General features: G+C 38.8%; 49 protein-coding genes, 1 tRNA gene and 1 pseudogene (1 of these 51 running past the window's edge). 29 read left to right on the top strand and 22 right to left on the bottom strand.

Translation table 11 applies throughout. The annotated features are described in order from the left end of the window. From rplI to alr, 6 genes are all read left to right on the top strand, one after another. Nucleotides 1–409, top strand: partial view of a 50S ribosomal protein L9 gene (gene rplI / locus I6F66_RS15000; RefSeq protein ID WP_002962755.1) — the 3' portion only. It extends 44 nt beyond the left edge of the window; 409 of the gene's 453 nt are visible here — the last part of the coding sequence; its start codon lies beyond the left edge, outside the window; the stop codon is at nt 407–409. 430 nt (nt 410–839) lie between these two features. Then, the gene (locus I6F66_RS14995) at nt 840–1,388 is read left to right on the top strand and encodes an RNA polymerase sigma factor (protein ID WP_165727257.1); all 549 of its coding nucleotides are present in this window, start codon (nt 840–842) and stop codon (nt 1,386–1,388) included. Beyond that, nucleotides 1,375–1,857, top strand: a complete 483-nt coding sequence (locus I6F66_RS14990) for a hypothetical protein (protein WP_010554893.1) — start codon at nt 1,375–1,377, stop codon at nt 1,855–1,857. Before I6F66_RS14995 ends, I6F66_RS14990 begins: the two co-directional genes overlap by 14 nt. 9 nt (nt 1,858–1,866) lie before the next feature. Beyond that, nucleotides 1,867–2,805, top strand: coding sequence for a DUF4097 family beta strand repeat-containing protein (locus I6F66_RS14985; RefSeq protein ID WP_197209438.1), 939 nt, complete (start codon nt 1,867–1,869; stop codon nt 2,803–2,805). 113 nt (nt 2,806–2,918) lie between these two features. Next, a complete protein-coding gene (dnaB, locus tag I6F66_RS14980) occupies nt 2,919–4,298 on the top strand; it encodes a replicative DNA helicase (protein WP_007587308.1) in 1,380 nt (459 codons plus the stop codon). Continuing rightward, the gene (alr, locus tag I6F66_RS14975; protein WP_007587306.1) at nt 4,298–5,377 is read left to right on the top strand and encodes an alanine racemase; all 1,080 of its coding nucleotides are present in this window, start codon (nt 4,298–4,300) and stop codon (nt 5,375–5,377) included. Before dnaB ends, alr begins: the two co-directional genes overlap by 1 nt. Before the next feature lie 19 nt (nt 5,378–5,396). On the opposite strand, the gene I6F66_RS14970 is transcribed toward alr, so the two are convergent. Then, nucleotides 5,397–5,636: a DUF2960 domain-containing protein gene (locus I6F66_RS14970; RefSeq protein WP_007587305.1), complete on the bottom strand. Its 240-nt coding sequence runs from the start codon at nt 5,634–5,636 to the stop codon at nt 5,397–5,399. A 107-nt stretch (nt 5,637–5,743) separates the two neighbouring features. Here I6F66_RS14970 and I6F66_RS14965 point away from each other — a divergent pair, with 107 nt between their 5' ends. The 3 genes from I6F66_RS14965 to I6F66_RS14955 all read left to right on the top strand — a co-directional run bounded on the left by I6F66_RS14965 (nt 5,744) and on the right by I6F66_RS14955 (nt 7,630). Next, nucleotides 5,744–5,995, top strand: coding sequence for a hypothetical protein (locus I6F66_RS14965; protein WP_007587304.1), 252 nt, complete (start codon nt 5,744–5,746; stop codon nt 5,993–5,995). 201 nt (nt 5,996–6,196) lie between these two features. Then, nucleotides 6,197–6,814 carry a nicotinamide riboside transporter PnuC gene (gene pnuC / locus I6F66_RS14960; RefSeq protein WP_007587303.1) on the top strand — a complete coding sequence of 206 codons (618 nt, stop codon included), beginning with the start codon at nt 6,197–6,199 and terminating at the stop codon, nt 6,812–6,814. A gap of 3 nt (nt 6,815–6,817) precedes the next feature. After that, nucleotides 6,818–7,630, top strand: a complete 813-nt coding sequence (locus I6F66_RS14955; RefSeq protein ID WP_165727260.1) for a phosphotransferase — start codon at nt 6,818–6,820, stop codon at nt 7,628–7,630. On the opposite strand, the gene I6F66_RS14950 is transcribed toward I6F66_RS14955, so the two are convergent. Then, nucleotides 7,627–7,809 (bottom strand): hypothetical protein, encoded by a 183-nt coding sequence (locus I6F66_RS14950; RefSeq protein WP_007587299.1) that lies wholly within the window; start codon nt 7,807–7,809, stop codon nt 7,627–7,629. The two genes, I6F66_RS14955 and I6F66_RS14950, sit on opposite strands and share 4 nt — an antisense overlap. Nucleotides 7,810–8,055: 246 nt before the next feature. On the opposite strand from I6F66_RS14950, the gene I6F66_RS14945 reads away from it, so the two are divergent. From I6F66_RS14945 to I6F66_RS14935, 3 genes are all read left to right on the top strand, one after another. After that, a tRNA-Arg gene (locus I6F66_RS14945) sits at nt 8,056–8,130 on the top strand. 214 nt (nt 8,131–8,344) lie between these two features. After that, a complete protein-coding gene (locus tag I6F66_RS14940; RefSeq protein ID WP_165727261.1) occupies nt 8,345–8,878 on the top strand; it encodes a DinB family protein in 534 nt (177 codons plus the stop codon). Between the two features lies 1 nt (nt 8,879). Next, a complete protein-coding gene (locus I6F66_RS14935) occupies nt 8,880–9,584 on the top strand; it encodes an NRDE family protein (protein ID WP_197119240.1) in 705 nt (234 codons plus the stop codon). Nucleotides 9,585–9,692: 108 nt separating this feature from the next. On the opposite strand, the gene I6F66_RS14930 is transcribed toward I6F66_RS14935, so the two are convergent. After that, nucleotides 9,693–11,456 (bottom strand): lysophospholipid acyltransferase family protein, encoded by a 1,764-nt coding sequence (locus tag I6F66_RS14930; RefSeq protein WP_165727263.1) that lies wholly within the window; start codon nt 11,454–11,456, stop codon nt 9,693–9,695. 352 nt (nt 11,457–11,808) lie between these two features. On the opposite strand from I6F66_RS14930, the gene I6F66_RS14925 reads away from it, so the two are divergent. Then, nucleotides 11,809–13,023, top strand: coding sequence for an HD domain-containing phosphohydrolase (locus tag I6F66_RS14925; RefSeq protein ID WP_197119239.1), 1,215 nt, complete (start codon nt 11,809–11,811; stop codon nt 13,021–13,023). Here the strand turns inward: I6F66_RS14925 and I6F66_RS22580 are convergent. Beyond that, nucleotides 12,983–13,306, bottom strand: a complete 324-nt coding sequence (locus I6F66_RS22580; protein ID WP_024592106.1) for a hypothetical protein — start codon at nt 13,304–13,306, stop codon at nt 12,983–12,985. The two genes, I6F66_RS14925 and I6F66_RS22580, sit on opposite strands and share 41 nt — an antisense overlap. 283 nt (nt 13,307–13,589) lie before the next feature. Between I6F66_RS22580 and I6F66_RS14920 the strand changes: the two genes are divergently transcribed. Then, entirely contained in the window at nt 13,590–14,840 is a 1,251-nt protein-coding gene (locus tag I6F66_RS14920) for an outer membrane protein transport protein (RefSeq protein ID WP_024592249.1), read from the top strand. A 113-nt stretch (nt 14,841–14,953) separates the two neighbouring features. On the opposite strand, the gene I6F66_RS14915 is transcribed toward I6F66_RS14920, so the two are convergent. The 3 genes from I6F66_RS14915 to pepA form a co-directional block, all read right to left on the bottom strand. Then, complete coding sequence (locus I6F66_RS14915) at nt 14,954–17,833, bottom strand: valine--tRNA ligase (RefSeq protein ID WP_165739949.1); 2,880 nt, start codon at nt 17,831–17,833, stop codon at nt 14,954–14,956. Nucleotides 17,834–17,886: 53 nt separating this feature from the next. Next, the gene (locus I6F66_RS14910; protein ID WP_007587285.1) at nt 17,887–18,333 is read right to left on the bottom strand and encodes a DNA polymerase III subunit chi; all 447 of its coding nucleotides are present in this window, start codon (nt 18,331–18,333) and stop codon (nt 17,887–17,889) included. Nucleotides 18,334–18,483: 150 nt separating this feature from the next. Next, on the bottom strand, nt 18,484–19,995 hold the full coding sequence (gene pepA, locus I6F66_RS14905; RefSeq protein ID WP_007587283.1) for a leucyl aminopeptidase: 1,512 nt from the start codon (nt 19,993–19,995) through the stop codon (nt 18,484–18,486). A gap of 309 nt (nt 19,996–20,304) precedes the next feature. Between pepA and lptF the strand changes: the two genes are divergently transcribed. Next, on the top strand, nt 20,305–21,417 hold the full coding sequence (lptF, locus tag I6F66_RS14900; protein ID WP_002962016.1) for an LPS export ABC transporter permease LptF: 1,113 nt from the start codon (nt 20,305–20,307) through the stop codon (nt 21,415–21,417). After that, nucleotides 21,414–22,481 (top strand): LPS export ABC transporter permease LptG, encoded by a 1,068-nt coding sequence (gene lptG / locus I6F66_RS14895; RefSeq protein WP_165727265.1) that lies wholly within the window; start codon nt 21,414–21,416, stop codon nt 22,479–22,481. The genes lptF and lptG overlap by 4 nt, the downstream gene beginning before the upstream one ends. A gap of 102 nt (nt 22,482–22,583) precedes the next feature. On the opposite strand, the gene I6F66_RS14890 is transcribed toward lptG, so the two are convergent. From I6F66_RS14890 to I6F66_RS14875, 4 genes are all read right to left on the bottom strand, one after another. Further along, the gene (locus I6F66_RS14890; protein ID WP_007587274.1) at nt 22,584–23,084 is read right to left on the bottom strand and encodes an RDD family protein; all 501 of its coding nucleotides are present in this window, start codon (nt 23,082–23,084) and stop codon (nt 22,584–22,586) included. Between the two features lie 171 nt (nt 23,085–23,255). Beyond that, nucleotides 23,256–24,020, bottom strand: a complete 765-nt coding sequence (locus tag I6F66_RS14885) for a DUF6515 family protein (RefSeq protein ID WP_165727266.1) — start codon at nt 24,018–24,020, stop codon at nt 23,256–23,258. Between the two features lie 358 nt (nt 24,021–24,378). Beyond that, a complete protein-coding gene (locus I6F66_RS14880; RefSeq protein WP_165727267.1) occupies nt 24,379–24,636 on the bottom strand; it encodes a hypothetical protein in 258 nt (85 codons plus the stop codon). Between the two features lie 387 nt (nt 24,637–25,023). Continuing rightward, on the bottom strand, nt 25,024–26,163 hold the full coding sequence (locus I6F66_RS14875; protein ID WP_165727268.1) for an alkene reductase: 1,140 nt from the start codon (nt 26,161–26,163) through the stop codon (nt 25,024–25,026). 80 nt (nt 26,164–26,243) lie between these two features. On the opposite strand from I6F66_RS14875, the gene I6F66_RS14870 reads away from it, so the two are divergent. Both I6F66_RS14870 and I6F66_RS14865 read left to right on the top strand, forming a co-directional pair. Next, nucleotides 26,244–27,161, top strand: a complete 918-nt coding sequence (locus I6F66_RS14870; protein ID WP_197176283.1) for a LysR family transcriptional regulator — start codon at nt 26,244–26,246, stop codon at nt 27,159–27,161. Between the two features lie 144 nt (nt 27,162–27,305). Then, on the top strand, nt 27,306–29,138 hold the full coding sequence (locus tag I6F66_RS14865) for a diguanylate cyclase (RefSeq protein WP_165739951.1): 1,833 nt from the start codon (nt 27,306–27,308) through the stop codon (nt 29,136–29,138). A gap of 218 nt (nt 29,139–29,356) precedes the next feature. On the opposite strand, the gene I6F66_RS14860 is transcribed toward I6F66_RS14865, so the two are convergent. Genes I6F66_RS14860 through I6F66_RS14850 form a run of 3 tightly spaced genes read right to left on the bottom strand, consistent with a single transcriptional unit; the run spans nt 29,357 to nt 35,856 of the window. Beyond that, the gene (locus I6F66_RS14860; RefSeq protein ID WP_165739953.1) at nt 29,357–30,427 is read right to left on the bottom strand and encodes a cytochrome-c peroxidase; all 1,071 of its coding nucleotides are present in this window, start codon (nt 30,425–30,427) and stop codon (nt 29,357–29,359) included. Beyond that, nucleotides 30,420–33,098: a TonB-dependent receptor plug domain-containing protein gene (locus tag I6F66_RS14855; protein ID WP_165739955.1), complete on the bottom strand. Its 2,679-nt coding sequence runs from the start codon at nt 33,096–33,098 to the stop codon at nt 30,420–30,422. The genes I6F66_RS14860 and I6F66_RS14855 overlap by 8 nt, the downstream gene beginning before the upstream one ends. Before the next feature lie 13 nt (nt 33,099–33,111). Then, entirely contained in the window at nt 33,112–35,856 is a 2,745-nt protein-coding gene (locus I6F66_RS14850) for an Ig-like domain-containing protein (RefSeq protein ID WP_197209437.1), read from the bottom strand. Nucleotides 35,857–36,262: 406 nt separating this feature from the next. Here I6F66_RS14850 and I6F66_RS14845 point away from each other — a divergent pair, with 406 nt between their 5' ends. The 7 genes from I6F66_RS14845 (at nt 36,263) to I6F66_RS14810 (ending at nt 45,990) form a co-directional block, all read left to right on the top strand. After that, on the top strand, nt 36,263–37,624 hold the full coding sequence (locus tag I6F66_RS14845; RefSeq protein WP_197119234.1) for a TolC family protein: 1,362 nt from the start codon (nt 36,263–36,265) through the stop codon (nt 37,622–37,624). Beyond that, entirely contained in the window at nt 37,621–38,766 is a 1,146-nt protein-coding gene (locus tag I6F66_RS14840; protein WP_166111603.1) for an efflux RND transporter periplasmic adaptor subunit, read from the top strand. The genes I6F66_RS14845 and I6F66_RS14840 overlap by 4 nt, the downstream gene beginning before the upstream one ends. Continuing rightward, the gene (locus I6F66_RS14835) at nt 38,766–41,954 is read left to right on the top strand and encodes an efflux RND transporter permease subunit (RefSeq protein WP_197112601.1); all 3,189 of its coding nucleotides are present in this window, start codon (nt 38,766–38,768) and stop codon (nt 41,952–41,954) included. Before I6F66_RS14840 ends, I6F66_RS14835 begins: the two co-directional genes overlap by 1 nt. Further along, on the top strand, nt 41,954–42,637 hold the full coding sequence (locus I6F66_RS14830; RefSeq protein ID WP_197119231.1) for a response regulator transcription factor: 684 nt from the start codon (nt 41,954–41,956) through the stop codon (nt 42,635–42,637). Before I6F66_RS14835 ends, I6F66_RS14830 begins: the two co-directional genes overlap by 1 nt. Next, nucleotides 42,634–43,926, top strand: a complete 1,293-nt coding sequence (locus I6F66_RS14825; RefSeq protein WP_197119230.1) for a HAMP domain-containing sensor histidine kinase — start codon at nt 42,634–42,636, stop codon at nt 43,924–43,926. Before I6F66_RS14830 ends, I6F66_RS14825 begins: the two co-directional genes overlap by 4 nt. A gap of 591 nt (nt 43,927–44,517) precedes the next feature. Next, the gene (locus tag I6F66_RS14815) at nt 44,518–44,871 is read left to right on the top strand and encodes a threonyl-tRNA synthetase (RefSeq protein WP_197119228.1); all 354 of its coding nucleotides are present in this window, start codon (nt 44,518–44,520) and stop codon (nt 44,869–44,871) included. Nucleotides 44,872–45,150: 279 nt separating this feature from the next. Further along, nucleotides 45,151–45,990 carry a hypothetical protein gene (locus tag I6F66_RS14810; protein ID WP_197119227.1) on the top strand — a complete coding sequence of 280 codons (840 nt, stop codon included), beginning with the start codon at nt 45,151–45,153 and terminating at the stop codon, nt 45,988–45,990. Between the two features lie 348 nt (nt 45,991–46,338). Here I6F66_RS14810 and I6F66_RS14805 read toward each other — a convergent pair whose 3' ends face one another. Continuing rightward, the gene (locus I6F66_RS14805; protein ID WP_197209436.1) at nt 46,339–48,222 is read right to left on the bottom strand and encodes a propionyl-CoA synthetase; all 1,884 of its coding nucleotides are present in this window, start codon (nt 48,220–48,222) and stop codon (nt 46,339–46,341) included. 186 nt (nt 48,223–48,408) lie between these two features. Here I6F66_RS14805 and I6F66_RS14800 point away from each other — a divergent pair, with 186 nt between their 5' ends. Then, nucleotides 48,409–48,804 carry an NUDIX hydrolase gene (locus I6F66_RS14800; protein ID WP_024594109.1) on the top strand — a complete coding sequence of 132 codons (396 nt, stop codon included), beginning with the start codon at nt 48,409–48,411 and terminating at the stop codon, nt 48,802–48,804. A 9-nt stretch (nt 48,805–48,813) separates the two neighbouring features. Here the strand turns inward: I6F66_RS14800 and I6F66_RS14795 are convergent, their stop codons facing one another. The 3 genes from I6F66_RS14795 to I6F66_RS14785 all read right to left on the bottom strand — a co-directional run bounded on the left by I6F66_RS14795 (nt 48,814) and on the right by I6F66_RS14785 (nt 52,151). After that, complete coding sequence (locus tag I6F66_RS14795) at nt 48,814–49,911, bottom strand: polysaccharide lyase family 7 protein (protein WP_197119225.1); 1,098 nt, start codon at nt 49,909–49,911, stop codon at nt 48,814–48,816. 360 nt (nt 49,912–50,271) lie between these two features. Then, a complete protein-coding gene (locus tag I6F66_RS14790) occupies nt 50,272–51,045 on the bottom strand; it encodes an ABC transporter substrate-binding protein (protein ID WP_165741394.1) in 774 nt (257 codons plus the stop codon). Between the two features lie 92 nt (nt 51,046–51,137). After that, nucleotides 51,138–52,151, bottom strand: a complete 1,014-nt coding sequence (locus I6F66_RS14785; protein ID WP_197209435.1) for an AraC family transcriptional regulator — start codon at nt 52,149–52,151, stop codon at nt 51,138–51,140. Nucleotides 52,152–52,248: 97 nt separating this feature from the next. Here I6F66_RS14785 and I6F66_RS14780 point away from each other — a divergent pair. After that, nucleotides 52,249–52,693: pseudogene (locus I6F66_RS14780) on the top strand (SRPBCC family protein). Continuing rightward, nucleotides 52,690–53,511 carry a sterol desaturase family protein gene (locus tag I6F66_RS14775; RefSeq protein ID WP_197209434.1) on the top strand — a complete coding sequence of 274 codons (822 nt, stop codon included), beginning with the start codon at nt 52,690–52,692 and terminating at the stop codon, nt 53,509–53,511. Before I6F66_RS14780 ends, I6F66_RS14775 begins: the two are co-directional and overlap by 4 nt. Before the next feature lie 11 nt (nt 53,512–53,522). Here I6F66_RS14775 and I6F66_RS14770 read toward each other — a convergent pair whose 3' ends face one another. From I6F66_RS14770 to I6F66_RS14755, 4 genes are all read right to left on the bottom strand, one after another. Then, nucleotides 53,523–55,361 carry a DUF4105 domain-containing protein gene (locus I6F66_RS14770; RefSeq protein WP_197209433.1) on the bottom strand — a complete coding sequence of 613 codons (1,839 nt, stop codon included), beginning with the start codon at nt 55,359–55,361 and terminating at the stop codon, nt 53,523–53,525. A gap of 79 nt (nt 55,362–55,440) precedes the next feature. Further along, the gene (locus I6F66_RS14765; protein WP_024589733.1) at nt 55,441–55,923 is read right to left on the bottom strand and encodes a DUF3015 domain-containing protein; all 483 of its coding nucleotides are present in this window, start codon (nt 55,921–55,923) and stop codon (nt 55,441–55,443) included. Nucleotides 55,924–56,092: 169 nt separating this feature from the next. Beyond that, nucleotides 56,093–56,482: a hypothetical protein gene (locus tag I6F66_RS14760; RefSeq protein WP_165727286.1), complete on the bottom strand. Its 390-nt coding sequence runs from the start codon at nt 56,480–56,482 to the stop codon at nt 56,093–56,095. Continuing rightward, nucleotides 56,479–56,784: a hypothetical protein gene (locus I6F66_RS14755; RefSeq protein ID WP_024594103.1), complete on the bottom strand. Its 306-nt coding sequence runs from the start codon at nt 56,782–56,784 to the stop codon at nt 56,479–56,481. The genes I6F66_RS14760 and I6F66_RS14755 overlap by 4 nt, the downstream gene beginning before the upstream one ends. A 273-nt stretch (nt 56,785–57,057) precedes the next feature. Here I6F66_RS14755 and I6F66_RS14750 point away from each other — a divergent pair, with 273 nt between their 5' ends. After that, nucleotides 57,058–57,477 (top strand): VOC family protein, encoded by a 420-nt coding sequence (locus I6F66_RS14750; protein ID WP_010554617.1) that lies wholly within the window; start codon nt 57,058–57,060, stop codon nt 57,475–57,477. Nucleotides 57,478–57,671 lie beyond the last annotated feature (194 nt).

Here is a 57,671-nt window from a genome sequence, read left to right as displayed (position 1 = left end):
AGGTGAACAGGTTGTAGTTAAATCTGGTTTCGCACGTAACTTCCTTTTCCCTCAAGGTAAGGCAGTTCCTGCGACTAAAGCTAACATTGAAACGTTTGACGCTCGTCGTGCAGAACTTGAAGCGAAAATCGCTGAACAGTTAGTTGCTGCACAAGCACGCGCTGAAAAACTAGAAGCATTAGCAGAAGTTACATTAGTATCTAAAGCTGGTGACGAAGGTAAGTTATTCGGTTCAATCGGTACTCGTGACATCGCTGACGCTATCTCAGCTGTTGGTGTTGAAGTTGCTAAGTCAGAAGTTCGTTTGCCTCTAGGTACTATCCGTGAGACAGGTGAATTTGACGTATCAATTTCAGTTCACTCAGACGTAACGGCTACTATTAAAGTAATCGTAATCGCTGAAGCTTAATTTTTAATTAAGCGACAAAAGCCGTGCTATTAGCACGGCTTTTTTGTGTCTGTAATTTGGCTGACTTTAATTAGTTAAGGGCACAGTTAAATAATACCAATCCGCAATAATACTTAATCATTTTGCGGGGCTAAACGTGTCGCTACCTGTGTTAAAAAATTCTCATTTACGACTGCGTGGATGCAGAAGGTAGAGCAATGCAGGAGCAATTGCCGAGAACAACTAAATAGCGAATTTTTTGTCTAGCTATCAACACGTTTTTCCATCCTCAAAATAGATCACTTAATTAAGCGAATTGGTATAAAGCCTCGTACAAGCCCCTTTTTTATTCAATTATTTTTTTATTCCCTTTAAACCTTTTCGAACTGTTATTACGTCTAACTTATCAATACACTAACTCAATAATAATAATTAAAAGGCGGCATCACGGATGTTACACGTTAAACCCGAACAAACGCCTTTATGCGAAGCTAAACTCATTGAGCGAGTTAAATCAGGTGATCAAGGCGCATACACAACGCTTTATGAGTTACATATAAAACGAGTCTACGGTTTATGTTTACGCTTATTAGCGGACCAAGCGCATGCTGAAGATGCAGCCCAAGAAGTGTTTGTACAGGTATGGCGTAAAATAGCGCAATTTGACGGTCGCTCGCAGTTTTCTACTTGGCTCTACAGCGTTGCCAGTAATGTTGCGATTAACTACTTACGCAAGCAAAAAAATTGGCTGCAAAAAGTAGTGAGCATTGAACACTGCGGTATGGATGAGCAATCAGCTAATGACTGCAAAGGCTTAAATGGTCTCGATAAATTAATAGTAAGGCTTCCTGAGCGCGCACGTATGGTGTTTGTGTTGTTTGCAATCGAAGGTTACAGGCACGAGGAAATAGCCGATCAGTTAGGTATGGCTGTTGGTTCAAGTAAGTCGCAATATCATCGTGCTAGGCAGCTACTACAAGAGTGGTATGAAAATGAATAAACCAAATTTTGACGACTATTTAAATGAGTCATTAAACACACTTGATAAAGACATTACGCCACAAAAAGACCTGTGGGCGGGAATTGAGCGAGCAATGGTTAGTAATAAGCAGGACCTAAAAGGCACTGCTATTTGGCCAAAACTAACAGCAATAGCTGCCTGCACATTAGCGGCTTTAATTGCTGTAAATTTATTTGTTATAGCGCCAGAACCACAACCCGTAGTGGCTATAAGTGATTACTTTTCGGCGCAAAAAAACAGTTTGTTGGTTGAATATGAAAATAAAGAAGCATTGACCACTAACTGGCAAACGCAGCTACAAGAGCTTGAAAACGCAGAGCAAGCAATAAAGCAAGTTCTTGAAAATGAGCCACAAAACCAAGCGCTACTAACAATGTTAGCGCAAATATATCAACAACAACTTGATTTAATTAACAAGGTGCATGCGCCACGTTGGCAGCACATTTAGGAGTACTACATGAAAGCGATTTTATTAGGACTGAGCTTATTTCCGTTGGCGGTATTAGCGGGTGAAAAAATAGATAAGCAAATAGACGTACCAAGTGGCGGCACTATTTTTATTGAAAACCAACGCGGTGATATACATATTACAGGCTGGGATAAAAACGAATTTAAAGTATCTGGCGAGCTTGATGACAAAGCCGAGGGTTATGAGCTTAAAACAAATGGCGATAAAACTCAGTTTATTGTAAAAATGCCACGTAAATCAAATTGGAGTAATAATGGCGATGGCTCAAGCCTAACCATATTTATGCCTAAAAGCAGTAGTTTAGAGTTTGCTGGTGTTAATGTATCGGTGACTGCGAAAGAGCTAAAAAACGGCGCTGAAGTTGACGTGGTTAATGGCGAAATTACGGTAGATGATATTACTGGCAACATTAAGCTCACCACCGTAAATGGTGATGTAAATGCAGAAAACCTAAGTGGTAATATTCAATTTGAAACCGTTAATGGCGAAATTAACGATAGAGAATCGAGTGGTGAACTACGTTTTAGCGCTGTTAATGGCGATATTAAATCAACCTCAAGCGCCAATGATGTGCGCCTTGAAAATGTAAATGGCGATATAAATTTTACGCTATCGTCAATTAAAAACTTACGTATTAACACGGTGAATGGCGAAGCCGAAGTACATATTAAAGAGCTTTTAAAAGGCGGTGATGTACGTTTTGAATCGGTAAGTGGCGATGGTGATTTTTACTTTCCTGACAGCGTATCTGCAAATTTTGAAATTAAAGCGCACGCTAATGGAAAAATCATTAATAAAGTTACTAGCGATAAAGTCAGTAAAGCTAAATACGGCCCAGCCAGTGATTTAGAATTTAGCATTAATGGCGGTAATGCTAATGTTGAAATGGATACAATTAGTGGGCGCATAGAGCTTCGTATTAAATAACGCTCATTCACCTTCACGATTACAAAAAGCAGGAAAAGATTTCCTGCTTTTCTATTTGCACAGCCCCTTCAAGTCGATAGAATAGAGCCATTCAATTTTACTACTGTGAAGTTATGGCCAAACCAGATAAGCAAGTCGATACACTTAAAGTTCCTCCCCATTCAATAGAAGCTGAACAATCTGTTTTAGGTGGCTTAATGCTTGATAACCAAGCTTTTGACCGCGTAGCGGAGCTTGTTGTATCACAGGATTTTTATACCCGCACGCACAAGTTAATTTTTGAGGCGATGACGGCACTTGCTGAGATTGGCGATCCGATAGATTTAATCACTATTTCTGAAAGTTTAGAAAAAAATAATAAACTGGCAGGAATTGGTGGCTTTGCTTATTTAGCAGAAATAGCTAAAAACACGCCAAGTGCTGCTAACATTGACGCTTACGCAAGTATTGTACGCGAACGTGCTGTTGTACGTGAAATGATTGGCGTAGCGAACGAAATTGCAGAAGCCGGCTTTAACACCGAAGGGCGTACTAGTCACGACTTACTCGATTTTGCCGAAAGCAAAGTGTTTAAAATAGCTGAGCAACGAACAAAAAATAATGAAGGCCCGCAAAGCATTCATAGCATCCTTGAAAAAACCGTTGATAAAATAGAAGAGCTTTATCAATCACCACAAGATGGTGTTACGGGTGTAAGTACAGGTTATGCCGATCTTGATAAAATGACGACGGGCTTACAGCCTTCTGACTTAATTATTGTTGCAGCGCGTCCATCTATGGGTAAAACCACTTTTGCGATGAACCTTGCAGAACATGCTGCAATGACTCAAGACAAACCAGTATTAATTTACTCTCTAGAGATGCCTTCAGAACAAATTATGATGAGGATGTTAGCGTCTCTTGGCCGTATTAACCAAACTAAGGTACGTACTGGTCAATTAGATGATGACGATTGGGCACGACTTTCATCAACAATGGGCTTATTGATGGAAAAAGGTAAAATGTACGTTGATGATGCATCGGGCTTAACACCTACCGATGTGCGTTCACGTGCAAGGCGTATAGCCCGTGACCACGGTGGCATTAGTATGATCATGGTCGATTACTTGCAGTTAATGCGTGTACCAAGCCTTGCTGATAACCGAACGCTAGAAATTGCTGAAATTTCACGTTCACTTAAAGCACTAGCAAAAGAGCTAAAATGTCCGGTTGTTGCGCTTTCGCAGCTTAACCGTACGCTAGAGCAACGTGCCGATAAACGTCCTATTAACTCAGATTTACGTGAGTCGGGGTCGATAGAGCAAGATGCCGATTTAATCATGTTTATTTACCGTGATGAAGTTTATAACGAAGACAGTACTGACAAAGGTATTGCCGAAATTATCATAGGTAAACAACGTAACGGCCCAATTGGTAAAGTGCGTTTAACATTCCAAGGTCAATTTTCTCGCTTTGATAATTACGCGGGACCAGCGGTAGATGACGATTACTAATGCGCCTAGCCACTGCTGAAATTAATTTAGCTGCACTTGCGCATAATTTAGCGCAAGTTAAGTGCTTTGCACCTAACAGCAAAGTAATGGCGGTGCTAAAAGCAAATGCTTACGGGCATGGTTTAGTAACGATTGCGCAGCATTTAAATAATGCTGACGCATTTGCTGTGGCGCGAATAGATGAAGGGCTTGCCCTTCGAGCTGGGGGCTTAACAAAGCCAATAGTTTTACTAGAAGGCTTTTTTAACAAAGCCGACTTACCTATTTTACTCGCTAATAACTTTCAAACTATTATTCATGACGAATACCAATTAGCCGCGCTTGAAAAAGCAAAGCTCGATGCGCCAATAACATGCTGGTTAAAAGTAAATACAGGTATGCATCGACTAGGTATTGCGCCAGAGCAGTTTGAAGAGTTTTATAACCGCTTACAAAAAACACCTAACGCCAAAAATACCGTTAATTTAATGACCCATTTTTCGTGTGCTGATGATGTTGATAATGCCAAAACGGTTCAACAAATCACGTTATTTGATAACTTAGTGAATGGCATTGACCAAGCACATTGTTTATCAAATTCTGCTGGTATTATTGCATGGCCGAGCGGTCATGGTGATTGGGTGCGCCCTGGGCTTATGCTATATGGCGTATCGCCAATGGCAAATAGTATTGGGCAACAACATAAATTAAAACCAGTTATGCGCTTAACTACGCGCGTAATTGCAGTGCGTAATGTACCAGCTAATGAGGCGGTAGGGTATGGCGGACGTTGGAAAAGCGATAAACCAACCAAGTTAGCTGTTGTGGCTATGGGTTATGGCGATGGTTATCCTCGGCACGCTAAAGAGGGCACACCAGTAATAATTGGTAAGCAGCGTTATGGTATTGTTGGCAGTGTTGCTATGGATATGATTAGCGTAGATATAGGCGCTAATGAGCACAATATTAAAGTGGGCGACAGAGTCACTATGTGGGGCCCTGAGCTACCAGTTGAAGAAATAGCATTATGCGCTGATACTATCCCTTACGAGCTATTATGTAATATTACACCGCGCGTAAGTTATGAGTATCAGCGTTAATACAGCTATAAAGCGGTATTTACTCTTTTATAAAGTAAACGTCGCTAAAGCCCATACGGGCAAATTCTTGGTCGCGAAAGTTACGAACAGAAGCAGACCCTTTTGAGGTCATTTCTATTTGCTGTACCATGCTTAAGTAATTAGTCAGATCAATACCTTCGGCGGCAGCAATTGCTTGATACATGTCGTGGTATTTATCTTTAGCGAAATTAATCTCGCGCGGTTCGTTTTTATATTTGTAGGTTATTCTACGTGCCATTTTAAGCTCATTTCAATTGAGTGTTGCAGCGATTTTACACTGTATTTAATAACGGCTCTAGCATTGAATGACTTGTTGTAATCGGTAATTAAAATAAAGAGTCAAAAATGAAATTATCAGTAGAGATCAGTAAATACCCACTTCACCAAGATTATATCCCGTTTATTCAGGGCTTTATTGACAGATTAAACGAATACGATGATTTAAAAGTGATTACTAACACGTTATCAACGCAAATTTTTGGTGATTACGATTTAGTAATGCAGGTGTTAAATACCGAAATTAAACGTTCATATGAAGAATTTGGTAAAGCTATTTTTGTATGTAAGTTTCTCTCTGGCGACTTATCGCCTGAATAACCTATAATACCAACCTGCATAAATATTTGATCAATTTAACGAATTAAATTGCACTATAACGTCATTAAAAATTTTTTATTTAGAACAACTAGATACAAAAATTTTTGCCTAGTTCTAGCGTAATTTTCTTAACGTTAAATAGACCCCGTATATAAGCAGATTGGTATAACAATCGGCACAACTAAACGGTAATTGCATAATATGGACTTTTTAACACAAACCTTAAGTGGTTTTACAGCAATGTCGCATTGGGAGTATATTGCGGTAGGGTTGTCGATGGCTTATTTATTATTAGCAATAAAAGAAAGCTTATGGTGTTGGCCTGCGGCATTTTTTAGCACGCTCATTTATACAATAATGTACTGGAATGGCGCATTACTTATGGAGTCGTTACTTAATTTTTATTATATGTATATGGCTGTATTTGGCTGGGTTGTATGGCGTAAAGGCAAAGCTGCAAATTTAAATATTACATCGTGGTCGATAAACCGTCATGCTGTTTTAATTAGTTTAACAACCGTAGCTGCAATTGTTATTGGCTATGTTATGCAAAACTATACGCATGCCGACTTTGCTTACCTTGATAGTTTTACAACGTGTTTTGCTGTAGTAACGACTTACTTAGTTGCTAAAAAAGTCCTTGAAAACTGGCTGTACTGGATTGTAATCGATGCAGCTTCTATGTACTTATATTACGAAAAAGGCTATTACCCAACGCTAGCACTCTTTATATTTTATACCATTATGGCAGCGTGGGGCTTTAAAACCTGGTACGAAGAGTACGAACAAAGCCAAGCTAAGCCTCTAGCACAGCTTTAATCAATGATTGAGCATACCCAGTTAGTAAAAATGTGTAGTGCGTTTATAGAGCCTACAAGCATTGTTTCAAGCGAGCGATTACTTAATGGCTTTAGTAACGATAATTTTTTAATACGTACCGAGCAACAAGGGTATTTGTTAAAGTGTTATAAAAGCCATTGGCCAAGTGACAGCCTTGAAGCGCAGCGCTTTTTAAGTGACTTTAATATATGCCCTGCGCCTATTTGGCTTGATAAAGAAAACGGTCGTGCGGTATTTAATTATATTGAAGGCAAGAGCGCGCAATCGGATATAACGCTTTGCTTTATTAATAAACTTGCTCAAGTGCACAATTACAAAGTGTCTACCGCGCCAATGGATATAGCTAAAGAGCTTCATTTTTATCAAAGCACCCACGTATATACGCAATACAAACCTCAAATAGAGAAGGCACTCAAAGCCGTTGCAGCTATGTCATTTAATGGAGGCTTTTGTCATAACGACTTAGTAAAAGATAACATTATTGTAAATGCTTCAGGCATGTATTTAATTGACTTTGAATATGCACAAACTAACGATGTGTATTTTGATTTGTCAGCCCTTGCAGTGAGCTTTAATCTTAATGAGAGCAGTGAAAGTGCATTGTTAAATAACTATAAAAATAGTATCGATAAAACAAAAACGTTTAATCCTTCAATGGATAAGCTGAATTATTATAAGCTGTTTTTTTTAGTGTTATGTATTGGCTGGTATGAAGAGCGCAGCATAACTAGTAAATCTGTAATGTTACGCGCGCAGCTAACTAAACTCGTTAATAATACTTTTTGTAGATGTTAAAGACCACCAAAGCGCTCGGCGAGCTCTTTGTATTTTGTTACTTCGGCTGTATCAAATTGTGGTTCACCATTTTCATCTTCTGATTTAGCAATTAATAAACTTTCTCTAGAGAGACGTTTTACACGCTCTACTTTTACACCTAAAAATTCAGCAACTTGCTCAGTAGACATTAAACTCATCATTATTTCCTCGTATTAAATCCATCCGCACAGCGACAATCATAGTTTCAATGTTACTAAACCGTTACTGTTTCCTATTCAATAAGAATAAATAGCGTGTTTTTAAGCCATTGTGAAGTGTTTTATTTAAAAGAGTTTAATTAATAAGCATATAAGCTGATGTTACTGGTATTTATTTAAAGATCTCTTTATCATTGCTGATGCTAAAGCACTGATATCGCGAGTTGGTGTGGCGGCAACAAATGTGCTCTCGTGGTGAAATGGATATCACGTGGCCCTCCGGAGGCTAAGTTGTAGGTTCGATCCCTACCGAGAGCGCCATTTGCTTTTACATCTACTAATATTCCCCTCTATATTATCTAGCTTTTCATTAATTACTTTTGTATTTAAAAATGTATTACTGCATAAATTTTGAAATTTTATTGTAAGAACAGCTTTCTAGTTATTTATACAATGCAAAATTGCATTATTCAAAATGTTATCTAACGTTATGTATGCATATACGACGAAATTATAAATGAGGAAAACCGATTCAATGTTAAATAGTCAGTTAGAAATACTCGCTCAAGGACATGCTTATCTTGAAAGTGTAACTAAAGAGGATTATTCGCAAATCGTTGCTCCTAATTTCATTAGTTCAGTTGGGTCACATATGCGCCACATTATCGATCATTACCAATCTTTAATGACGGGCTTTGGTATAAATAATATTGATTACGATAGTCGCCTACGCGGCAGTAATATTGAAAGTAACCCCTGTGAAGCTATAAAAAAAATTGCCGAGATAGCATCGTGGATTGAACAGCTAAGTCCAGATGATTTTAATAAACCGCTGTTACTTTCAAGCGAAGTATCAATTAAAAGTAAAAATGTACAAACTGTAACAACCTCATTAGCACGAGAGCTTATATTTGTAGGAAGCCATGCAGTACATCACTATGCGATGATTTCACAAATTACCTTTGCACAAAAAGCATCATTCGACCAGAACTTTGGGTTAGCACCAAGTACAGCCACTTTTTTGAGAGAAAAAAGCCAACAAAGCCAATTAAAATCACTGCAAAGTTAATATGTGCACTTTAAGTTACTTTCTAACTGATGATGGCTACGAGTTGTTTTTTAATCGTGATGAACAAAAAACGCGAGAAATGGCAATCGCCCCGAGTAAGCACACAGATAACGCAATTTACCCTATCGATCCGCAAGGGGGTGGTACTTGGCTTGGTGTATCGCATTGGGGGCAAACATTAGCTTTATTAAACGATTATCAAAGTGCATTTGATATAACTGCCGTAAAGCACAGCAGAGGCCTCTTAATCCCGCATTTACTAAGCAATAATACCCCTGCATTGTCTCAATTAAAAAATATGGATTTATCGGGTTACGCGCCTTTTAAATTGTGTATTTTTCCGGATAAATTATCGCTAAATAATGGGCACATCGCTTTTGTTCGGTGGGACACAAAAAAATTAATCGATTGCCAAGTTGAATCGCTTGCAACGTCGTCTGGCGTTGAGCTAGAAACAGTTACACAAAAGCGTAAACAACAATTTAAGCAATTTATTGACTTAAGATATCCTGCAAGTGAGCAGTTTTTAGCATTTCATTACAGCAAAGCTGATCAAGGCCAATATGCTGTAAATATGCAAAGAGAAGATGCAATGACAGTCAGTATTAGTCATATTAAAGTTGGTAACACTATACGCTTTAATTATTTTGATAAGCAGTCTCAGCTCATTAGCAGCATTAGTTGTTTAAAAGTGGCTGCAGCTTAACTAAATATTTTTATAGCTGTTACATAACTAAAAAAGTCGACGCAATTAATTGCGTCGACTTTTTTGTTGCTCTATTTTCATCTGCAGTATTAATACAGCAGATGAAAATTATGAGTGATTTATATAATCATCTTTTTTATCACCAAGGTAGAGCTTAAGTAGCTTTTCAGGCGCACTTGGTAGGTGCACACTTAAAAGTAATCCTGGGGTGTGATTAAAGTTACTGTCAATTCCCATACAATGAAATTGAGCGCCTAGCTTATGATATTGCTTTAATAAAATTGGTATGTCTTTTTTGTCTTCTTCTATTCCCATAACCAATGTTGATACATGATCTATGTTTAACGTGTGATCACTAATGAAGTCTTCAAACTCTGGATGAATTTTATTATTAAAAGGCGTATTGGCGCTAACACCTTGTTTATTATTAACCATTGCATGGTCAATAATTGCGACAGAACGAGGGTCGTAAAGCTTACTTAATGAAACAGTGCCATATAAAGTCCTATAACGTGGGTTTTGCGCCATAAACGCACCGATCCCTTTAAATAGCAGTAATAAGCCATGGTAACTGCCTTGATGTTTTTGAACTATAAACGAGCGACCCATTTCCAAGCACGGCTGTTGTTGATTAATAAAAGAGGGTTCAAAATTAAACATTTGCGATAAATAAAGGGCGCTCACGTCGCTATTTTTTTGTAATAAATCAGTTTGTCCAATTCGATAAGCTCCAATGATCTCTTCATTTTTATGATCAAAAATAAATAAATGCATGTAGGTTGCGTCAAACTTATCGGTATCACATGGCTCGCCGCTTCCTTCGTTTAATGTACGAAAGGTTATTTCTCTAAGGCGTGTTATTTCAGCAACACAATTAGGTATTTGATCTTGATAACCGTAATAAACGGAGTAACTTTTAAAGTCTAATAAGTGCTGCTCGCTTGGTAAGCTAGCAAGTTCACTCGTCATTTTTGTTTTATCAACATCCTGCATAATCGCTTTTAGTTGCATTGACTGGGCATCGTCTTGCCAAGGTGTTACAAAGCGTTCATCGTTTAAATAGCAAAGCAGGCGTGCAATATCGTTAATGTCGTCAGTTTTCTCAAATTTATTTAATAACTTGGGTGTAAGTAAATTACCAGCACCTAAATTAATGGACCTTTTTTGAATTTTAAGTAATTCACGTATTAGCATTAATAATCTAAATCGGTAGTAAATACGTCCCAAATTGTAAAACATAGGGCTATTTTGACCACTAATAAACACAGGTAATAAAGGGGCTTGTGTTTTTAAGGCTAGTTGAGCCGCTAAGCGATTCCATTGACCGTCGGTTACACGTTGTTTTTTTGATTGAAAAAACGAAACCCTGCCAGCAGGAAAAACCACAAGTAGGCCATCATTTTTAACATGACTAAAACACTGTTTAATTGCGCTGGTATTAATGGCTGCTTTTGGTTTTAGTGGATTAGCAAAAATAAAATAATCTTTAATTTCTGTAAATATTTTTAAACCAACGTTAGCCATTACTTTAGTATCGCTACGATAATGGGTGAGTAATTTGGCAATTATTACGCCCTCAATCATGCCATAAGGATGGTTACATACTACTATGCAAGGGCCTTGCTTAGGTATTTTGTTAATAACACTTTGTGCGCCAAGTACATTAATACCCAATACATTTAAAAGCTTTTCACTAAACTCCTGCTTATCTAAACCCGATAAATTATTAGAGAGGTATATATCACGCAGTTTATTTATACCTAATAAGCTATCGAGCAGTGGAGCGGCTGCTTTTAATATATGACCCAAAGGCGAGGCTGTGTTTATTGCAGCCACACTTAGGTTTGATACGGGGTGGTTTAGTTTTGTCATATATTAGTACTCTTAAGAATTTAAAGCAGTTGTTATTAAGTGCTGTGTATATTGAGACCGAGGCAAAACAATATTATGTTCAAGAAAGGTTAATAAAGTTCGCTTTTTTATAATGATTAGATAAATTTTATAGCTAAATCACCTGCTTTTTAGTGATAAGCAATTTAGTGTAGTTGAGATGAAAGCGTTTAATTATTAAAAAGTAAAATAATCAGAATTACAATGCAGCTCAAATAGGGCTGTAAATAATGCTTTTAGTTATATATAACTACTTACAACTCAAAAACTAGACTTTTAGGCTTAATTAATGCTATTTAAGGTACATATTCCTTAATAGAAAAATCCCGCCTTTATGCTAATTACTTTGCCCGTATCTGAGCTTACTCCTGGTATGTATGTTGATAGCGTTACTAAGCAACATGAAGGGATCAATAGCATAAAAATTAAGACCAGTGGCTTAGTGCGCGATAGATCTATTATTAAGCGTTTAGTCTCTGAAGGGGTGCTTGAGCTGCTTATAGATTTTGCTAAAGGTGATGCCCCAGTTCCTGCCAAATATAAGCCTCAAAGCAAACCTAAAACATCTAATAGCCAGCAAAAAGCCGAAAAAACACCTATAGCAATCTCAATTGAACAAGAATTTGCTAAAGCGAGTGTCAATTACGATCAGCATGGCCGAAAGCTACAGTCGTTATACGGTGACTTAACATCTGGCCTGAGTGTTAATATAAAAGTGCTTGATGAAATAGCCAGCGAAATAGTCAGCTCAGTTTTTCGTAACGCCAACGCCATGACTATTCTTACTCGTATAAAAGATAAACACAGCTATAACTGGCGGCATATGATCAACTGCGCCATTTTTACCGCTGTATTTACTAAATACTTAGGGTACAAAATGGCTGTTGTGCAAGAGCTTGCCATGGGCGCGTTACTTCATGATTTAGGCCAAGCTAAATTACCGCAGGGTATATTTTCAAAGCCAACTAAGGTTACTAATAATGAGCTCTTAGCGATTAAAAAGCATGTAGCTCAAGGTTTGGGTTTAGTTAAAGGCGAGAAGGGTATAACACCCCTTATGCTTGATATGATAGTGAATCATCATGAGCGCTTAGATGGCTCTGGTTATCCGCGAGGCCTACAGGCAGAGAAGTTAAGTCGTCCAGCGCGTATAATGGCAATTGTAGATGTGTACGATGCAATGACTGCCGATAGAATGCATCAAGATGGTGATGAACCAATCAACGCATTGCGGTACTTATTAGCCAATAAGCAATTGTTTGATGGTGAGTTAGTACAGCGTTTTATAAAGTGTTTAGGGGTTCATCCGGTAGGAACTATTGTAAAATTAACGAATGAACGTTTAGCCTTAGTGCTTGAAGGGAACGTATTAAATCCTATTAAACCTAAAATTAAGCTATTTTATAATGCTAAGCACAATCATCATGTTACACCGAAAGACATCGATTTAAGTGAGCACACCCAAGAGCTTAAAATACTATCAAGTGTTAAGCCCTTAGATTATCAGATTAATTTGTCTCGCCTGCTAAAAGAGCATTTGTTGAACTAGTTTTACTGCATTGCCTTTTTTTAGTTTGTTTTGCAGAAATAAACGCACCCAAAAAGCAATTTCCCATCAGTGTTAACCATAACAAAGTGCCTAGCTCTACGTGCAATGCAAAACAACACAGCGCTAAAGAGATCAACGCATTTAACATTGCCCCTAACCAATAATGGTTTACGGGGTTATCGCATTGTCCTGCTTGGGTACATGCGCAGTAGTTTGCTTTGTAAAAGCAAAACACACTCGCCCCACAAAATATTAGCCCTGTAATAATAAATAAAATGATCACAGTTTTACTTCCATTGCGATTTTATAATGAGTGTAAGTTGCTACTAATTTCAAGTCAATCTAAATGATAATTAATTACATTTAGAGTGTTTACTCTAATACCACACTTCTCATCCGATGAGTTTTAAATAGTTGTTAAAATGTCGTTAAAAAACATGTTTTTTACTGTCTTTTGACGTATTCATAGAGTTTTTTACAAAAAATTAAGGTAGTGTAATCACGTTTTAAATCCTAATAACAACACACATAGTACCCAGACAGTCAGTTTGGTTAAGGACTCAACAATGAAATTTTCTAAAACCCTTATTGCAGCTTCGCTTGCATTTGTTTCAGCTGATAGCTTTGCAGCTGCGTTTCAATTATCAGAGCAAAATGCATCGGGTTTAGGCCGCGCATACGCTGGTGAAGCTTCTATCGCAGACGACGCGTCTGTAGTTGCACGTAACCCTGCACTAATGACTTTATTTAAAGAAAAGCAACTAAGTGTTGCTGCTATTGGCGTAATCCCAGATGTAAGCTTAGAAGGTGAAGGCGCGCCAACTGGTATTGATCAATCTTCATTAGATGACGATAGCATTGCACCAAGTGCAGTGGTACCAGCAGCTTACTTTACTATGCCTTACAACGATAAAGTATCGCTTGGTTTTGGTGCATTTTCTAACTTTGGTTTATCAACAGACTTTGACGATGACTACTCAGCAGGACAGATTGCTGGTAAAACAGAAATCTTCACCGTTAACTTAAATGCAAGCGTTGCTTATAAAGTTACTGAAAAGTTTAGCTATGGTATTGGCTTAAACGTAATTTACGCTGATGCAACTATTGTGCGTCATGCTGGCTCTGGTTTACCATTTGCTTCAAGCACTGAAGTTGTGAACTTGGAAGGTGATGATACAGGTTACGCTTTAAATGTTGGTTTAATGTATCAGCTAGATGATAACAGCCGTTTTGGTTTTAATTATCGTACAGAAACAGATATTACATTCGAAGGTGATTACTCGAATCAAATACCAACAGCTTTTGGTGGATTAAATGGAACTGAATTACCTGGTTCTGTTGAAATAACACTTCCTGCAATAGCTGAATTTTCAGGTTCTCATCAGTTAGATGAAAAACTTGGTCTTCATTACAGTATTTTATGGACAGGTTGGAGTAGCTTTGATTCATTAGAAGCACAAGTTACAGCTCCAACTGGCGATAAATTTAGCGCATTTAATAAAGATGAAAGCTTCTCTGATTCATACCGTTTCGCTGTTGGTTCAGATTACCAATATAACGAAGATTTATTACTTCGTGCTGGTGTAGCATTTGATCAGTCTCCAGTATCACAAGATCACCTGTCGATCTCTATCCCAGATACAGATCGTTTTTGGTTCTCATTCGGTGGTAACTACACAATTGATCAAAGCTCTAACGTTGATCTTGGTGTAAGTATTATCCGTGGTAAAACTCAGAACTTTGAAGAAGATGGATTTGAGTTTGAGTCAGAAGGTAATGCAGTACTTATTGGCGCTCAGTACAACTACAAGTTTTAATGTAGAAGTGTCTTGTGGTTAATCACAGGGCACAAAAAAGCCGCTCACTTTAATTAAAGTGAGCGGCTTTTTTAATGCCTATTAAATAGTGTTAATAGGCATAATAACTAAAATTATAAGCTTTCTATTTTAGTTTTTTGCTCAAGTAGCTTAGTTTTAGCATCGCTAAATTCAGCCAGTTTTGCATTTTCTTTAGCAAGTACCGCTTCAGGTGCGTTGTTTACAAACTTTTCGTTAGCAAGTTTGTTTTGTACTTGTGCTAGGCCTTTTTCTGCTTTTTCGAGTTGCTTATTAATACGCGAAAGCTCGGCTTCCACATCAATTAAGCCCGCCATTGGGATCATGATCTCAAGGTTGCCAACATAAGACGTTGCACATGCTGGTGCATCGTCTTTGTTTTCAAGCATTGTAAACTCTTCAATTTTTGCAAGTGATGCTAAAAATGATTTGTTTTCTTCAATACGGCGCATGTCGTCACTTGATGCATTAGCAAGTAATACGCTAAGCGGTTTACTTGGACTAATATCCATTTCACCACGAATATTACGAATAGATAAAATGAATTGTTTAACCCACTCTAAATCTTCCATTGCTTTAGCATCAACGCTTGCTTCGTTGTATACAGGGAACGGCTGAACCATAATACTGGTGTTCTCTGTTTCAAGGCCTGCAAGTGGTGCAACACGTTGCCAAATAGTTTCAGTGATGTATGGCATCATTGGATGCATTAAACGCAGTAAACTTTCAAGTACCGTTATTAGCGTATGGCGTGTACCACGTTGCTGCGCTTCATTACCTTTAAACAGTACTGGCTTAGTTAGTTCTAAGTACCAATCACAAAATTGGTTCCATGTGAATTCGTAAAGCGTGTTAGCAGCTAAGTCAAAGCGGTAGTTATCTAGGTGTTCTGTGTAGGTTTTAACTGTTGCTTCATATTGACCTAAAATCCAACGGTCAGCTAATGAGAACTCTTTATCTGTTAATACAGTATCTACATTACTTCCTAGCCCAGTAAAACCACAATCTAGCTCTTCTGTGTTCATTAGTACGTAACGGCTCGCGTTCCATAATTTATTACAGAAGTTACGGTAACCTTCAAGGCGGTTCATATCCCAGTTTATATCACGACCGGTTGATGCCATTGCCGCAAGGGTAAAGCGAAGGGCGTCTGTACCGTGTGCTTCAATACCGCCAGCAAATACTTTACGCGTATCTTTTTCGATTTTAGCGGCAAGTTTTGGCTGCATCATGTTGCCAGTACGCTTTTGTACTAGGTCTTCAAGCTCAATGCCGTCAATCATGTCTAGTGGGTCAAGTACGTTACCTTTTGACTTAGACATTTTATCGCCGTTGTCATCACGTATTAAGCCGGTTACATACACGGTTTTAAACGGCACTTGTGGTTTGCCATTTTCGTCTTTTACAAAGTGCAGCGTCATCATAATCATGCGCGCAACCCAGAAGAAAATAATATCAAACCCCGTTACCAACACGTCAGACGGGTGGAAGGTTTTTAAATCATCGGTATTTTCAGGCCAACCTTGCGTTGAGAACGTCCAAAGCGCTGATGAGAACCACGTATCAAGTACGTCTTCGTCTTGGCTAAGCGTTACGCTATCTGCAATGTTGTTTTCACGGCGTACTTCAGCTTCGTCGCGACCAACAAATACGTTGCCTTCATTGTCGTACCAAGCTGGGATGCGGTGACCCCACCAAAGCTGGCGTGAAATACACCAATCTTGTACGTCGTTCATCCACGAAAAATACATGTTTTCGTATTGCTTAGGCACAAATTGAATGTCGCCGTTTTTAACTGCGTCTTTTGCAGGTTCTGCAAGTGGTGCAACACGTACATACCATTGGTCGGTAAGTAGTGGCTCAATTACCACACCAGAGCGGTCGCCATAAGGAACGGTTAAACCATGATCTTCAATTTTTTCAAGTAAGCCAAGTTCTTCAAATTCTGCCACAATTGCTTTACGCGCTGCAAAACGATCAAGCCCGCGCAAGCGCTCAGGAATTGGCGCATCAAACTCAAGCTCTTTACCGTCAAAGGTGTATGTTTCACCTTGGGTAAGAATAGCTGCGTCTTTATCGAAAATGTTGATCATCGGCATTTGATGACGCTTGCCCACTTCGTTATCATTAAAGTCGTGCGCTGGGGTTATTTTTACACAGCCCGTGCCTTTATCTTTATCGGCATGTTCGTCAGCAACAATTTTAATACGACGATTAACGATAGGTAATAAAATCTCTTTACCGATTAAATCTATGTAGCGTTCGTCATCAGGGTTTACTGCAACACCTGAGTCGCCAAGCATAGTTTCTGGACGGGTAGTTGCTACTACAATGTAGTCTTTTCCATCTTGCGTTGTAACGCCATCAGCCAGTGGGTAACGTAAGTTCCACATGTGGCCTTTTTTGTCTTTGTTTTCAACTTCAAGATCAGAAATAGCCGTGTGTAATTTAGGATCCCAGTTTACTAGGCGTTTACCACGGTAAATTAGGTTTTCTTTGTGAAGGCGTACAAACACTTCTTTAACAGCTTCAGATAAACCATCATCCATGGTAAAGCGTTCACGATCCCAATCAACCGATGCGCCAAGGCGACGAAGCTGCTTGGTAATAGTGCCGCCCGATTCTTTTTTCCATTCCCAGATTTTATTAATAAAATCTTCGCGGCCTAAATCGTGGCGTGTTTTGCCTTCTTCGGCATGCAGTTTACGCTCAACTAACATTTGCGTTGCAATACCTGCGTGGTCAGTACCTACTTGCCATAATGTGTTGTTACCTTGCATACGTTTAAAACGCGTTAGGGTATCCATTATTGTATCTTGGAAGGCGTGGCCCATGTGTAAGCTACCAGTGACATTTGGCGGCGGGATCATAATTGAATATGGTACGCCTTTGCCAGATGGCTTAAAGTAGCCTTTTTGTTCCCAGTCTTGATATAGAGACTGTTCAATATCTTGCGGATTGTAGGTTTTATCCATTACACAGAACCTTAAATAAGTACTTAAATTAGTTGGTTAGTTTGCCTGATTGGCTAGCTATTAATATCTTGCGTGGTGAGATTGGCACCGAGTTGGCGTAGCTTTTTAAAACGCTCGCGGGCTGCTTGTTTAGCCGCTGCTTCTACGGGTACAAAATCAAAAACTTGGTTAAACCGACGAATGTAATCCGGTAATTGAGTAGCCAAGTTAATTAAAACTTTACGATTGCCAACAGGTGGCGTAATACCAATTTCTACAGGTGCGCCGCCTTTAGGGCCTTCACCTTGTAAATTATGTGGCACAAAACTATCTGGATCGAATGCCCAAATTATTTCATCAATGGCACAGGCTGCTTCGTTATCGTTAACACAAATAAACACACGCTGCCCATTTCGATACTGATCGGCCGCAATTTGAGCAGCCAAAGCAAAATGATCGTCAGCCTTCGCTTTAGACTCATCTTGTTGCTTTAGAACGAAAAATTTAGCGTTCATGTTCATTGTATCGGGGTTTCCCATGACATTGAATGTATACCAAATTGATATACATAAATTAAGAGGCAGATTTTGCCATATAACGGGGTTTGCTTCAATTAATACACAAATAAATAAGGCGCCAAATGGCGCCTTATAAGTAGCTAAACAGTGTGTTTAATCTTGAGCGGCTTCACTTACGCCAGCTCTATTTAATAAATACTGAGTAAGCATTGGTACAGGACGACCCGTTGCGCCTTTTTTAGCGCCACTGCGCCACGCTGTACCGGCAACATCTAAATGCGCCCAATGATACTTTTTAGTAAATTTAGACAAGAAACATGCCGCAGTAATAGTACCCGCAGAGCGTCCACCTAAGTTTGTAAAGTCAGCAAATGGGCTTTCTAGCTGATCTTGATAGTCATCCCATAACGGTAACTGCCATGCACGGTCGCCACTTTGCTCAGACGCTTTTAATAAATCGTGTGCAAGTGGGTTATGGTTTGATAGTAAACCAGTCGCATGCGCGCCAAGGGCTACAATACAAGCGCCAGTAAGTGTTGCTACGTCAATAACGGTATCTGGATTAAAGCGTTCAACGTACGTTAGTGCGTCGCACAATACTAAACGACCTTCAGCGTCGGTGTTTAACACTTCAACTGTTTGCCCCGACATTGTTGTTAAAATATCACCCGGGCGATACGCGTTTGAGCCAGGCATATTTTCACAGCCAGCTAAAACACCAATAACGTTAATTGGCAATTGCATTTGTGCAAGTGCACGCATTGCGCCAATAACACCTGCAGCGCCGCCCATGTCGTATTTCATTTCGTCCATGCCTTCGCCTGGTTTTAATGAAATACCGCCTGAGTCAAACGTTAAGCCTTTACCAACAAGTACAATAGGGGCTTGGTCGTCAGCGGCGCCTTTGTAGTTAATAATCGACATAATCGATTCGTTATCACTACCTCGGCCAACAGCTAGGTAAGAATTCATACCTAGTTCTGCCATTTGCTTTTCGCCAATAATATCAACAGTGATGTTGTCAAAATTAGTTGCCAACTCTTGTGCTTGCTCGCCTAAGTACACTGGATTACAAATATTTGGTGGCATATTAGCCACGTCTTTACACAGCTTACTACCTGCAGCAATGGCTAAACCATGCTCAATGGCACTTTCGCCAATCGTTAGTTCGCGTCGTGTTGGTACGTTAAACACCATTTTACGAAGCGGACGACGAGGATCTACTTTTTTACTTTTTAATTGGTTAAACGTATATAAGCAATCTTGTGTTGTTTCTACTGCTTGACGAACTTTCCAGTAAGTGTCGCGACCTTTAACGTGTTGCTCTGTTAAAAAGCAGACTGCTTCCATAGAGCCTGTTTCGTTTAAGGTATTAATAGTTTTAGAAATAATTTGTTTATATTGCTTATCATCAAGCTCGCGCTCTTTACCACAACCAACAAGCAATATGCGCTCGCTTAATACATTGGGTACATGATGCAATAATAAAACTTGGCCTGGCTTACCTTCTAAGTCGCCACGGCGAAGTAAATTAGAGATATAGCCATCACTAATTTTATCGAGTTGTTCACCAATGGGGGATAACCTACGTGGCTCGTAAACGCCAACCACAATACATGCGCTGCGCTGTTTTTCTGGGCTACCACTTTTTACGTTAAATTCCATTGTCACTCCTGATTTTGAGTCATTTAAGTTAGTAAGTTGGGGCTAAAAAAGTATTTTCTAGTCTTATCTACGTAACTTATGTAAGGATAATTCTTATTTTAGCTGATTTTGCTAGACTCTTACTGTGTAATTGAACTTTATATGCTTAAGGGCTACTAATGCAACATTATATCGTGCACTTAGGTAGGATAATTAAATTTGATGGCTTATAATAATAGCCTATTTGCCGGTATTAATTGGGTAAAATAGCTATTTAACTATTCAATTCTCACTATCGTAGTGAAATTCCATGTTTAACAGGGGCGAGCATTGCTAATTTTCCGTTATTTGACCGCTGAGGTTTTAAAATCGCAGGTCGCCGTATTTTTAACTTTAATGACAATATTTTTGTCACAAAAGTTAGTTGGTATTTTAGGTGATGCCTCTGAGGGCAGCATTCCTGCTAAATTAGTGCTATCGATGATTGCACTAAAGCTTCCACAACTAGCCTCGCTAATACTTCCGCTGAGTATATTTTTAGGCATTATTTTGGCTTACAGCCGTATATATGCAGATAGCGAAATGACCGTCCTTAAAGCCTGTGGCGTAAGTGAATGGTATGTTGTGCGCGTAACGCTTATATCAAGCGTTGGGCTTGCCATATTAGCCGCTGCATTGACTATGTATATAGCGCCGTGGGCAAGCGAGCAAGAGTATCAATTGAAAGAACAAGCCAAAGCCGATGCGGGGTTATCTGCGCTCAGAGCTGGGCGGTTCCAAGAAACCGGTAACGAAAAAGCCGTGGTGTTTATTCATAATATTGAAAAAGGCGGCAAAGAGCTCAATAAGGTATTTGTTGCACAGTTACCCGATAGCGAAAAAGGCAATCTAGCGCGCTTAGTATATGCAGAGCAAGGTGTTGTGGTTGAAGCCGTAAATGGTGAGCAACAGCTAGTACTAACAGACGGTAAACGTTACGAAACAGACGGCACAACGCCTGCACTTAATTTAACAGAATTTGATGGTTACAGCGTACAAATACGAGAGCAAGAAATAGAGCATCAACGCCGTAAATTAGAGGCTGTGCCAACTAACCAATTATTGGCTATAAACACTCCTGAATCTATTGCTCAATGGCAATGGCGACTCGCTATTCCGTTATCAATCCCGCTACTTACCTTACTGGCAGTACCGCTAAGTGTGGTTAATCCTCGCCAAGGTAAATTTGCAAAACTAGTGCCTGCTATTAGCTTGTACTTAGGCTACTTTATTTTACTAAATGCCGCTAAATTTGCAGTTGAAGATGGCAAAATCCCGCCTTCAATCGGCTTGTGGTGGATTCATCTAAGTGCCTTGTTTATAGGTGGGTTATTAATTATAAAAGGGCGACCACTGGGCGCTTGGCTTAAAGCCGTAGTAACTAAGCGGGAGTTAGGCTCATGATGAAAACGCTTGATTGGTATTTAGGCCGCAGTATTTTACAAACTACCGGCTTTGCATTGTTGGTACTTGTTGGTATTAGCACCTTAATTAAATTTATCGACCAGTTAAAGTCGGTAGGGCGCGGCAGTTACGACTTAATGACTGCAATGCTTTACACGCTTTACACAATACCTGGCGATTTAGTGGTGTTTTTTCCGATGGCTGCGCTAATTGGTGGCTTAACGGGTTTGGGGGCACTTGCCTCAAACAGTGAGCTTGTAGTGATGCAAGCCGCTGGTATGTCGCGCTTACAAATAATTGGCTCTGTGATGAAAACGGCCATATTTATGGCTATCTGTATGATGGCATTGGGCGAATGGGGCGCACCTGAAGCACAATTGCACGCTAAAGAAATGCGTAACCAAGCAATACATGGCGGCGATGTGTTTAATACACAAAAAGGTGTATGGGCTAAAGACGGCAATAATTTTATTAATATTGAAGATGTTGATGAAAACGGCAGGCTTAACGGGGTGCATATGTACCACTTTGATAAATCGTTAGAGCTTACCCAAATTACTAAAGCAAGAGATGCACTGAGCCGAAAAGATGGCTGGCTACTTCGTGACGTTAATAAAGTTATTATCACTAGCGAAAAAACCACAACAGAGCAATTACCAGAAGAGTTTTACCCTTCGCAACTCACAGCTGAAAAGTTAGGGGTTGTTTCGGTAAAACCGGAGTCACTTTCATTTACTGGGCTTTGGTCGTATTTAAGTTACTTAGAGCAAAACGAACAAGACACAAGTACCTACGAGCTTGCTCTATGGCGTAAGTTGATGCAGCCAGTATCTGTTGCGGTAATGCTGCTGGTGGCGCTCTCGTTTATATTTGGCCCGCTGCGTACCGTTACTATGGGCGCACGTATTATTATGGGAGTTGTTACAGGGATTGTGTTTCACTTAACTAATGAAATATTTGGCCCTGTCGTTATGGTTTACCAAATACCTGCCATTATAGGGGCGGTATTACCCAGTATTATATTTATAGGCTTTGCGACATATTTGATGAATAAACGGGTATAGATTTACCTATTCAAAGCATGAAAAAGGGTGACCACTGGTCACCCTTTTTGCTTTTTAACTACTGCTTAATTACCGCTTAACTCACGATTTGAAAAGTTGGTATTAATCAAGCTCACTATAAATACGTCTGTTTTCTTCTTTAGTAAGTGCAATAACTTCTGTTTTAGAGATGTAATCTTGCAGTGCTTTTTTGTTTTTAAAATCTACTAACACCACCAAATTACCTAAACCGAGTAAAGCGCTAACGCTGCGGATAATTGATTGCGGCCAGCTAATTAAATTACCCTCAAGAGTTTGTACTTTTAAACGCCATGCACGCATGCCAATGGTTTGCCCGCTTTTAGTCCAAAAGTAGCCAAAAAATACTAAGGTAACAATAATTAAAAGAGCGGTACGAATACCCGAAAGAAGATTTGAATTTTGAATAAAGGCAGATACATCCTCTGCGCCATTTAAACTAATTACATCGAGAGAAATAAGCCCTTGAACGGCAAATAAATACAGCACTACAGTTAACATCGCAAACGCAATAATGGCTAACGTATCGTAAACTAACGACGCAAAACGGCGCCAAAAACCAGCACGTGGAAACTCACCCGACATAAATACACTCTCACTATTAATATGCGAGCTAGTTTAGCAAAAAAGCTTACAAATACTAAGACATGTTAATGTTTAGAGAGGGAATTGATTTTATTGCTTTAAGTTATTACCTACAGGGGAAATGAAAAAGACCCTGCTATTGGTAGCAAGGTCTTTTAATTTATAGCGGATTTAACCTAGCTTGATAGCAAGGTATTTTATGTCGTCACCACTTATTTGCGGTAAAAAATAAATATCGCCGTATTTAAAATACTGCTGCGAGTTAATTATTACGGCCTGTGCTGCCTGAGGCAATGAATCGTAAGTTTGGCCCAAGCTATAATCATTCACATTCCCCACTTTTATTGCCTGATTAAGACGGGTTGGTGGCTCATCAACCACTGTATAACCGTCATTATTTGCGACGTAATACACGTTTTGATATGTGTAGTAGGTGGTATTGTGATGCTTAAAATGCCTGTAATTTCTTGGTAGCGTATTTATACGCAGGCCTCTAGGTGGCGTAACTACATGGTAGCCTCTTTTAGCTTTACGGTAGTAAAGGCCGTCGTTAAACGTAAACGAAATACCATTAAATCTAATCGATGCGCTATTGCGTGGTAAATGGTTCATAAATCGATTTTGTCTGTAAGCGACTGAATTATTATGGCTTGTTAAGTAGTTATATTTGCGCTGGTTGTAGCGGTATTGTTCACGCTTTTCCTGCTTGTACTTAGCAAGTTTACGTTTTTCTTGCTTACGGTCTTCTCGTTTTTCTTTTTTATGCTCAATACGCTGCTTTTTTTCATGGCGGCGTTCATCGCGTTTATATTCAACACGTTTGTCGTGGTCACGTTTAAAGCTTTTATCATTCTCTCGCTCGTTTTGTGCTCCAAGCGCAGAGCCTGATACTGCGCCAATGGCGAGCAGTGCAGGTAGTAAAAAAGTAAGTTTCATAGTATTGCCTCGTTTATGTTTTTACATAACTGGGTTCAATACTAGCGGTTCAAACTGAATGTTAACTGACATACAACAGCAAACGGAGCTATGCTTACAGCTTTTTACATTTTACTGACGGTTCTTGACATAATATCTAGTTTTTGACGATTTTTAAGGGGGGTTATTACGAGAGATATTTTAATAATACTGCTATTAAATTATATATTTGGACTTTTTTGTTGTGCTTAGAAAACGTTATTTCCGTGCATTTTTAGATGGGAAAATACCAATAATAGAGTTTAAATGGTGTAAAAAGCTAAGTTTGCGGCGCGTTGTTTATTGCCGCAAACATGACTTTATATTTTAAAGGGCGCATCTATCTTTTAATAAATTTAAGGCTAGGGTGATACGTTATGACATTAACTTTAATAAATGCTGTGTTATTAACGTTTCTTTTAACAACTTTAACTGGAACATACTTGATTACCTTAGTTTGGTTAATTTTTTTCAGTTCTCGTTTTAGCTGAACCTTTTTATATTCTTGCTTTGTATATCTATCATGTGGTGCTGCAAATGCAGAATTAGATAAAGTGCCAATAACTAATAGTGCAGGTAGTATAAATGTAAGTTTCATAATATTGCCTCGATTGTGGTTAACATGGCTAGTATTGACGTTTGAAACTGAATGCCAACTGCATGTAAGGGCAACTGTAGGGAGGCTTTACACCCTTTTACTTATCTTTACTATTCTTGACGCTAATACCAATCCGCAGTAATACTTAATCAATTTGAGGGATTAAATCTAACGCTAACTCTATTAAAAAATGACTGATATATGGCTGCATAAATGCAGAGGGTAGGGCAATGAAAGAGCAATTGTCGAGAACAACTAATAACAAAATTTTAGCTGTGTTATCAACACCGTTTTCTTACCTCAAAACAGGTAGCTTGATTAAGCTACCAGGTATAAAACCGTATCGGTTCTATACCAATTCCATATATCGTTTAGAGTCTAGGTTGGCTACTTTTGATAAAAAGGATAATCGCTATAACCGACTTCAGTACCGCCATACATAGTGGCTGCATCGGCCTCGTTAAACGTCCAATTATTCGCTATACGCTCTGGTAAATCAGGGTTAGCTATAAATGGGCGACCAAATGCAAATAAGTCACCGTAACCTTCACCTAAAATACGTACCGCTTTTTCTACTGTGTATTTACCAGCATAAATAATGCGACCTGAAAATTCAGCTCGTACTGCTTTATAAAATTCTTGTGGTAAATCAGGAGCATTTTCCCAATCAGCTTCCGCTATTGATAAGTAAGCAATGCCAGCTTGCTCAAGCACTTTAACGGCTTGTACATAAGTATGATGAGGGTTTGATTCAACAAGTCCTAAATACACTCGTGTTTCATCTGTGCTTTCAAATAAAGGAGCAAAGCGAACACCTAAACGATCGGAGCCTACAACGTCACTTACCGCTTCAACTATCTCTTTTAAAAAGCGCAGGCGATTACTAAGCGTTCCACCGTATTGATCGTCACGGTTATTAGTATGCTCAGAAATAAACTGATTAACTAAATACCCGTTAGCACAATGCAGCTCCACACCATCAAAGCCTGCTTCTAGAGCATTACGTGCAGCTTGCGCATACATGTTTACCAGTTCGCCAACTTCAGTTGTTGTTAGTGCACGAGGCTCACTTGGGTCAGCCAATGCGCCTTCACCAGGTGCGGTTTCAATAAATACTTTTACATTGTCAGCAATAATATCTGAAGGGCCAACCGGTTTACCTGAATTTGGTTGTAGTGTGGCGTGCGATACGCGCCCTACATGCCAAAGCTGAGCAAAAATAACACCGCCTTTAGCATGTACTGCATGTGTTACTTTTTTCCAGCCTTCAATTTGTGCTTGCGAGTGAATACCAGGTGTCCAAGCGTAGCCTTGGCCACGAGGTTCTATTTGCGTGCCTTCGGTAACCATAAAGCCAGCCGATGCGCGCTGTGCATAATACTCAGCCATTAATTCATTAGGAATATTGCCCGGTTGTGTACTACGAGAGCGAGTAAGAGGAGGCATCACAATACGGTTTTTAAGTGTAAAAGGGCCAAGCTCAATTGATGAGAATAAAGGGGCGGTATTAACTGATTCTGATTTCATTTTAAATTCTCTTATAAAGCAAATAAAGGCTTAAATAGTGGTTAAGCAACGTTGGCAGCATAGAGATTTAAAGATACAATTTGAAACAACACTTTTTTGTACAGCATACAATTATGAATGGTATTAGCCGGCTCGATATAAAACAGTTAAGAGTGCTCAGTAGCTTGTTAGAGCTGCAAAATCTGTCGCAAGTAGCTAAAAAAATGGGGTTAACGCAACAAGCCATTAGTGAGCAACTACGAAAGCTACGAGACTTATTTGACGATCGCTTGTTTATTCGACAGGGCAATAACATGGTTGCTACTCCTAAAGCGCAAGGACTCAAGACGCCAGTTAATCATATATTAAAGCAATTAGAGTCGTTACTAGAGCCCGAGCAGTTTAGTCCGAAAACCTATAAAGGCGTGTTTACCATAAGCGCAACCGACTACGCCACGCAGGCTTTACTACCGCAATTATTTAATATTACCCGTCGCGAAGCCCCCGGTTTAAAGCTGATAGTGCGCGACTTTGCATCCGATAACGTTAATCAACTTATAACGGCAGGCGAGCTTGATTTATTGATTAGCTTTCCTGAGTTTATACCCGACAATCTTTCTTATATTACTTTGTTTGAAGAGCAGCATTTGTGTATTTCTGGTGTTGGTAACAACACTTACATGGAGCCTTTGAGCTTGGCGCAATTTGCAAAGCATCCTCAGCTAGTGGTATCGCCATCGCGTGCTAATTTACGCGGGTCGCACGATCAGTGGTTTGAAAGCCAAGGGCTAAAACGTAATATTGTAATGTCGGTACCGAGCTTTTCAGCGGTGCCTGACATTTTACATACAACCGATATGCTAGCGTTTTACCCATCAAGATTATTACCAAATAGCAAAGTTAAACAGCTAAAAATAGAAGCTCTGCCTCCTACATTTAAAGTAATAGCCGCATGGCATCCACGTACTAACAACAGCCCAATTCATAAGTGGTTGATAGAGCAATTACAAAACCTATAACAGCAAACTTTAATACAAGTATTAATGTAAGTATTAAAGCAAATACTGTTACCATAATTAACAATAGTTATTAAAGATTGTCGTCAGCTAATTACAGTGTCCTACAATTGTGTTTTAAGTGCGGTAAAGGAATTATAAAGCTAAATGTTTAAGTTATTTTTTGGTGTTTTTTGTTCTCTACTTTGTTTTAGTACTTTTGCTAACACAGTAAAAGAAGATGTTGAAAAGATACTAAGTGGATATTTAACGAGTAGTCAAAGTCGTGGGCTTATGGATAAGTTAGAGCGCAATTTACCTTATTCTTCATCGCTCGATACTGCTCGCGTTAAAACTGTAAAGTGTTGGTTTTATGACCCCCAAAATGACAATAATTACATAGCATTAAATGATTTACTGACAGATGCTAATCAAGCAATCAAAAAAGCTGGCTCGCCTAAATTAAAACTCGATTTACAAACATGCCAAGCATTTCATTTATACCAACAAGGCAAAGTAAGTACAGCCACTTCAATGGCTAAAAATGTTATTAGTGCCACCTCTAAAAATCCAGAGCTTTATTATCAACATGCGACAGCTAACTTAATATTAGGGATAATTTTTCGTTCACAAGGTTCGTACCAGCAAGCTTTTTTGGCATTTCAACAAGCTTATAATACCTTTGAACAAGGCGACTTTTCTTACGATAAAGCGCTTATACTTAAAGAGATAGGGCTTATCCATGCCGATCTTCACAATTTTTCGCTCGCTGAAGAACAATTGCAAAGAGCAATTAATGAGCTGACAAATTATAATGAGCAAGAATGGTACATAGCCACAGATAGCCTAGCCCAAGCTTACGAAGCTCAAGGTAATTATCAAAAAGCGATAGTGTTGTACAGCAGTATACTCCCTGCCGTAACTAAGTATGAAGACGATGAAGGGAATGCTTACTTACTCTTTAAAATTGCACAAATAAATATTCAATTAAATGAGCTGCAAGAGGCTAAACAATACTTAAATAAAGCCAGGGATTTAACGCTAAATAGTGAGTGGATTAAATTTATTCAATCAATAACAACAGCTGAGTGGTTAATTAAAAAGGGTCGCCTAGATGAAGCGGAGCTTCTTTATTTAGATTTTGAACAAAATAGTTCTCAAGTATGGTCAGTCGACTCTTTAACTCGTTTTTTAGAATTTAAGCGTGAATTAGCAGTGCAAAAAAATAACTATCAGCAAGAAGCCTTAGCTCAAAGAGAGTTATTAAAAATCGCAGATAGAAAAGTGCAAGAAATTGCAGATAATACATTACTATCTCAACGTTTAGCGTTTGACTGGGAACAGCAAAAACGAGAAATAACAAGGCTGCAAGAGTCATCAGAGGTAAAAGAGCAGTTATTAAATTTAGCTGATGAAAAAGCATTTTGGCAAATCGCATCTTTGCTGTTTTCTATTGGGCTGATATTGATTTTAGCTTACATAACTTATAAACAAACTCAGCATAAACAGCGATTTAAAACACTTGCATTAAAAGACGAATTAACAGGTATCGCTAATCGTAGAGCAATATTTGCATTTAAATACAACGCGATTAAAAAAAGCGAGTTTTTAGGGAATGCGTGTTCACTCATTGTTATTGATATAGACCACTTTAAACAAGTAAACGATACATATGGACATGATATTGGTGATGAAGTTATTATTTCTACTGTTAAATTTATAGAAAAAAACATTCGTCAAACAGATTGTGCAGGTAGGGTTGGTGGAGAAGAATTTTTAGTTGTTTTACCTAATATTGCACTTAGTTTTGCGCATGAAGTTGCCCAGCGTATTCGCGAAAGTATTGAGAATGTTACTCATACCTCACTCCATATAAAATCAACAGTAAGTATTGGTGTAGTACAAGTTAAAGCGGGCGAAGCCCCAAAAGATGCATCCCGACGAGCTGATGAAAAATTATACGCAGCTAAAAATGCAGGCCGTAATAAAGTAATGGTTTAATAACTCAATAATTATTGAGTTATTAAACGGCTAGTAATTTATTATTGAAAAATATAGCAAGCTAATTCACCTAATACTCATATGTATTGAGAGTGTATATCCTTCTTCGATACCTTTCAAAAAGAAGCTCTGCCTCCTACCTTTAAAGTAATAGCGCATGGCACCCGCGTACTAATAACAGCCCTATTCATAAATGGCTGATAGAGCAGCTGCAAAATTTATAAAATCCTTAGAAATGCAACAAGATCTAAACGCTCTTGCTTAGTTAATTTTAATGGCTTTAGCAGTTTCGTCGTTTTAGGAAAATGAGGATCGTTTAATTGGTTTTTCCTAGGTTTAGGTCTTGCTCCACCATGGTTGTACATGTTTACTATACCTAGTAGGTCATCAAAAAGTCCATTGTGCATCCAAGGAAATGTTTGTGTTAAACCAAGTAGAGAAGGGGTTCTAAATAACCCTATATCACTTGGATTATTTGTAATATTAAACCGGCCTTTATCTTCAAAACTACGGCCGTAGTAATGAAGGCCAGTGCCATGAAATTGGTTGTCACTTAATAGCGCGCCATTATGGCAAGTCATACATTTTGCTTTGGTTCTAAATAAATGTAATCCGTTTAATTCACTATCTGATAAGCGTCTAACCGCTTTTTTTGGATTACTCTGAACCTCATTAATAAATGATTTAAAACGAGTATTAGGTGCAATGAGTGTTCGCTCAAAAGCTACGAGGGCTTCTGCCATTTGTGCCATGGAGAGCGTATTTGAATTAAAAGCACTTTTATTAAATGCCGTATAGCTTTTATCTTTATTGACTCGCATTAAAGCTTTTTGTGGATCTAAGTCCATTTCAATTGGGTTGCTAATGGGCATAAGTGCTTGTTGCTCAGCTGTTTTAGCGCGACCATCCCAAAAAAAACTTTGCCACTGATCTATACCAAAAATTGCAGGGGTATTGCGGGTGCCCACTTGATCATTTATACCGATTGCAGTGGCACGACCATCATGAAAACCCTTATCTCGTTCATGACAACTTGCGCAGCTTACGGTTTTATCGCGTGAAAGCTGTGTATCATGAAAAAGCTTATTGCCAAGTGCAACGTGCTCTGCCCGTGGAGTGGCTATTGGCAATAGCGAAAGAGGCTCAACTATACGCTCATCACTGGTTTGAATGGCAGGCCAATTTACTTGGCTCTTACTATACAAACCACGTAGCTCTGTGTTGCTGTATTGTTGAGCGTGCATACTAAGGGGGAGTAATAATGTTATTAAACCAAGTAGCTTAATCATATTTATAAGTTACTCCAAGCCAAAACATTCGACCAGGTTCAATGCCAGCGGCTCCTTCGTTTACATTGTAAGTACGGGCGTTTAAAAGGTTAGATACATCAGCGCGTATTTCTACGTTGTGTTTTTCACTAATTTTAGGATTATATCGTAAGCTTAAGCCGACCATAGTGCGGGCACGAATAACACGTTGCTCATAAACATCAACCAAAGTAGATGTAATAGGGCAACTAATACAGCTCTTGTCTAGCTCAACGCTTTCACTCGCGCCTGTGCTAACAGCTGTATCAAAGCTACCACTATAGGTAATGTTTAAGCCTGTACTAAGTGAATCAAGCCAGTCAACATTCCAACCCATAGCGCCGGTTACGGGAGTTCCAAAATTGGTGCGAATTTGAGATAACTGGTTAAGTGTAACAAGTTCACCTTCTTCTTTAGCATTAACGTAATAAACTAGCTCATCAAGAGGGGTGTTATTTGCGGTTGCATTGTAGCTGTCGTTTGACACTTTATTTTGCGCATATGAAGCATTTGCCCAGAATGAATGTGCTTTAAATTGTGCACTCCATGCAATCGAGTAACGCTCAGAGCTACCTGTACCGCTGTTTGTTATTTCAATATATTTGAAGCCATCTTCACTTGGCGTATCAGCAGTTGAGCGAGACAATTGTTGATGCTTTTTCCGTTTTACATACTTAAGTGAAAAGTTACCAATTTTTTCAAATGAGTGAGCTATACCAAAAGCTAACTCGTCATCAAAAGGTGTTTGCACATCGTTAAAACGATATTTAAATGCGCCAGTGTAATTAGAGGGTAACCAGCCTTGTAAGTAGCCGTTTTCGATAGGGCGGTATTCGTTATACGAAAAGTTTTGTTGCTCTTTTATTTTATAACCAATAATTCCTGAATCATAATAACGGTTTACGCCTGCGCTTATTATTGTACGTCCATCATTAAACACATCGTAACCAAGCGAAATACGCGGGGCTAAGTTATGATTTTTTAAAAAATCATCATAGTTATAGCGCATTCCTAAGTTAATATTTACATGACCAAGCGTTAAATGATCGGTGATATATAAAGCGCCACGGTTAAGTCCTACATTTATATATTCAGCAGGTGTAACTTTACGACCATTAAAATACTGTGCAGTACTTACAATGTTATCGCTATAAGCTGCAATATGTTCAGGGTTATTAAAATCAATACTCCCTCCCAATTGCTCGGTAAGTTGCTCTATAGAAATAGCAGATTCAAGCGATTGGCAATCAAGCGTGTAACCGCTGCAATTAAGTGGTGCACTGGCGCTTGACCAAATAATAGGAGAGTCGTATGTGTAACTATTTTGAAAACGTTCACGTTTCACTTCTTGGTGTATAAGCTCTATACCAGCTTTAATATTGTGCTCTACACTCAAAAATTTAAACGTATTAAAATCGAGAGTGTTTTTCCAACTCGTGGTCAATTGTGTGTTATCGAGCGCCCCATACCCACCTTGCTTGGAATAACGCGTATTAGATAATCCTTGGTCCGCAAATTCTCCCCATTGCTTTCCTTTTGCCTGCAACCAATTATAAAAGTGATCTTGGGACTCTCGACTGCTATCGCTTAAATTTACATTAAGGTTACTGTGCCATGTAGCAAAGCTTAAATTTTCTGTTAGCGATATTACGCCGCCCACTGCTCCACCTTCTAAGTGAAAGTTACTGTCTTTGGTATCAACAATAAAGTTATCAACTTCGTAAGGGGCGTACATTAAACTAATATCAAGCTGATCGACCCAGCCATTTTTGTATCCATATTTAACTAATGCATTAATATTTCGGCGACTTTGCGTTTTTGGTTGACCCAGTGAAAAATCACTAATGTCGCTGGTAAGGTAATTAACGCTTACCATAAGTCCGTGGCGTTCATTGAGTTGTTTATTGGCGCTCAATGAGTAACTTATTTTTTTAAACTCTGGGGCTTCTAGCGCTTCATCATCAACATTTCGTTGTCCAGACTCTTCATCAGCTTTAAGAAAATGGTATTCTCCCCAGCTACTTTGATTCCCACGCACACCAAAGCTAAAGCTGTCTTTTGCAAAAGCACTTTTGGTTTTAGCATCAACAATTCCACCTGAAAAACCACCAAATTCGGCTGGAATGTTATGGTCGTACACGGTTATTGATTCAACAATATCTGAATTTACATTCATGCTTTGCACACCGCCCGACACATCATTGCTGGTAGCTGTAACTCGTGTAGCACTGGCGGGATCAATACGGTTGTTGTAGTTCATGCCATCAATCGAAAACCCTGTTTGCCAAGGTTGCGCGCCAGAAATAGATATTTCGGGTGCGCTAATTTCAGCCAAGCTTTCAATACTAAAAGCGTCGTTACTGAGTTGTACTCCAGGGAGGAGGGCAATTAACTCATTTATATCCCCATTACCTTTAGCGGTCGAGGTTATAAAGTTACGGTCGAGGTATGAGCGACCAATTACTTCAGGCACTTCAATACCTATGTACTGACCTTTTACTTCTATGTGTTCTAAGGCTTCACAACGTTTTTTTTCTTCATTTTGTAAAGTACTGCATATGGGTTTTGACTGGTCGGTCTGCTCTTGCTCGTTCGCTGCATAAGCGTTTTGGGTAAGCAAAAGCAGACACGCTAAGGTGCTAGGTGTCTGCATTTAAATCTCTTAATTAATTACCAAGTGGAGTACTGTCTTCGCTATCAATAATGCCGTCATTGTCGGCATCTTGATCGGCTATTAAACCTGAGGCTGTTATGTCGTCTTCGCTTACATTTGGTAGGAAAAAGTTAGGAAGTCCGTCGTGATCGGTATCTACACTGGCAACTGCTTTTTCTCTAAAGTCATCACGGGCAGCTATTAAACTTGCCATTTCAGTATAAAGGTTGAGTTTATCTGCTGAGCCATTTACGCTATTTTCAATTAACGAAATTGCTTTAGCATTATCACCAAGAAGCACATGAGCAGAAACTAAGTCCATCATATTACTTTGTAATGCGGTGTCTGAAAGCGCAGTAATGCGTTCCTCTAAAGTATTAATTAACGTAGACGTTGGTGCTTTAAATCCTTGGTATTTAGCTTCATAGTCATTAATGTTTTGAGCATTAGCCCCCATAGATGACAACGCACTGTAAATAGTGAAATACCCAGTTTTAGGCGCTTCAATATCTAAAATATACTCTTTTAAAAGCTCAACTAGATCGGTTAATTGGTTGCTATCAAACTCTGAAATTAAAGGCGTAATTTCTTCAACCGATAAAGTAAATGTGTCTAATGCTTGTGTTGAATAACCCGCATCAATCATAAAACCAAGTGTTTCTAAGCGGTTCTCAAAGCGATCTTCAGGGGTTTCTAGTTCTGATATATGGTTAAGTAATTGCGTATATATAGCTGGGATACCATCTGTTGAGCCAGATCGAGTTAGCGTCATTATTACATTGCTATGAACTGAAATTTGGCTGCTAGATGAGAGTGTTTGTAGCTCACCGCTTTGTAGTTTTTCGAGCATAGTAATGCACTTTTCAGCTTGAACTTTTTCATCCATACCAACGCGACCGCTTATTTCAACAAAAGCAGAGCAGCCTCTAAAACCAGTAAGATACGTTGCATAACTCTCGGCTTGTATGTACTCATCTGAAATAAGTAAGTCACCGGCATAATTCATTACTTGTTGAGCTAAATCATTTCGATTAAATTGGCTCAAAATAAGTGCAGTACCAGGTAAGTTTGTAGTATCGGTTAACCCCTGAAATAGCACGTTATATTCATCTTTATCTTTAAAAGGTTGAGCAACTTCATCGAGTACTGTTGTGGCATCTTCGCCTGCTAATAAACGCTGCGCCACAATAAATGAAACCATTGAGCGTTGTGAAAATGATTGCTCCCACTCAGATGTAATTAGTTCATATGCAGGGTTTTGAGTTGTGTCGTACAGCGCCTCGATAAGTGTAGCCAAATTACTTAGTGCATACGGGTAGTAGCTAAGAGTTGCTTGTGAATAAGGTGAGGCAGCATAATTATAATTACTATCGAAATTAGTAATACCATAAAGAGCGAGTGCTTTATTAGTATATTCACGTGCAAGTTCTAACTGATTAGTTTGTAATAAAAACTCTGCCGACCATGCTAAATATAATATACGAGAGCGGTGAGTTGGCTCTCCTTTATAATCACCATTTTTTGCTATTACGTAGCCTGTTTTATTACTTAATTGAGCGAACGATTTAGCGAATAACTTTGCAGTTTCTAAGTTTTCAGCAGTGGGTGTCGCTGCATATGATTCAAGAGTTGAGCTTGCAGCACTTGAAAATGCAGTAATAAAGTACCCAAATGTAGTTGTAAACTCATCCTGTGCTGCGTTTAATGCATAGCCTTCAATTTGTTCAATTAAGCTAGTTGCTTGCGACAGTTGTAATGCATCTAAATAGTCTCGTGTAATAGTTAACAACCAAGATGCATCATTTCTGTCTATATTATCCAATCCTTTTTCAGCAAGGTATTGGTTATAAGATGTTAAAGCTAGCTCTCTATATTCTATAGCTTGCTCAGAGCGATTAATCGTATCCAGTGCACTGGCTACTTTTAAAAGCCCATCGGCATAGGCTGTTTGTTCATTAATCAGCGCTAAATACTCTTGTGCGGTAGTTAAAAAACCAGCGCGCGCATAAGCTGTAGCTTGAGTTTGATAAATACTATAACGAGATAGTTCATCGTTAATATTTTCTGTTATTAAATCGGCTTGTTTTAAATGAGACTTATCTGAGCTGTAGTAGTAGTTACGTTTGTCTTCATTTGTTACATAAGAGGGGCTAAGTGAAATAGTCGCAGTTAATGGCTCACTTATAATGCCGTCGGTATAACTAACGGTAAATTCATCATTTTGCGTAGTGAGTGTTTGTGCCTCATAGCTAAATTCACCAGTTTCACTATTTATAGATATTACACCACTACTTGGCGGTGTAAGTAGCGTAATGCTCACTGCATCACCATCAACATCACTAGTATTTATTTTACCTACACTTGTTGTTGAGGTAGTAAATGTAACATTAGTTGTTGAAATAGTAGGTTCATCATTAATGTTTTCAATAATAAAACGTACAACAACATCAGCGCTTAAACTGCCGTCACTTGCTGAAATAGTCGTGCTATCTTCACCAAAAAAATCAGCGTGTGGTGTGTAAGTAAATTCACCGTTAGCCTCTAATGTAATAATGCCGTTACTTGGCGATTGCGCCAAAGTATAACTAAGCGGGTCGTCGTCAGTGGCTGAAACCTGTCCTGAAAAAGCGGTATCTTCGTTAAGCGTAAAACTTAAATTTGATTGGGTAAATAATGGTGCACTGTTGCCCGAGCCGCTTCCACAACCTGCTAAAGCGAGTGCGCATAAAATAGGGGTAAATTTAATAAGTCTGTTCATTATTGTTAATATTAGAAGTTAATAATGTTGCGAATGATAACGCATATCAATTGTGTTTCACAGTTCGAAGTCGGTATTTATGTTAAAAATAAGAATGTTACCTTTAACTAATCAAGGGTTTAAAAAACAAAGAGACGTTAAAGTAGAAAGGTGTATAGCTAATGTAAATATTTTAAGTTCAGCTAAAAAGTACTCATATACTTAACTAATGAAAGCTTTTCTCATTATTAAATGTAGGAGCTGAACAAAATTACCACCTATAAAATAGCTTAAAATATGAGTTTGCATCGACTTAGTATTTTTAATAAATTTATTAATCAAAATTAAATAGGTTAATGCCATTTAACCTCTCCTTAACCCTCGACCGAATAAGCTATGTGCAATGGTATGAATTAGGCATAGTTAAATGGTTTATTTTAAAAAGCACTCAACCGGTTTGTTACTTGCACTTAGTTGCACGCTTGCTGCATGCAGTAGTCAGCCAAGCTATCAAGGTAATAGTACTGAGCAGTCGCTAAAGCAACATGCAAACTGGCAGTACACACAAAGTAACGCACAGCAAGTAAATTACATTACCGATTTGGTGGATATTGAAGGGCTTGATTCGCTTATTGAGCAAGCTGTTACTAATAATCCATCGTTTAATCAAGTGCATGTTGCATTAAAACTAGCTTATGCGCAGCGTGATGTAACCGCTGCAAGTCAGTGGTTTAGTGTAGATGCAGGATTTGACGCGCAGCGCAGTAAAACCGAAGGCACGCAATATAGCTCATCAGTAGGTATAAGTTGGGAAGCCGATATATGGCAAAAAATTGCTGACAACGTAGCCGCGCAAGATATGACTATTGCCAGTAACCAAGCTACTTATCAAGGTGCTAAAGACACATTAGTAGCGAGTGTTATTCGTACTTATTTAAATATTATTTTGCAGCAAAATTTACTCGATATAGAGCAACAACGTTTAGTTGTTTTACAAAATAATGAGCAAAGTATTGTAGAGCGCTACCAATATGGGTTAGGTGATTTAGAAGCGCTTGATACCGCCCGTACTAGCACGGCATCTACTCGCGCAACCATTGCCGATTACGAAGAAAAAATAGCAAAAGCAAAGCGTGCTTTAATGCTAATTGTAGGCACTGATAAACTTCAAAACCTGCCAAGTACATTAACACTGCCAAGCGTTATTGAGCCATTAAGTACATTACCAGAGCAAGATTTGGCACGCCGACCTGACTTACAAAGTGCCTATTACAACATTCAGGCAAAGCATTACTTGGTTGATGTATCGTACAAAGAGCTACTACCGAGTATTTCGCTTTCGGCATCACTGAGTGATTTAGCAAGCACGCCAAGCCAAGCATTATTAACTAGCCCTGTGTGGAGTTTATTGGGTAGTTTAAGTGCCCCTTTATTTGAAGGTGGAGCACTGCGTGCGCAAGTTGATATTGCAAAATTAAATGCCGAGCAAGCGTTTTGGGAATACCAAGATACGCTACTAAGTGCGGTAAACGAAGTTGAAAATGCACTCGGGCAGGAGCAATCATTAACTGAGCAACAACTGCAAATTAGCAATGCACTTGCCAGCGCTCAACGCAGCTTTAGTAACTATCAAAGTAAGTATCAACAAGGTTTGGTTGATATTTTAGATTTGCTAACAGTGCAACAAAAAGTATACGACCTGCAAGCTCAGCTTAGCCAAATAAACTACACCATTTTAACTAACCGCATAGATTTAGGCCTCGCTTTGGGCCTTGGAGTATCGTCATGAAAATTTCGCCAACACCGGTTGTTGTAACGCTTGTTGCTATTGTTTGTATAGGACTTGCTATTATGTATAACGGTCAAAAAATGGCTGAACAAGCAAATAGCCCACAACCTGCCGCTATTAAAGCTATTGCCCCAAATGTATCGGTAATTAATGCAGCTCCGAGCACTTATCAGGCTTATGTTAGTGGGCATGGTGAAGCTAAAGCGCATTGGTCACTTAGCTTAAAAGCGCAAGTTAAAGGCGAAGTAACCAGTATGAGCGAGCAATTTGCGACCGGTAACTTAATAACTAAAGGGCCAGTGCTTGCAAAAATTGATGACACCGAATACTTACAGGCCCTAGCTAGCGCAAAAGCAACATTGGCTGATGCAAAACTAGCACTGCAAGAAGAACAAGATTTAGGTGAGCAGGCAAAACGTGAATGGGATCGCTCAGGCGTTACGCAAGCACCAAGCTCGCCGCTTGTATTTAGAACGCTGCAATTAGAAGCCGCGCAAGCTACGCTCGATAAAGCACAATATGCACTTAAAACCGCACTGCGTGATGTAAATAACACCCAGTTAAGTGCACCATTTGACGCTGTTATTTTATCGCGCGATATAGATTTAGGTACTTATGTAGGTATTGGCGATACGCTTGCCACGCTAAACAGTACCGACAAAATAGAAATAACCGTGCCGCTTTCATTAAGCCAGTGGCAAAACCTAGCAAATAATAAATCAGGCGAGGTTATTTTAACTGATGTAACCACCAATACTAAATGGAATGGTTACATTGCACGTTTTGAGCAACACCTTGATGACAGTTCGCGTCAACGCAGTGTAATTGTTGCCTTAGATAAACCGTTTGAGCAAGCAACGCCGTTACTGCCTGGCACATTTTTAGCGGTAGAAATTGCCGGTAAGCAGTTAAGTAACGTAATAAAACTACCTGCTTCTGCGGTATCTCAAGATGGTTCAATTTGGTACGTAAATGATCAAAACAACTTAGTAAGCATACAAGCCAATAAAGTATTTGAGCGTGGTGATTACGTATATATTTCGCCAGTTGCAGAGCAAAGTGCTTTAAAAGTAGTAACGCGCCCATTAGTAAGTTACCTAAGCGATATGAAAGTAAATCCAATTGTTGAGGAGATACAATAATGAGCCCTTATCAAGCACCTCAATCACCCAGTAATAATAACCCGCTGCACGGTATTATTAACTGGTTTGCAAATAACTCTGTTGCCGCTAACTTATTGTTAGTTAGTGTGATTGTAATGGGGGTTATGTCGCTTTCGACTTTACGTAAAGAGGCATTTCCGAGTTTAGAGCCGGATATTATTTCGGTGTCGGTGGTTTACGACAGTGGCGATGCATTGCAAGCCGAAGAAGGAATAGCGTTAAAAATTGAAGAAGCGCTCGAAACCGTATCAGGTATTAAACGTATTACCTCTACATCCGATGCTAGCGGCAGCCATGTAAGCATTGAAAAAAGTACTGATTACTCACTCGATGAGTTACTTGTTGACGTTAAAAACCAAGTTGACGCTATTAATAACTTTCCGGCAGATGCTGAGCAACCTGTTATTGATAAAGCCCGTAGGCAAGATCATGCATTAACGCTGCAACTTTTTGGGGATGCCGATCGCCATACATTACAAAACCTGGGCGAAAAACTTAAAGCCGATTTATTAGCGCAATCAGGTATTAGCGACGTAGCGCAGTCGGGTGTGATTGACCCGATGATGTCCATAGAAATCGACGAAGGTAAACTCCAAGCCTATGGCTTAACTATTAGCGATATAAGCGAGGTCATTAATAATGAGTCATCAAGCCCGCTTTCGACTAGTTTACGCGATAGTAGTAAAATTATACGCTTAAAAGCCGCTGACCAAGCTTACTGGCAGCGCGACTTTGCCAATATTGTATTGCTAACAACCGCATCAGGCACACAAATTAAGTTAGGCGATGTAGCAACCGTTACCGACTCATTTGCCGAAGATAGCAACTCATTAAGCCGTTATAACCAACAAAATGCCGTAGGCGTTGAAATTTTAATGGGCGATAACAGCGATATAACTACCATTGTTGAGCAAGCTAATAGCGTAATAGATAAATGGCACGAAAGCGGTTTATTACCTCAAAACGTAGAGCTTGAAAGCTGGCACGACAAAAGCACCATGATCACCGATCGTTTATCGCTACTTACTAAAAATGCCGTGACCGGTATTATTATGGTGTTTGTAATACTTGCCATATTTTTAAACGTACGCGTAGCGCTGTGGGTGGCTGGTGGCTTGCCGTTTGTATTTTTTGGTACGCTTTATTTTATGACCGATGGCTACACCGCACTGACCATAAACGAAATGACCACCTTTGGCTTTATTATGGCGCTGGGTATAGTGGTAGACGATGCCGTTGTTGTAGGCGAGAGTATTTACACCACACGTAAAAAACATGGCGATACATTAAATAATACAGTTTTAGGCACCATGAAGGTTGCTGTGCCAACAATATTTGGGGTGTTAACCACGGTGGCTGCGTTTGTGGCGCTTTCGAATGTATCAGGTAACTTAGGTAAAATTTACTCTCAATTTGCTACCGTAGTAACTATTTGTTTACTGCTTTCAGTTGTTGAATCAAAACTTATTTTACCATCGCATTTAGCCCACATTAGTACTAAACGCCAAGTTAAAAAAGGCTTAGGGGGTCTGTGGTCAAAAATACAACATGGTGCTGATAGTGGCTTAAGCTGGTTTAGCAAAAACATTTACTGCAAGGTTATTGAATTTTCACTGCGCTTTAGATACGCCGTAGTGGCTGCGTTTATCGCCTTTTTTATACTGGTTATTGGCATGCCAATGACAGGCACAGTTAAAGTTGGTTTTTTCCCAAGTATTGCAGGCGACACCGTAACAGCCAATTTAGTTATGCAAAACGACGCAGCCTATGGGCAAACAAACACAAATTTACTAACGCTAGAGCAAAGTGCATTACAAGCTGAGCAAAACTTAATGACTAAGTTGAGCTCTGACAAAAGCGAAATAACCAGCCTTCAAGTTGTTAGCAGTAGCGACACCAGCGGTGAAGTAAGTGTTGAGCTATTAAACGAAGGCGCTTTTACAGCAAGCGAATTTGCTCAAGAGTGGCAGCGCGTAGCAGGTAGCCTTGAGGGCAGTAAAAAATTACAAATATTAGCCACGCGTAAAATGGTCGATAACTTTAAAGTTGAGCTTAAAGCGTGGGACGACGAAACCGTAATGGCGGCGGGCGCACTATTTAAGGAGCGCTTACAAAATACCGCAGGCGTTAACGGAATAGACGACAACTTAAACCCAGGTCAGCCACAGCTTAAATTTACCCTAAATGCACAAGGGCGTGCACTTGGAATGGATACAGCCAGTTTATCAAAGCAAGTACTGCAAGCCTTTGGTGGTGCAGTTGTACAACGCTACCAACGTAATAAAGACGAAGTTAAAGTACGTGTACGCTACCCAGAAGATGCTCGTAAAACACCTGCCGATATAATGCAGTCGCGTATTCGCCTGCCTGATGGCACCGTTGTACCGCTAGTTAACGTAGCCACAATTAGCAGTGAATATCAGCAAGATGAAATAACCCGCATTGATGGACTACGTGCAATTTATTTAAGCGCCCAAGTAGATAAAAACGTGATTGCTCCAAACGAGTTAGTTGCTAATTTAAAGCGCGACTTAATTCCAGAGTTAACACAGCAATTTCCTAATTTAAGTGTGTATTTTGCAGGAGAGGCAGAACAACAAAGCGAAACCACCAGTTCAATGAGCACTATGTTTGTAGCTGCTTTATTAGTGATTTACGTGCTGCTGGCTATTCCGCTTAAATCGTACATTCAACCTGTACTAATCATGGTGGCAATTCCGTTTGGTATTGTGGGCGCTATTTTAGGGCATTGGTGGAACGACTTAACCATTAGTATATTGTCGTTAAATGGTATTTTGGCGCTCAGTGGGGTAGTTGTAAACGACAGCCTATTACTTGTTTCGCGCTTTAACGAACTAGTAAAAGAGGAGGGCATGAGCACGCACGATGCCATAGTTGAGTCGTGTACGAGTCGTTTGCGTGCGGTATTACTTACCTCAATTACAACTTACGCAGGCTTAGTGCCGCTACTTAGCGAAACCTCAATGCAGGCACAGTTTTTAATCCCTGCTGCGGCATCACTTGGCTACGGTATTTTGTTTGCCACGGTTATTACCTTAATACTTATACCGGCATTATTGATGATTCAAACCGATGCTAAACGCGGTATTGATGCTGTGCTAAAATCGCTAGGTGCTAAAAATAAAACGCAGGAAACAGCCTCTTAATGATAAACGTACTACTGGTTGAAGACGACATAGACTTGGCAACCACCATTGTTGATTATCTCGAAATTGAGTCAATAGAGTGTGACCATGCAAGCAATGGTGTAATGGGTTTAAATTTAATAGAACGTAATCAATATCAAATGATTATATTAGATGTAAACATGCCCAAAATGGACGGTTTAACCATGTGTAAAACATTGCGTGAGCAAGGCATTGATATACCAGTATTAATGCTGACAGCGCGCGATAGCCTCGACAATAAGCTTGAGGGGTTTGCAGCCGGTAGTGACGACTATTTAGTAAAACCATTTGCTATGAAAGAGCTAGTAGCGCGCGTTAAAGTATTAGCAAAACGCAAAAGTGGTGAAGCAAAACGCCTTACATTTGCTAATTTAACACTTGATTTAACCGCGCATACGGCAACAGTCGAAGCAGGTAACTTAAAGCTATCTCCTATTACTTTTAAGTTATTAGAATTACTTATTAGGGAGCAACAAAAGCCAGTTACCCGACACGCAATTATGCAAGCCATTTGGGGAGAAGAGCAGCCCGACAGTAACAGCCTAAAAGTACATATTTACCATTTACGAAAACAGTTAGAGCAAGCTAATTGCCAAGCGGTACTTGAGACAATTCCCAGTGTAGGGTTTGTATTAAAACTAAAAAATGAGACACATGCATGAAAATAAGACCTAGTTTAAGGTTGTACTTTTTTGTCAGCATGGTGCTTTTAAGTTCGTTAATGGCTATTGGTTTTTCGTTTTTAAGTGTTAGCTATTTTACCGATGGTTTAGACAAAGGCTTGAATGGCGTAATGCATGCACTTTCGCAATCGGCTGAGGTTAAAAACGGGCAACCGAAAGAAATGATTGGCTTTAATATAGCAAGTCGTTGGGAGGATGTGCCAAATGAGATTAAGAAACGTTTTATAAAGCCTACAGAGCGAGGTATATTGCAAAAAAGCCAAGAAAAAACAGCGTTTTTTTCTATGCCAAAAGACTTATATTTTGTTGTATATTTTGAAAACCCTGCTGGTGAAGCTCGTTATGTATCACGTATTATGCTTGAGGAAAACCGCCTTCCAAAAAAAGGAACACCCGAAAAACCAATACAAAGGTTATTATGGATAGCGTTAACGGGGATAACAGCAATAGCACTGTTTACCTTCTTTTTGTTTATGGTAATGAAAAAGATAGCAAAACCGGTAGAGTCCCTGCGGGGTTGGGCAAAGTCGTTAAATCAAACAAACTTACAACACACACCGCCCGATTTTACCTATAACGAACTAAATACCTTGGCAACGTTAATACGCAGCAGCTTGCTTTCGGTATACGAAAGTGTAGAGCGTGAACAACGCTTTTTAAGTTATGCGAGCCACGAGTTACGTACGCCAATTTCGGTTATTCGCAGCAATGTTGAATTACTTAACCGCTTAAGCGAAAAAGCCCCTTTAAGTGACAAACAGCAACTTACACTGCAGCGAATTGAGCGCGCCGGTTTAACCATGAGCGATTTAACTGAGACGTTATTGTGGCTTAGCAGAAATGACGACCAGCAAAGTTCACCAGAGCCTGTAAACCTAGCCGTTAAAATAACAACCTTGGGTAACGAACTCGATTACTTACTCAATTCAAAACAAGTTGATGTACTTATAAATACCGATAACCACAGTACGACTATTAGTACCGAAGCTACCGCATGCCACATAGTACTTACAAATTTAATACGTAATGCGTATCAGCATACGCAACAAGGGCAAGTGCGAATTACTCAGCAGGGTAGCCGTGTGATTATAGTAAATAGCAGCGAACAAACTGATACGTCACACGTTACTAATAGCGCAAATAAGACTACCAATATTGGCTACGGTTTAGGATTAGAGTTAAGCGAAAAAATAATAAAACGACACGGTTGGGTATACGAGGTAAACGACATGCCTGGGAGTTATGAAGTGGTGGTCGATTTTAGTTAATACGCTTTTTTTAATACTTAACCTGAACTCTGGTTAAGAGATTTACTAACATATTGAATCATAGTGATATTTAAATTTATTTTCTCTAGCTAGAGATTTTCAGTGAAAACAAGGCGAATTTACGCGTCAACAGTTGGGTAATGTGGGTTTATTATTCATCTTTTAAGGTTTTTAGGGGTAAAGTTTGCGGTTGGCGTTGGTGGGCAGGGTAAATTAACCAAAGTTAAGATTAAACTAAATAGAATTATTTAAAATTCGATTTATAAATATTTGTTAAAACTATATAGTAGATAAATGAGCGTTGGATCGTCAGTAATTTTCGGGGTTAACGCACTATTAATTGTTAGCTTTTCAAGGAGATTTTTGTGTCTAAAAATATAAAGAGAACAGAAGTAGACAATACCAGAACAGCGGGAAGTGCTGTTGGTGGCGCTATCCTAGGAGCTTCTTTAGGAGGACCTTTTGGGGCGCTGATAGGTGGAGTTGTCGGCGCATACCTGGGAGAGTCTGTTAATGACTCTAAGAAAGGGGGATCGCAGGTGAAAACGCCTCCACATCGAAGCATACCACCTAACAATAAAGGTGATAGCCGTGGATAAAGTTGTATTAATACCTTCTGCTGCTCTCGGACTAATTTTAATTATATGGTACTCGATACGCTGTTGGCGTTCTGGGTCAGACTTTAATCATGCAGTAATGATTAATATTGTATTCCAATCAAGCGGAATCGTATGCGGAGCATTTTTGATTACAAGCATTTTTATTCCTGAGATCAAGGAACTCATGTCTGGAATCGATATTTATATTTTTGTAAGTGGACTTGCCGTATTTGCGGTCTCATTACAAGGCTATCATCGTGATGCTATTTGCCCATCAACAAATGATTCTGAGGAAGTTAAGGCGAACGATTCTTCAAATGAGCCCGGATCGGCAACATTGGGATAACCAGCGATTGACGTTCTCCCAACGTCCGCATCTGGCACCGAACAGTCCGTCGGCTCTATAGCGATTTTGTTTTGCTAATTATCTATTTATTTGTCTGTGCCCCATACCTGTTTTCGCTCACATATACATCACTTCAAGTAAACTAGCTATTGACTGCAATTCAACTTTCTCTAACTATGAGTATAGTTAATTATTTTATGGGGTTTTTTGCTAAAAAAACGCCTTTCAAACTGGTTGTGATATGAACAGTACACCAGTAATTGTTTTTGGGAGATATTCATGAATGTTGAAGATTTAGTAAGTATTTTAAGTCAAGTTCAGTATAAACAATCCCTTGATTGGTATGTTTATCTATTAGTAGTTATATCATCAGGATTAGGAGCATTCTTCATTTCCTATTTTAAGGAAAAAGGAAAAAATTATGCTACTAAAGATGACTTCAAAAAATTACAAGAATCACTTAGTGAAAGTACAAAGTTAGTTGAGAGTATTAAATCTGAATTTAGTGAAAAAACATGGATTAAGCAGCAGTTATTTCCAACCAAACAAGAAATTACTAGATTAACCACCAAGGTTATCTATGAATTTCAAGAGTTAATGCAATCACGAGTACAAAAACAAATTGCATACCATTACATTGAATATGAGCACTGCGGACTTTCTGGGGGGGGGTATAATATACCCTATAATGCTGACCCCAAATACCATGAAGAAGCGGAGAGGTTAGAAAATGAATATTGGGAATCTGCAACCAAAGAAATTGAGTTAGAAAGAGAAAGATACAATAAAAAGTACATGTCAGGTGAGTATAAAGAAAAAGAAAAATCGCTGTCTAAATCGATTTTAATTTCTATTGATGCAGTTTTGAATCTAATAAGTATAAATAAAGCAATCTTAAGTGAGGGTACAATTAATTTAAGTGTGTTTTTAAATAGAATGAAAACAATACTTACCGATAATCCTATGATGGGTGACACATATAAATATGAGCTTCAAGAGATGTCAAGTGACGAACGTTCAGAATACTACATAGACGAAAGCAAAAAGTTGCTCTCTGAAATTAATGACCAATATACCAATATTATCCAGTTAACAAAGGATGAGTTAGACCTAACGTAAAACTAATTATAGTCAAAGTACTCTAAATTAGTTACACCCTCATTTTTGTCCAAAAGAGTGTTAGCGTGGCCATCCGCTGATAGCACATAGCAGTGAACTAAACTTGGCAGTATTTTATGAGATTGGCTTTTTAAAGTCTGTATTTAATAACTTTATACCATTATAAGCTTCAATATTATGCCAAGTTACACTTCACTTGTGTCGTTGTAGCTCAGTGAAATCGAATGTGGCTTTGCCAACTTATGCTTCAAACAATAATATTGCCTCAAGAGGGGGGATATTCCAGAAAACTGATTGATTTAGAATAAAAAGCCATTATAAAAATGGCTTTAGTTAGGTTGGTTGGGTTTATCTTTGTGTTAGTTGTTGGTTTATTTCTTCAAAGATACTCGCGTCGTCTATAGTTGAAGGTATTTGTAGCTCTTCGCCATCAACTAGTTGACGTAAATTTTTACGCAGTATTTTACCCGAGCGTGTTTTGGGCAACCTATCTACGCTAACTATATTTTTAAGGCACGCAATAGCGCCAATCTGATTACGAACACTTAAAACAAGCGCTTGTTCTACGTCGGTACTTGAGCCCATAAAATCATTTTTAAGCACGATCATTCCCATAGGAAGCTGCCCTTTTAGAGGATCGTTCACACCAAAAACAGCGCATTCGGCAACAGCAGGGTGCGCGGCTACTATCTCTTCCATTTCGCCGGTAGAAAGCCTATGTCCTGCTACATTTATAACGTCGTCGGTTCTGCCCATAATAAATAGGTAGCCGTCTTCATCAATATAACCGCCATCTCCAGATAAATAATAACCCTCGTATTCATTTAGGTAGCTTGCTTTAAAGCGCGCTTTATCTTGCCAAATTGTTGGTAGGCAACCCGGTGGAAGTGGCAGTTTAATTACCACGGCGCCTTGCTCGTTAGCTGCGCATTCATTGCCATCCATATCTAATATTCGCACGTCAAAACCTGGAGTAGGCACGGTAGAGCTGCCAGGTTTTGTTGCTAAGTACTCAAGCCCTACAGGGTTACACGCAATAGCCCAGCCAGTTTCGGTTTGCCACCAATGATCGAGCACTGGCAGTTTGGTTTTTTCTTTAAGCCACTCGTAAGTGGGAGGGTCTAACCGCTCGCCGGCTAAAAACAAACGTTTTAAGCTAGAGGTATCGTATTGATTAAAACCATCGGCATTTGGGTCTTCTTTTTTAATTGCTCTAAAGGCGGTGGGGGCACTAAATAATGCATTTACTTTATACTCTTCAACCACGCGCCAAAATGCACTAGCATCGGGCGTTTTTACGGGCTTTCCTTCATATAATACGGTAGCGCAGCGATACATTAGCGGCGCGTAAACTATATAAGAATGCCCAACTACCCAACCAATGTCAGACGCTGCCCAAAATACGTCGCCGGGCTTCATACCATAAACGGTTGCCATGCTGTATTGCATTGCCACTGCATGACCGCCATTTTCGCGCACTACGCCTTTGGGTGTACCCGTTGTGCCTGAGGTATATAAAATATAAAGCGGATCATCTCCATTTACAGGCACCGGATCTGCGATTGCAGCTGTTTGCATTGCCTGAGTCCAATCTATATCTCGTTTAGGCTTAAGACTGGCGGTTACTTGTGGGCGCTGATAAATAACGCAGTGTTCTACTTTGTGCGAAGCTAAGTCTATTGCGTTATCAATAAGTGGTTTGTATTCAATAACGCTGTTTACTTCAACACCGCATGAGGCGCTAAGTATAAGTTTGGGCTTGGCATCATCAATGCGTACAGCCAATTCGTGTGCAGCAAACCCACCAAATACCACCGAATGAATAGCACCAAGGCGAGCACACGCCAACATACCAATAACCGCTTGTGGGATCATTGGCATATAAATAACAACGCGGTCGCCTTTTGTAACACCTAACGATTGTATTACGCCTGCAAATTTAGCAACTTCTTGTTGTAGTTGTGAGTAGCTATAAGTTTGCTTTGTATTAGTGACTGGAGAGTCGTAAATCAGTGCAGTTTGCTTGCCAAATCCGGCAATAACGTGTTGGTCTAGCGCTAAAAAACTGGTGTTTAATTGCCCGTCGCTAAACCAATGATAAAGCCCGTCGTCGTCTTGTGTGTATGCTTTTGTGGGGGTTTTATACCACGGAATATTTTTACTTTGTTCGAGCCAAAATTGGGCTGGGTTTTGCTTAAAGGCATTATATTGCTGTTTATATTTGCCTGACATGTAAGGCTCCTAAAGCTAAATTTGTGTGTGAGAGACCTTACAAAATGTAGGCTTTTTTTAGCAAGCAAGCTATTCGACCTTGGTCGGTTAAAAGTTAATCAACACACTGGTTTTAAAAATACAAAATTGACAATACAAAGCGTGTGGTTCAGCATGGCGGGCAGTAAAAATAAGAGAAAATACGATATGAGTAACGTAGTAAGAGTTGGTGTGGCGGTTATCATAAAGCATCAAAACACAATTTTACTAGGTGAGCGCATTGGCGCGCATGGTGCTAATACATGGGCAACACCTGGTGGACATTTAGAGTTTGGTGAAAGTGTTGAGCAATGTGCAATACGAGAAGTGTTTGAAGAAACAGGTTTAAAGGTAAGTAAAATTACTAAGCTTGATTTTACCAATGATATTTTTACAGCAGAAAACAAACACTATATTACGCTGTATGTAAAAGCTGATTTTGAAGGCGGAGAGCCTGAGCTTAAAGAGCCTAATAAATGTTTAAAGTGGCGCTGGTGCGATATTAATAATCTACCAACGCCATTGTTTACATCACTAAAAAATTACTTATCTGAAGCTGTTTAGCCTAATAAGTTATTTTGTTGGCGGTGTCGCTGGGCTTAACTCCAGTTTACTAAAGCTTACTTGAGCGTAATCGCCATTTTGTTTATCTGTAGTCCAATCGCCAGTACCTAAACAACCTGGGTACCAAATACCTTTGGCGCTTTTAGTACTACATTGGTTATAAGCGCCGGCTTTAAAGTAATGCCAATCTGCAGCGTAACCATGTGGATGATCTTTTTCGTCCACTTTGCCATAAGCATCTACGTTATTACCTAAGTTAATAGAGTAGTTAACGTCTTCTTTCCCTTGTGCGCTAAATGTAAGGTGCATAACGTTTTTATACACATTTACCGTGTAGCTAAATTCTTCACCTAGTGCAATACCGGCACTGCCTGGCTCGTTAGGATTTTCCCATGTATTACCCCAAACTGGGTAAGTAATGTCTGTACGATCAGGATTGGTTTTAGGTAAATTACGTTCGTAGTTCCAAAAAACTGAGCCTGTTTTGTGCCCTGGCCATTTTTTGTAATATATTTTAAGTGGCTCATTACCCCAACCAAATCCAAGTTTAGTATCAATAAGTGCCTGATCTTTACCTGCGTGAATTTGCCCTACAACAACCGAGTAAGCGGCTTTTTTATCAGGGTCGGTAGCGCGTAGCGCAACATGATCTACTTTTAACGTTGCCTCCATTTTTCCACCAACAGAACCAAATCGGTCAGATAGCGGGTGAACAGCTAAAGCAAAATTGTTTTTAGAATGTTTAGTTTTAATTTTAGTATTTGATCCACGGATCATCTGTCTAAGTTCACTACGGGTATTAGTAGAGTTAGCACTTGTAAGCGCTTTATTAGGGGAGGTAAATACCATGTAGCCTTTTTCATCAAGGTAGAAAAAATCAGGGTGTGCGTAAGTCTGAATTTCTTCTACATCTATTTCATCAATTTTACCGTCGTTGTTTAAATCGACTGGTACATTTATTTTCCAGTGAGATAAATCAAACTTTGTTGCAGGTACCGGCGCATCGCTTTGCTGATTAGTGCTTTGGGTACTTGAACAAGCGGTAAAAAGTAAAGGGGTGATGACGGCTAAAGCCGTAAGTTTAAATGTGGATGTATTTTTTATCATTATTGTCTCTGTGTGATGAAGTAAAAATTGTGCGGTACAGGCATCGCTTAATCTCAATCTAGCATACCAATTTAACAATTAAAACTTACCAATTAGTAAAATTAAATATTTTTTAAATGATTTTTTTGTTATACCAATTTGGTTTGGGTGTTTTTTAACGGCTTTTATGGAAGTGTTTGCGGTATGTGTTTTTTATGTGCTTGGCTATTCATTTAGTGATGTATAACGTAGATTTTGGCGCTAAGGCGCAGTCTATTTTTTGGGGGGAGAGGAGATTTTTAACTTTGTAGTTTGCTTTGCAGCGTTTAGCAAATAACTAAATAACCACTGCCAATAACTAATGTCGGGCTTTAACTATGGTTAGTGCTGCATGTTAGTCGTGTTTGGTAATAAAAGTTGCCACTTGTTTAAAATGGCATGGTATTCACCATTTTCTTTAATGTTACTTAATGCGTCAGAGAGTGCTTTAGCTGTTTTAGGATTAAGTTGATTACTTGCTGCAAAATTAAGTGAAGAGGGAAGATCGCTTAAATGAATTCGTTTTGTTATTAGGCTAGGATCGAGTCCTAGGCTTTTTAGCTCGTTATTAAGTGTAAGTGTATTAGTTACTACAAAGTCGATCCGGTTTTTATAAAGCATTTGCCAAAGTTGATTATAGTAACTGACCAGTATTAAATTGTTATTTTCGGTAAAGCCTTTTTGCTTTAAGTAGGCTTCGCTCAGGTAGCCACGAATGGTTGCTACTTTATACTCTTTAGCAAAATTTAAGTGAACAACTTCATCTACATGGCTTTTTAAGCTAATTAAATAAGCATCTGCAAAATACACTTCGCCTAACCACGTATATTTATTAATCCGCTCTGGGGTTTTTAACAAAGACAACATTATGGCGTTGGTATTTGTTTGATGCTCCTTAAAAACGCGGGCCATAGGCATTATTTCAAAATTAGCGGTTAAGTTTGTTTGCTTCACAACTGCTTTGGCAATGTCGACTAAAGCGCCGCTTACTTCACCTTGCTGATTTTTAAAGTGATAAGGAGGAAGGTCTTCAGCTATAAAAGTAACCGAATCGGCGTTACACAGGGGGCTATATAAAATAAATACAAAAGCACTTAATAAAACACGCAAAAACATAAAAAATCTTTTAGAGCAATAATACACCTAGTGTAGAGAGTATTAACTAAAACATATATATATTATGTTTATATAACGTAAATAATTTGCACTTACTTGGCTGTTCTTGCTGTTTTGTATTTTATAAATTGTAATGGCGAGCATTTATGCCAGCGTAAAAAAGCTCGATTAAAAGAGCTTTGATCTTTAAATCCTAAAATATTAGATAAATCAGCAAGTGGCATGCTGGCTATTAATGTATCTGCACGTTTTTTACGTTCTTTTTCAAGTAGCTGAGCAAAGGTTAAGTTTTGTTGTTTTAAGCGTCGTTGTAGCGTTCGGGGTGTTAAATTAAGCGCATCAGCTATGCCTATTAGGTTGCAGTTTTGCAAGGTAGTTTTAGCTGTAAGTAACTGATTAACTTTATCGTCAATACACTGCTGGCTTTTAAAGTTAGAGAGTTGCTGCTCTGACAATTGCTTGAAAGTAGAATTAATAATGGCATTATCGGTTTTAAAGGGCAGCGTTAAATAATGGCTCGGAAAGCTAATTTGATTATATTCAGCACTGCTTTTTACAGGGCATTTAAACCATGATTCAAGGGCGCGCCTTTGCGATGGCAACCAATTATAAGTGAAACTAATACTACTTGGCGAAAGCGTTAAATTTATTAACTGGCGAATCACACTTACCCACGCGGTCATGTTTCGTAAAACAACATGCTCATTACAACTTTGGTGAGCAATCCAACGAATAGTTGCTGTATCAGTATTTAGTTCAAACTTGGCTTTACCAATATCAGCCACCAAGCTGTCGTAGCTTAACAATGCTTTAATGGCACTGCTTAAGTTATCGCTTGATTCAATTAAGTAACCTAAAACGCCGTAGTCAGCAGTGCGAATTTGCTGACCTAGGGTAAAACCAAAAAGAGGATCGTTAAGTGTTTTCTTGCCATAAACTAATAAAGCATTGTAACTATTTAAACTAATACGCGGCGCTAATTGATGGGTACGTTGATTACTAAATTCGTCAAAGCTAATAGCGTGCAAAGCCGTTTTAGTACTAATGCCTTGCGCTTGTAAGTAATCAAGAATACTTGAAAAGTAATGATCAGCCAATGTGTGCATTTGTCATCTAAAGCTAAAAAATAGTCGTGTATTAGCAAGTTTGCCACGTTAAATTTTTATATGCTAGTTGAATGCCTAATAACCTCTTGCTGTAAAAATGATACTTATAACAATAAAACAAACGCTTAATGCACAGCCAAAACAAATAATAAGCACACTGTTGGATCATCAACAGTTGCATCGATTTTAATGCCAAATTTACGCTGCTACAAGCACAAGACGAAGGGCAAATAGAAGGCGGAAAAGGATCTGTTAGGCAAGTGAAAATAGGTAAAATAACGTTTTCAGAGCAAATAATCAGTGCCGATCAAAATCTGATCAGTTACCAAATAGTAGGCGATAAACCAGTAGCTAATCATCGAGGCGATATATACCTCACTGCAAATAAAGACATCAATACTTTAGTTACCGAACTTAACTATTGCATAAGCTGCTCAGCTCCATGGTGGATGCCAAATGCATTACTTAAATATGTTATTACAAAAGATATAACCCAAGCGTTAAACAATTTAAATAATTATTTTTTGGCGGGTAAAGCATGAACTCAGAAATTATTTTACTCGCTCTGAGCCCATTATTTTTGATATTTGTTTGCTCTGAGTTTATTAAGTTTAAGCGCCATTACGACATAAAAGATAGCCTAGCAAATACAGTGTTAGCGCTATTACACCAAGGCGCAGATGCTATTGCGTTACTGCTGTTAATGCCTTTATTTAATTGGTTGTATGACTATAGATTGTTTGATATTGAAGTGAGTGTATTAAGTATTGCATTTGCATTTTTACTGCAAGATTTTTTGTATTATTGGTTTCATAAAGCATCGCATCATATTCATTGGTTGTGGGCTGCACATGTGGTGCACCATAGCTCAACTAAAATGAATTTCACCACCGCATTTAGGCAAAGCTTAATGTACCCCGTAGCCGGTATGTGGGTGTTTTGGCTACCTATGATTTTAATTGGATTTGAACCGCTAACAGTATTTAGCGTGGTTGCATTAAATTTGGCGTATCAATTTTTTGTACATACTCAAATAGTAGGTAAGTTAGGCTGGTTTGAAAAAGTATTTAATACGCCTTCGCATCACCGAGTTCATCACGCAATAAATGCAGGTTACCTTGATAAAAACTTTGCAGGTGTACTTATTATTTGGGATAAGTTATTTGGCACCTTTGTAGAAGAAGATAAATCAAAGCCTTGTAAATACGGCATTATAGGGCAGCTTAATAGCAATAACCCAGTCGTTATTACGTTTCATCAGTGGGAGCACTTATTGAAAAGTGTTTATAAGGCATCGGGAATAAAAGCTAAATGTAGAGTGCTATTTGGCTACCCTACAAGTAGCATTAAATATAAATAATATTGAGAAAGTTAAAAGTAAAACTGCATAGCTAAACTCATTGATGAATTATGGCTATGCCATTGAGCATGCTGTACTTTGCTGCGCAGCGATAAATTGCGAGAAACAGCGTAATTCCATGTTATAGCTATTTCGCTGTGCTTACTTGCTGCGTTATCAGTTAGCCATAATATATTGCCAGTTAAAGCGAGTTTATGGTTATTGCTTATTTGCCAAATTACACCGGCTTCGCTGCCTATTCCAGTACTAAGTCGGTCGGTTATATCGCCTGTATTTAGCTCAAATTGACCAAGAATATAGCCGTGTAGATTATTAGGATCGCCATAAGATTTACCATAACCTCCTTTTGTAAAAAAGCGGCCTAAACGTTTATTGTCACTTGGTTGTCGGTCAAAGCCCATTTTAAAGTTCCACGACCAGCTATCAAATACGCGGTTATCGGGTGCAAGCGACATAGCATCTAATAAGTAAAAATGTTCAATATCTGCATTTCCTTCGTCAGTAATAGCGGCTTCCAAATCAAAAAAACTAATTTGTGCACCCGCTATAAAACCTTCAGGCCTATCTAGTAAGTCATGATACGCAAGCCTATAACCAAAATTTGTAAGGTTTGCTTGGTTATTATTTTGTACCCTACCTAGCGATACTTTAGAAGAACCATGACCTTGCTCTGGGGAAGCAATAGGGCGGTTTGGCTTAGTAAATGGCGAAGCTACATTATATTTGCTGCGCATTAGGAGTAGCTTAGTTAGTCGCGGGGCAATTTCTTTACGATTTAATGCTTTATCGTAAAATTCAAAATTTAACCATTCATACGCCATTTCTAATATAGCGACTAATTGCGACTGTGAGTAATTACGAGTATTGAGAGAGCCACCTTGCATTAACTCTCTTGCATCATCAAGTTGTTCGTCAGACATTTGAGTAGAGTAATGGTAAAGCTTAGTACCAAAAGCAGGGCGGTAATTAGGTGTTTGTAATAAGTTGTTATTTCTTAGTACTGCAACGGTATCTGATGGAATAGCTTGCATATTAAATGACGATGTTAAATCAAGGTCCTCTTGTGCAAGTTGTAATAATGCAAGTAATTGGTAAGAGCAGTTTTCATCAATGAAAAAGTAATCGAATGTAGCTAATTGTAGCTCCCATAAGTGCAATAAAATGAGCTCTACCTGTGGCTCTGATAAATTAAGTTTGTATTCCCAAATATCACGAGATTCTAAATCATTATATTCGCGTACTTTTTTATAGTACGGCATAAGTGAAAACTTACCTGGGTAGCTGCCAATCAAGCCTTTTAGTGCATACATAGCTGCGTTATCTGAGCCGTCTGGTTCTGCTGCAAAATTAACTGCAAATGCGAGTAACTCTTTATGGCGGGTCTGATCTTTTGCATCAATACGAAGTAAAGTGTGGCCAAACATTGATGATGGGCTATTCATAAATGCAGTTGGAAAAACTAACGTAACCCCTTTAGGGTTTATTATTTTTTGCCACGCCTGTAGTTCTGGGCAATTAAGTTCGGGCCAGTTATTTTTAATTTTTGTTTTTAGCCATTTATAACGTGCAGGAAACTGACAACGATATTGTGTTGTTTTTGGGTCAGTATTTTTACCACTAAATGCGGCTATAGTGGCTTTTAGTTCGTCATATGGGCTTGTTTTACCTGTAGGAGATAAAAAAAACTCAGCACTGTCTACTTCACTTTTCCAATCACCTAATGTGGCCAAGCGGTAGTGACCTAATTTAAGCCAGTAAGGGTGTGTTGCTAATGTATTTGTTTCAATACTTTGAGCGTTTGAGTAAGTACTAAAAAGAGCGAGCAGTAAACCAAATAATATTTTTTTCATAATCACTAAATTACAAAAGCCGCTAGAGAAATACTCCAGCGGCTTTATTTATACGTATAAAACCGGCTAATTTAGCTGATTAAGAAAGAGTATAAGAAGCAAGTTGTGCGTTACTTGCAAGAACAGTGTTTAGGTTTTCTAAAACTGTTTGCGAAGTTACGTTTTCAGAAGTAAATACTGAAGAAAACTGTGCTTGAGCAAGCTTATTGAACGCTGCTTTATCTTGATCTGCAACACCCCAAGCTTCGGCTAGAGTAGCTAAAGTTTCGCCTTCACCTTTTGACATATCACGAGCAAGTTGCTCCATGTTACCGTCAATGAATAAAGCGATTTTTTCTGAAGAAGTTACTGTACCAGTACCATCACAACCAAGAGTACCAAAAGTGATACCAAAAGTTTGGTTACCAGATGTACCATTTGTTGTAGCGCCTAAAATTTTAACGCCTTTACCTTGCTGACCAGCAAATAACATAGAACCAAGACCACAACCAATATCTTGGTCAGCCATTGCGTTTGAGAAAGGAAGTAAAGATAGAGCTGCTACTGCGATTAGTTTTTTCATTTTCATAAATCCATATATGATTGTCTTTATTTAGGGTAAATAAAGTTCGCGGAAGATTCTAACAGACTTGCAGAAAAAAGGAACAGGCTAAAACATGAATATTTTACACTCTAATTTTTAAATATATTAAAGTTAATGTCAGGATAAAAATCAGCCTAGTTTCCACTTTTTATTGAACTGGTGGCGTTTTTTTACTTCTTGGGGCACCTAATAAAATACAAGTATGGCAAATACATACAGATAAAAATGCACTAATACCCAATGCACCGCCATAGCCGTCAAGTTTTGGTACAAGGAATTCAAATAAGATTGAAAACAAAATAGATGAGCTTGCTACAGTATAAATACCAAATCGATGTGGGGCGCTCATACCTATGAATGTGCCGCCAAAAAATACAATTGCGTATAAATCGGGGTTCAAATTTAAGGCGCTAAAAATTAAATAAGCAATAATAGAAAGTGAAGACGACGCTCTAACCCCGTCAAAGCGACTATGCTTAGCTAAATAAAATGTTAAAAAAGCCCCAAGCAGTACAAGTAATGGATATTCAATACTCATAATACAATTCCTTTGGCTAATACAAAAAGTGCCACGCTTGCAAAAGCTACGCTGCCAAGCTTGCCACCAAAACCTGTAAACATATTCATAGTAAGCACATACAAACTTGAGCCAATAAGCGAAATAATAGCAATTTCCCAGTAACTGGTAATTAAATGAGTTGAACACATACCTGCAAAGCTACCAGCATAAATTGCAGCATACGGATGGTTTTTATAAAGTGCAGGAAAAGGAATAAACGAGCCAATAAGCCCCGTTAGCGCAGCAGAAATCACTAAAGGTAATGCAAAAGTAGTGTGCATAGCAAAGCAAGCTACAAAGCCTAAAAAGAAAGTGATGAATTTTAAAAATAAGAATTTAATCATAGCGGCGCATTTTAAACTAATCCTTTTGCGCTTTCTAATACTCTCTAACAAATAAATGTTATAAGTAATTACAAACTTTAAAAACGTGTTTTTTAAACGGATTTTAGGTATTAAATATGCTTAATAGTGCCGCTGTTAATGTTCTATAAATCACAAGTTATGTATAATGGCGATAATTTAATGTATTAAAGTGTTAACCAAGGGTTATTTATGTCTAACTGTTTGCATCTGGCTATTCCGGCTGGCGATTTAAAAGTGGCTAAAGCGTTTTATTGTGACGTACTAGGCTGTAAAACGGGTAACAGTGAAGAAGGTCGTTGGGTAGATATAGATTTTTGGGGTAATGAACTTACCTTGCACCAAAGTGTTGAGCGCCTACCAACAGTTCGCCATGATGTAGATATGGGAGCTGTAGCGGTACCTCACTTTGGGATTCACCTATCTGAAGATGAATTTAACGGGTTAAAAACACGTATTGAAGATGCGGGTATTGAATACTTAGATAAACCATACCGCCGATTTATTGGTGATGAGTTTGAGCAAGAAACGTTTTTTATTGAAGATCCAAATGGCAATGTGCTTGAAATGAAAACCATGGTAAACCCAGAGGTTTTATTTAAAAAAGTATAAATGCTGTTGTTTAAGTTAAGCTAAAAAACCACTTTAATAAGCTGTCTCTTATACACAAATCCCTGCTAAGAAATTAGCGGGGATTTTTTTGAACTAAATCTCAATGTCATGATCAGCTCTTCAAATCTTGTTTGAGGGCACATTATGATTAACGAACATACTCATTGGGCAAAACAACAATTCGGTAAATCGGA

Origin of the sequence: Pseudoalteromonas sp. NZS100_1, assembly GCF_015864285.1 — a bacterium.
In the GTDB taxonomy this organism is placed as follows: domain Bacteria; phylum Pseudomonadota; class Gammaproteobacteria; order Enterobacterales; family Alteromonadaceae; genus Pseudoalteromonas; species Pseudoalteromonas arctica.
Note: the sequence above shows the minus strand (reverse complement) of the source record. Positions and strands in the feature narration are given on the sequence as shown.

Excerpts from the sequence above, each read along its gene's own strand:
- pepA (WP_007587283.1), bottom strand. The coding sequence starts at position 19,995 with ATGGAATTTAACGTAAAAAGTGGTAGCCCAGAAAAACAGCGCAGCGCA.
- I6F66_RS14845 (WP_197119234.1), top strand. The coding sequence starts at position 36,263 with ATGGTTTATTTTAAAAAGCACTCAACCGGTTTGTTACTTGCACTTAGT.
- I6F66_RS14805 (WP_197209436.1), bottom strand. The coding sequence starts at position 48,222 with ATGTCAGGCAAATATAAACAGCAATATAATGCCTTTAAGCAAAACCCA.
- I6F66_RS14990 (WP_010554893.1), top strand. The coding sequence starts at position 1,375 with ATGAAAATGAATAAACCAAATTTTGACGACTATTTAAATGAGTCATTA.
- I6F66_RS14775 (WP_197209434.1), top strand. The coding sequence starts at position 52,690 with ATGAACTCAGAAATTATTTTACTCGCTCTGAGCCCATTATTTTTGATA.
- I6F66_RS14835 (WP_197112601.1), top strand. The coding sequence starts at position 38,766 with ATGAGCCCTTATCAAGCACCTCAATCACCCAGTAATAATAACCCGCTG.
- I6F66_RS14800 (WP_024594109.1), top strand. The coding sequence starts at position 48,409 with ATGAGTAACGTAGTAAGAGTTGGTGTGGCGGTTATCATAAAGCATCAA.
- I6F66_RS14930 (WP_165727263.1), bottom strand. The coding sequence starts at position 11,456 with ATGACAAAACTAAACCACCCCGTATCAAACCTAAGTGTGGCTGCAATA.
- I6F66_RS14865 (WP_165739951.1), top strand. The coding sequence starts at position 27,306 with ATGTTTAAGTTATTTTTTGGTGTTTTTTGTTCTCTACTTTGTTTTAGT.
- I6F66_RS14855 (WP_165739955.1), bottom strand. The coding sequence starts at position 33,098 with ATGCAGACACCTAGCACCTTAGCGTGTCTGCTTTTGCTTACCCAAAAC.
- I6F66_RS14950 (WP_007587299.1), bottom strand. The coding sequence starts at position 7,809 with ATGAGTTTAATGTCTACTGAGCAAGTTGCTGAATTTTTAGGTGTAAAA.
- I6F66_RS14860 (WP_165739953.1), bottom strand. The coding sequence starts at position 30,427 with ATGATTAAGCTACTTGGTTTAATAACATTATTACTCCCCCTTAGTATG.
- I6F66_RS14755 (WP_024594103.1), bottom strand. The coding sequence starts at position 56,784 with ATGCACACTACTTTTGCATTACCTTTAGTGATTTCTGCTGCGCTAACG.
- I6F66_RS14915 (WP_165739949.1), bottom strand. The coding sequence starts at position 17,833 with ATGGATAAAACCTACAATCCGCAAGATATTGAACAGTCTCTATATCAA.
- I6F66_RS14850 (WP_197209437.1), bottom strand. The coding sequence starts at position 35,856 with ATGAACAGACTTATTAAATTTACCCCTATTTTATGCGCACTCGCTTTA.
- I6F66_RS14810 (WP_197119227.1), top strand. The coding sequence starts at position 45,151 with ATGAATGTTGAAGATTTAGTAAGTATTTTAAGTCAAGTTCAGTATAAA.
- I6F66_RS14840 (WP_166111603.1), top strand. The coding sequence starts at position 37,621 with ATGAAAATTTCGCCAACACCGGTTGTTGTAACGCTTGTTGCTATTGTT.
- I6F66_RS14890 (WP_007587274.1), bottom strand. The coding sequence starts at position 23,084 with ATGTCGGGTGAGTTTCCACGTGCTGGTTTTTGGCGCCGTTTTGCGTCG.
- I6F66_RS14935 (WP_197119240.1), top strand. The coding sequence starts at position 8,880 with ATGTGCACTTTAAGTTACTTTCTAACTGATGATGGCTACGAGTTGTTT.
- I6F66_RS14785 (WP_197209435.1), bottom strand. The coding sequence starts at position 52,151 with ATGCACACATTGGCTGATCATTACTTTTCAAGTATTCTTGATTACTTA.
- I6F66_RS14875 (WP_165727268.1), bottom strand. The coding sequence starts at position 26,163 with ATGAAATCAGAATCAGTTAATACCGCCCCTTTATTCTCATCAATTGAG.
- I6F66_RS14940 (WP_165727261.1), top strand. The coding sequence starts at position 8,345 with ATGTTAAATAGTCAGTTAGAAATACTCGCTCAAGGACATGCTTATCTT.
- I6F66_RS14970 (WP_007587305.1), bottom strand. The coding sequence starts at position 5,636 with ATGGCACGTAGAATAACCTACAAATATAAAAACGAACCGCGCGAGATT.
- I6F66_RS14995 (WP_165727257.1), top strand. The coding sequence starts at position 840 with ATGTTACACGTTAAACCCGAACAAACGCCTTTATGCGAAGCTAAACTC.
- I6F66_RS14955 (WP_165727260.1), top strand. The coding sequence starts at position 6,818 with ATGATTGAGCATACCCAGTTAGTAAAAATGTGTAGTGCGTTTATAGAG.
- I6F66_RS14885 (WP_165727266.1), bottom strand. The coding sequence starts at position 24,020 with ATGAAACTTACTTTTTTACTACCTGCACTGCTCGCCATTGGCGCAGTA.
- I6F66_RS14965 (WP_007587304.1), top strand. The coding sequence starts at position 5,744 with ATGAAATTATCAGTAGAGATCAGTAAATACCCACTTCACCAAGATTAT.
- I6F66_RS14880 (WP_165727267.1), bottom strand. The coding sequence starts at position 24,636 with ATGAAACTTACATTTATACTACCTGCACTATTAGTTATTGGCACTTTA.
- I6F66_RS14925 (WP_197119239.1), top strand. The coding sequence starts at position 11,809 with ATGCTAATTACTTTGCCCGTATCTGAGCTTACTCCTGGTATGTATGTT.
- I6F66_RS14765 (WP_024589733.1), bottom strand. The coding sequence starts at position 55,923 with ATGAAAAAACTAATCGCAGTAGCAGCTCTATCTTTACTTCCTTTCTCA.
- I6F66_RS14750 (WP_010554617.1), top strand. The coding sequence starts at position 57,058 with ATGTCTAACTGTTTGCATCTGGCTATTCCGGCTGGCGATTTAAAAGTG.
- I6F66_RS14920 (WP_024592249.1), top strand. The coding sequence starts at position 13,590 with ATGAAATTTTCTAAAACCCTTATTGCAGCTTCGCTTGCATTTGTTTCA.
- I6F66_RS14910 (WP_007587285.1), bottom strand. The coding sequence starts at position 18,333 with ATGAACATGAACGCTAAATTTTTCGTTCTAAAGCAACAAGATGAGTCT.
- I6F66_RS14825 (WP_197119230.1), top strand. The coding sequence starts at position 42,634 with ATGAAAATAAGACCTAGTTTAAGGTTGTACTTTTTTGTCAGCATGGTG.
- I6F66_RS14830 (WP_197119231.1), top strand. The coding sequence starts at position 41,954 with ATGATAAACGTACTACTGGTTGAAGACGACATAGACTTGGCAACCACC.
- I6F66_RS14760 (WP_165727286.1), bottom strand. The coding sequence starts at position 56,482 with ATGAGTATTGAATATCCATTACTTGTACTGCTTGGGGCTTTTTTAACA.
- dnaB (WP_007587308.1), top strand. The coding sequence starts at position 2,919 with ATGGCCAAACCAGATAAGCAAGTCGATACACTTAAAGTTCCTCCCCAT.
- alr (WP_007587306.1), top strand. The coding sequence starts at position 4,298 with ATGCGCCTAGCCACTGCTGAAATTAATTTAGCTGCACTTGCGCATAAT.
- I6F66_RS14795 (WP_197119225.1), bottom strand. The coding sequence starts at position 49,911 with ATGATAAAAAATACATCCACATTTAAACTTACGGCTTTAGCCGTCATC.
- I6F66_RS14985 (WP_197209438.1), top strand. The coding sequence starts at position 1,867 with ATGAAAGCGATTTTATTAGGACTGAGCTTATTTCCGTTGGCGGTATTA.
- I6F66_RS14790 (WP_165741394.1), bottom strand. The coding sequence starts at position 51,045 with ATGTTTTTGCGTGTTTTATTAAGTGCTTTTGTATTTATTTTATATAGC.
- lptG (WP_165727265.1), top strand. The coding sequence starts at position 21,414 with ATGATGAAAACGCTTGATTGGTATTTAGGCCGCAGTATTTTACAAACT.
- pnuC (WP_007587303.1), top strand. The coding sequence starts at position 6,197 with ATGGACTTTTTAACACAAACCTTAAGTGGTTTTACAGCAATGTCGCAT.
- I6F66_RS14770 (WP_197209433.1), bottom strand. The coding sequence starts at position 55,361 with ATGAAAAAAATATTATTTGGTTTACTGCTCGCTCTTTTTAGTACTTAC.